Source organism: Streptosporangium sp. NPDC049248 (assembly GCF_040678965.1).
Taxonomy (GTDB): domain Bacteria; phylum Actinomycetota; class Actinomycetes; order Streptosporangiales; family Streptosporangiaceae; genus Streptosporangium; species Streptosporangium fukuiense.
This window is the reverse complement of record NZ_JBFAQY010000018.1, coordinates 54,660-107,692: the sequence shown is the minus strand read 5'-3', so window position 1 is coordinate 107,692 and position 53,033 is coordinate 54,660. Positions and strand designations below refer to the sequence as shown.

Here is a 53,033-nt window from a genome sequence, read left to right as displayed (position 1 = left end):
CGTGCTGGCCTGGCGGGCCCGCCACGACCTCATGCTGCGCCGGCGGGTGCTCGGGACCTACCGTCGCGAGCTGGCCGGGGTGGATCTCGATGAGCTCGCGGCGGCGGGCCTGGCGGTGATGGCCGACGGTGAGCCCCGCTCGATGGCAGAGCTCGTACGGGCGCTGGCCGACCGCTGGTCAGAGCCGGGGCCGCGGGCGCTGGGAGAGATGCTGATCGCGGCCCTCGTCCCGGTGGCGCAGCTTCCGCCGCGTGGGCTGTGGCGGGCGAAGGGGGGAGTGCGCAACATGCTGCTCTCCGCCTGGCTGGGGCGCGACATCGACCCGTTGGCGCAGGACGGCTCCGACCCGGTGGGGCAGGAGCTGGTACGGCGCTACCTGGCGGCGTTCGGCCCCGCCGCCGTGGCCGACCTGCGCGCCTGGTCCGGCCTGGCCGGGCTGCCCGCCGCGGTGGCCGCGATCCGGGACGAGCTGGTCGCCTTCCGCGACGAGCGGGGCCGGGAACTGCTCGACCTGCCTGACGGACCGCGGCCCGACCCGGACACGCCCGCGCCGGTACGGTTCCTGCCGGCGTTCGACAACACGATCCTCGGCTACCACGACCGCAGCCGGATCATCGACGACGCCCACCGCGGCCTGTCGGTCGCCGGCGCTCGCGTCGTCCTGGTCGACGGCCGGGTGGCCGGCACCTGGACCGTCGAGGCCGGCACCGTGGTCGTCGCCCCGCTGAGCGGCTTCTCCCGTGCCGGCCGCACGGCGGTGGCCGAGGAGGGACGCGCGCTGGCCTCGTTCCTCTCCGACGGCGACAGCGATCGCGTGCGGATCGTCCCTCAGTGAGCGGGCCAGGTTAATGTGTGCCGCGACAGGGGCACACGGCGGCTCACATCCACGGCCGTCCAGCACTGGTCAGGAGGGCGGCGCGATCCCATGATCATGTCGTGGACAGTCCTGACAAGGAAGAGATCCCAGGTGGGCGGCAGTTCCCCGGTTTCGGGGCCAAGGCGGCGGCGCGACCCGTCGGCCATCCGGGCATGCGGCCTGGGGCCGGTCCCGGACGGCGGCGGGGCTCAGGGCCGCGCGCCGCACCCGGCGCCCGCCGTATCCGGCCATTGCGCGGGATCCGCACCACCGCCCGAGAAAGGATCGGCGGGTCAGTCGGCGGTTCTCTTCTCAGCGGCTGTCAGGACGGGCTCGTCGATGGTCGGTGCTACTGCGGGGTCTTGGCGCGGCGGCGCAGCGGTTTGGGAAGGCCGGCCAGCAGGTTGCCATCCAGGCGGAGATGTTTGAGGGCGGTGAGGTCGCCCAGCGAGCCGGGAAGGCCGGTCAGCTCAACATCCAGGCGGAGATGGGTGAGGGCGGTGAGGTCGCTCAGCCCCTCATGACCTGATGAGCCCTGCCCGCGGGATGTCACACCGTCCAACGGATCGTCGAGAGGTTCGGCGTCGGCCGCCCCCGATCTCCCACCGTGGGTGCTTATCCCGGTAGCCGCCCTGGTGTGAAACGGGCATGATCAGGGCTTTGTCGACGACGCCTGGGTTCTAGTGCTTGTCGCAACACACCTGATCATGAGGGGCGTGTTGATGGTGAGGCGAGGACCCAAGCGCAGGTTGGATGTCGAGTCGGAGTACTGGCGGCTGGTGCTGTCAGGCGTGGGAACGGTCGAAGCGCCGCGCGGTGGGCAATGGACAGAGGCAGCAAATAGCTACAAAGCTCTCTATCAAGGGTGGGAATCACGCCGCAGGAACGAGTGGTTCAGTCGGCCGAGAGGGTCAGCGAGATCTCCGAGGCGGCGGCGCGGACGAGCTCGATCATGCGGTCGCGACGCGCCCGGTCCGTTCGGAATATCGGGGCCGCGGTGCCGATCGAGGCGACCACGGCTCCATGGGAGGTGATCGCGGCCGCGGTGCCCCAGATGCCCTCGTCCACCTCCTCGAAGCTCTCGGTCCAGCCGCGCAGACGAGTCCGGTCCAGTTCCTCGTCCGACAGGAGAGCGGCTCGGGCCGGTGGCAGGCCGGGCAGTACTCCGGCGAGGATGGAGGCGCGTTCGGCGCGGCTCATCGAGGCGAGCAGGATCCGTGACATCGAGCCGGCGTGCAGCGGCATCGGCTGTCCCTTGTCGAACTGCAGCCGCACCGGGCGACGCGACTCCGCGCGCTCGACACAGTAGGCCGCCTCGCCGCCGGAACGGGCGATCAGGACCGTCTCGTCGATCTCATCGCGTACCCGGGTGATGACGGGCAGGGCGGCCTCGGTGAGCGGCGCCCGTGCGGCCTCGCAGGCCCGTCCCAGGTTCAGCGCCAGGTCCGTGACCCGGTACGACTTCCCGGAGGCGCGGTCGAGCAGCCCGACCTCCCTCAGCAGGGCGACGTACCGATAGGTGGAGGTCGTGGCGAGGTCGAGTTCCGCCGCCAAATCCGCCACCGTCCAGGTCGGGTGCGCCTCGGTGAAGCAGAGCAACGTCTGCAGCAGTTTCCGCCCGCTGCCCGCGCCCGAGACCCGGTGCGCCGACTGCTCCGTCATGCACTCTCCTCGGGGCCGAACCGACCTGTTCGCACAATGCGAGATTGACGTACCTTCAGGATCTTTATTAGATTTCATCCCACAATATGGTGAGGACATTACCACATTATGGAAATGAATGACTCCTCTGCTGCCGACGAGCAGGTCGCCCAGGGCACGGACGACATGAACACCGTCGTCGTCGCCGGTATGGGGCCGGTCGGCATGGTCGCCGCGTTGAAACTGGCCCAGCTCGGCCATCAGGTGCTCGTGCTGGAGGCCGGGCCCGACCTCGCCGAGGAGTCCCGGGCCTCGACCTTCCACCCGTCGTCCCTGGAACTGCTCGAACAGCTCGGTGTGGTGGAGGAGTTGCACGAGGTCGGCCTCAAGGCGCCCGTCTTCCAGTACCGGGAGCGGACCGGCGCCGTCCTCTCCGAGATGGACATGTCCCTGCTGGCCGATGAGACGAGGTACCCGTACCGCCTGCAGAGCGAGCAGAACAACCTCACCCGGATCATCCGCGACAGGCTCCTGCCGATGCCGAACGTGACCCTGCGGTTCTCCAGTCCGGTCCAGCGGGTCGAGCAGGGCGACCGGCACGCCCGGATCTTCCTGCCGGACACCGACCGCGACCGCCCGATCCTCGCCCGCTGGCTGGTCGCGGCGGACGGCGCACAGTCCAACATTCGCAGGTCGCTGGGCATCTCCTTCGAGGGACGCACCTACGACGAGCGCTTTCTGGTCCTGTCGACCACCCATGACTTCCGGGCGGACTTCCCGGACCTGGCGTACGTGTCGTACATCTCGGATCCACAAGAGTGGGGCGTGCTGCTGCGCACCCCCAACCACTGGCGCGCGCTGTTCCCGGTGCGGGACTCCGAGAGCGACGAGCACGCTCTGTCCGCGGCGGCGATGCAGGACCGGTTGCAGCGGATCGCGGCCGGCCCGGATCCGTACGACATCCCGCATGCCTCGATCTACAAGGTCAACATGCGGGCCGCCGCGACGTTCGCGGTCGGGCGGATCCTGCTGGCCGGCGACGCGGCCCATGTGAACAACCCGCTCGGCGGCATGGGCATGAACAGCGGCATCCACGACGCGTGGGCCGCGGCGCTCTGTATCGACGCCGCGCTCGGCGGAACCGACGCCGACCATGTCGCCCGGCTCTACGGCGAGCTGCGCCGGGACGCCGCGCTCAACCACGTCCAGGCCACCGCGCAGCGGAACTACGACTCGATGCGCGAGGACGACGACGCCGAGCGGGAGGCGCGCGCCGAGTCGCTGTCCGCCATGGACCGGGAACTGCTCGACAAGCGGGAGCATCTTCGCCGGGCGGCGATGTTCACCTCGCTGCGCATCACCCTCGGCCGCCTCGCGCGCGAACTGCACGCGGTACGCGAGGGGGACCGTCCCGCGGGCCGCCGGCTCTCCGAGATGCTGTGCCACGGGCCGGTTCTCGCGCCCGGCGCCCACGACGGTGTGACGGTCAGGGCGGTGGAGCAGGCCGGCTTCGCGGCCGCGTACGTCTCCGGTTCCGCGGTGTCGGCCGTCGCCCTCGGCCGGCCCGATCTCGGCTACCTCGGCCTGGCCGAGATGGCGGAGCAGGTACGCCGGATGGCCTCGACCAGCGACCTTCCGCTGATCGTGGACGGCGACACCGGCTACGGCGGCGTACTCCAGGTCGGCGAGGCCGTCACCAGGCTCGAACAGGCGGGTGCCGCGGCGGTCCAGTTCGAGGACCAGGTCGCGCCGAAACGCTGCGGGCACATGAGCGGCCGCCAGGTCGTCCCGATCGAGGAGATGGTCGCCAAAGTCGAGATGGCCGTCGCCCGCCGGCGCTCCATCCTGGTCATCGCCCGGACGGACGCGCTGGCCGTGGAGGGCCTCGAATCCGCGCTCGCGCGGGTGCGCGCCTACGCCGCAGCCGGTGCCGATCTCGTCTTCGTCGAGGGTGCCTACACCGAGGAGTCGCTACGCGCCATCCGCGCCGCCGTTCCCGGCACCCCACTGATGGTCAATCTCAGTGAGGCGGGCGATCATTCCGCGCTGCCGCCGACCCGGATCCTCCAGGAGTGCGGGGTGGCTCTGCTGATCTATCCCGTCGCGCCGATCCTCGCCGCCGCGCAGGCCGCGGCCCAGACCTACCAGGCCATCCGGAGCACCGGCAGGTCCGACCGGACCGGTACGGAGTGGTCGCGTTTCACCGACCTGCTCGGCCTGTCCGGGCAACTCGCGGAGGCCGAACTCCTCGCCGCGTCCGCCGCGCTCGCCACATCCACGCGGACCGGTGCTCCGGAAGGGAGCATCGAGGGCTGTGAATCCCCGACCGAGCACCTCTGATCCTAAGGAAGCCGTCATGTTCTTTCACGTTGGGATGCTGACCCTCACCGACGAGGCCACCGCCGCGCACCGGGCCGCCATCGTCGAGGCGCTGAGCGCGCTGCCCGGCCAGATCCCCGGGCTGCTGGGCGCGAAGGTCTCCACCGACGCCGGTCTGACCCCCGGCAACGCGCACCTGATGTTCACGATGACCTTCGACTCCCAGGACTCCTGGAGGGCGTACGGTTCCCATCCCGCGCACGTCGCGGTGGCCACCGAGCACATCAAGCCGTTCCTGGCCTCGAAGACGTTCGTGCAGATCGACGAGACCTCCGCGTCATGACCGGACGCCGGCCCGCGCCACGTGCGGCGCGGGTCGAACGAGCCTTCGGAGAAGGCGGGCGGCGGCCCGTGTGGGGGCCGCGGTGGCGGGCAGATTCTGCTCGTGGAGGGCCGGAACCGACGGGGCTGAGCTGTCATGATGCTGGTGGGGACGTCTGGCTGGCAGTATGCCGACTGGCGCGGGGGGCTCTACCCGCCCGGCCTGCCCCAGCGGCTGTGGCTGGAGCGGTATGCCGAGTGCTTCGAGACGACCGAGAACAACAACACCTTCTACCGGTTGCCGACGCGCGAGACGTTCGAGAAGTGGCGGGATCGCACCCCGGACGCGTTCGTCATGGCGATCAAGGCAAGCCGCTTCCTCACCCACGTCAAACGGCTGAAGGATCCCGAGGAGCCCGTCGAGCGCCTGCTGGCGGCGGCCGAGGGCCTGGGAGCCAAGCTCGGGCCGATCCTCCTGCAGCTTCCACCGACGTTGCCGGCCGACCTCGGCAGGCTCGCCGGATGCCTTCGCTGCTTTCCCGCCCATCTGCGGGTCGCCGTCGAGTTCCGGCACGTGTCGTGGTGGAGCGATCCCGTCCGCGAGGTGCTGTCGGCCCACGGTGCGGCCCTGTGCTGGGCCGACCGGCTCGGCCGCCCGCAGACCCCCCTGTGGCGGACCGCCGACTGGGCCTATCTGCGCTTTCACGAGGGCCGAGCGCACCCCTGGCCCTCCTACGGCGACGGCTCACTCCGTTCCTGGCTGCGCCGCCTGCGCCGGGAATGGGATGAGCGCCGCGACGTCCATGTGTACTTCAACAATGATCCGGGCGGCGCCGCGGTGCGCGACGCCGCCCGATACGCGGAACTCGCGCGCGCCGAGGGGTGGCCGGTGAGTCGCACGCCGGCCCGGATCCCGGCATGCGGGGAGACCACGCTCGCCCGGTGACGATCCGGCCGCGGCACACGGAGAATCAGCCGGGCCCGCCACCGCCCGGCAGGGTGACCGTCACCACCAGGCCGCCGCCGGTTCGCGGGCGGGCGGCGACCTCACCCCCGTGCGCGCGGGCCACCGAGCGCACGATGGACAGGCCCAGCCCCGCCCCCTTGGCGGTGACCATGCGCTCGGCGCCCAGCCGCCGGAACGGCTCGAACAGCGCGGGAAGTTCGTACGGCGGCACCGTCGGCCCGCTGTTGCTCACCTCGACCTCGGCCCTGCCGTCGGCCCTGACACGGCTGGTCGCCCGTACCCAACCGCTCTCCTTGGCGTTGTGCCGTACTCCGTTCTCCACCAGGTTGTGCACCATCCGCTCAAGCAGCAGGGCATCGCCCAGTGTGAGCGCCTCCCCCGCGTGCTCGGTGATCTCGATCCCGGCCTGCCCCGCCTCGGGCGCGCACTGCGCCACGACATGGCTGAGCACGTCGGCCAGATCGACGGGAAGCCGCTCGGTGATCTCGTTCTCCGACCCGGCCAGCAGCAGCAGCCCGACGATGAGCCGCTCGTGCCTGGTGTTGATCTCCAGTAGGTTCTCGCCGAGCTGCTTGACGTCCTCGGAGGCCGATTTGCGGTGCATGGCCAGCTCGACCAGTGCCCGGCCCAGGGTGAGTGGGGTGCGCAGCTCGTGGGAGGCGTTGGCGACGAAGCGCCGTTGCCCGTCGAAGGAGCGGTCCAGCCGCTCGATCATGATGTCGAAGGTGTCGGCCAGATCCTTGACCTCGTTGTCGGGCCCGCGCAGCGCGATCCGCTCGTGCAGTCCCCGGTCGGCGGCGGGGGCCGCGGCGATCCGCCTGGCGGTCTCGGTCACCTGGTGCAGGGGGGCCAGGACCCGGCCGGTGACCAGCCAGCCGAAACCCGCCGCGGCGCCGCCGACGACCACCAGCACGATGCCGCCCAGGAGGAGCATCGAGGTGGTGGCGGCCTCGTGCAGGGTGCTCTGTTGCTGCTTCATCCACTGCTCCGCCTGCTCCGCGTCGAGCAGGGCGGCCGACGACGGGCCGTACATGACGTCGGTGGCGGACGTCGGGCGTCCGATGGTGATGACCTTCGTCTTGGAGGTGAGCTGTTGGTTGAAGAGCATGTAGACGGTGCCGAGCAGTACGATCCCGGCCACCAGGAACAGCCCGCCGTAGATCAGGGTCAGCCGGGCCCGCAGTGTGACGCGGCGCGGCAGCGGTGTCCGGGACCTCACGGGATGCGATACCCCACTCCGGTGACGGTCTCGATGACCGGGGGGTCGGCGAGCTTGCGGCGCAGCTTGAGGATGGTGAGCCTGACGGCGCCGGTGAACGGGTCGGCGTACTCGTCCCACGCCTTCTCCAGCAGGTACTCGGCGGGAACCACCGCGCCGTCGGCACGCAGCAGCTCGGCCAGCACGGCGAACTCCTTCCTGGCCAGCGGCACGTAGCGGCTGTCGCGGAACACCTCGTGACGTGCGGGGTCCAGGGTGATGCCCGCGCGGCGCAGCACCGGCGGCGTGGCGGGGCGGCACCGGCGCCCGAGCGCCAGCACGCGGGCGGCCAGTTCGGGGAAGGCGAACGGCTTGCTGAGGTAGTCGTCGGCGCCCAGTGACAGGCCCTCGACCCGGTCGGTGACCTCGGCGGCCGCGGTCAGCATCAGCACCCGTGCGCCGGCTCCCACCTCGACCAGCTCCCGGCAGACCTCGTCGCCGTGTACGGCCGGCAGATCCCTGTCCAGCACGACCACGTCGTAGTCGTTGACGCCCGCCCGCTCCAGCGCCGCCGCTCCGTCGAGGGCGACGTCGACCGCGTGGGTCTCCTCACGCAGCCACTCCGCGATCGCCTCGGCGAGCAACGGCTCGTCCTCCACCACCAGAACTCGCATGCCCCCATGGTGGCCGCCCCGGTGTTTCCTCCACGTTAGTGAGCGTTCCTGGAAACGCCGGGGAAACACCGCACCCGCTTGCATCACCTCCCGAAGGGCCGGAAACGCTCCGGCCGCGCTCTTGAGGAGACGACACCATGCGACTGCGGACGCACCATGCGCCGGTGGCACTGCTGATGGCCCTGATCCTGACCGGATGCGGCGCCGCTCCCGAAACCGGCACGGTGGCCTCGGCCGGCGGCGGGGCCAAACAGGCGGGTAGCAGTGCCGCCCCGACCCTGAGCCGGGAGGAGAAGGGCGTGAGGTTCGCCCAGTGCATGCGGGAGAACGGCGTGCCCATGGAGGATCCGGAGGGTGGCCGCATCCAGCTCAAGTTCGACAAGGACGGCGGCGTCGACAGGTCCACGGTGGACAAGGCCATGCGGGCATGTCAGGAGTTCAGCCCACAGGGCGACAGGTCCGGGGCCGCCGACCCCGAGGCGGAGGAGCGAGGCCGCGCCTACGCGGCCTGCATGCGCGAGAACGGCCTGGAGGGCTTCCCCGATCCCAAGCCGGGCCAGCGCGGCATCATGATCACCCCCGAGATCGGTGAGGACCCTGACTTCCCCGCCGCCCAGCAGAAGTGCCAGGACATCATGGCGGCCGGTGGCCCGCGGTGACCGCTGAGGAGAGCCGCCCACGGCGCCGTGCGCGCCGCGGCGGAAAGATCGCCGTGGCGATCCTCGCCCTGGCCGTGGGCGGCGCGGTCGCCGCCGGCGTGCTCGGCATGGGCGACGGCACCGCGGCGGACTCCCCCGCCACCCGGCTGCCGCCCAAGACCGTCCCGGTGACCAGGCAGACGCTCACCGACACGCACACCGCCGACGGCGCGCTCGGCTACGGCACCACCGGTACCGCCGTCAACCGGCTGCCCGGTACCCTCACCCGCCTGCCGGGCACCGGCGACCGCGTCACCCGCGGCAGAGCCCTGTATCGGGTGGACGACAAACCGGTCGTGCTGATGTACGGCACGCTGCCCGCCTACCGGACGATGCGGATCGGCGACGAGGGTCCCGACGTCAAGCAGCTGGAGAGGAACCTGAAGGCACTGGGCTACACCGGCTTCACGGTGGACGGCGAGTACACCTACTCCACCGCCGAGGCCGTCAGGCGGTGGCAGGAGGACCGGGGCCTGCAGGAGAGCGGCGAGGTCGAACTCGGCCGGGTGATGTTCGCTCCCGGCGCGGTTCGCGTCGACAGCCTCCAGGCGGGAGAGGGCGACCCGACGGGCCCGGGACGCAAGGTGCTGACCTACTCCGGCACGGCCAAGGCCGTCACCGTCGAGCTCGGCGCCTCCGAGCGGCGACTGGCCAGAAAGGGCGGCAAGGTGACCGTCACGCTCCCCGACGGCACCACCATCGGCGGTCGCGTCGAGGAGGTGTCCACCGTGATCAAGCCGGGCGGTCAGGGCCAGAGCCCCACGACCGGCGTGGAGGTGGTCGTCGAGCTGCGCGGCGGGAAGGCGCAGAAGGCGGCCGCCGCCTACGTCATGGCCTCGGTCGACGTCACCTTCACCGCGGGCAGGCGAGAGGACGTGCTGACCGTCCCGGTCGCCGCGCTGCTGGCGCTGCGGGAGGGTGGCTTCGGCGTCGAGGTCGTCAACGGCTCGACGTCCTCCTACGTCCCGGTCACGACGGGCCTGTTCGCGGCCGGCCGGGTGGAGATCTCCGGTGACGGGATCACCGAGGGAACCGCGGTGGGGGTGCCGAAGTGATCTCGCTGAGCGACGTGACGAAGATCTATCCCGGCGGTGTCACCGCACTGGCCGGCGTCTCACTGGACATCGGCGCCGGCGAACTCGTCGCCATCGTGGGCCCCTCGGGCTCGGGCAAGTCCACCATGCTCAACGTGCTCGGCACCCTGGACCGGCCCACCGCCGGCAGCGTGCGCATCGACGGCTACGAGGTGGGCGGGCTCGGTGACGCCAGGTTGTCGGCGCTGCGGGCCACCCGGATCGGCTTCGTCTTCCAGCAGTTCCACCTCGCCGCGCGCGTCACGGCGCTGGACAACGTGGCCGACGGACTGCTCTACTCCGGCCTGCGGCCGGGCGAGCGGCGGCGCAGGGCGGCGGCGGCGCTGGAGCGGGTCGGGCTGGGCCATCGGATGGACCATGAGCCGCATGAGCTGTCCGGTGGTGAGCGCCAGCGTGTCGCGGTGGCGCGGGCGGTGGCGGGCGATCCCCCGCTTCTGCTGGCCGACGAGCCGACCGGCAACCTCGACTCCGCCTCGGGGGCCGGGGTGATGGAGCTGATGCGCGGCCTGCACGCGGGAGGCACCACCGTAGTGATCATCACGCACGACCGGGAGATCGCCGAGTCACTGCCACGCCGGGTACGGATGCGCGACGGTCGCGTGACCTTCGACAACGCGCGGCCCGAGGCCACGGTCCCGGAGGTGGGGCGATGACCGCCGAGGTGCCGCGACCGGCGCTGCGACCGGCGCTGCGACCGGCCAGGATGTGGCCGCGCGATGTGCTCAAGGTGGGCGTGGTGGGCCTGCGCACCCGGCCGATGCGGGCGTTCCTGTCCGCGCTGGGGATCGCCATCGGCATCTCCGCGATGGTCGCCGTGGTGGGCATCTCCTCCTCCTCGCGTGCCGATCTGGACCGCACCCTGTCCGAGCTGGGCACCAACCTGCTGACCGTCTCGCCCGGCACGACGATGACCGGTGAGCAGGCCAGGCTGCCGGTCGAAGCCGAGGCGATGGTGGGCAGGATCGCCCCGGTGGAGTCGGTCTCGGCCATCGGACGGGTGGCCGACGCCGACGTCTACCGCACCGGAAAGATCCCCAAGGCGGAGACGAACGGGATCGCGACCTACGCCGTGCGGACCGGGCTGCCCGCCACCGTCGGGGTCGAGGTCCGTAGCGGTACCTGGCTCAACGCCGCCACCGCCTCCTATCCGGCGACGGTGCTGGGCGCGATCACCGCGCAACGCCTCGGGATCGGCCACGCGGGGCCGGACACCCAGGTAATGGTCGGCGGGGTGTGGTTCACCGTTGTCGGCATCCTGGCCCCGACGCCGCTGGCGCCCGAACTGGACACCGCGGCGCTGGTCGGCTGGCCGGTGGCCGAGTCCAGGCTGGGCTTCGACGGCCGCCCGACCGTCGTCTACACCCGCTCGCGGGACGCGCAGGTGGAGGCGGTGGCTCAGGTGCTCGGCGCCACCGCCAACCCGGAGGCCCCCAACGAGGTCGACGTGTCGCGTCCCTCCGACGCGCTGGCCGCCAAGCAGGCCGCCGACGCGGCCTTCACCGGGCTGCTGCTCGGCGTGGGCGGGGTGGCACTGCTGGTCGGCGGGGTCGGGGTGGCCAACACCATGGTCATCTCGGTGCTGGAACGGCGCGGTGAGATCGGCCTGCGCCGCTCCCTGGGGGCGACCAGGGGGCAGATCCGCACCCAGTTCCTCGCCGAGTCGCTGCTGCTGTCGGCGCTGGGCGGGATCGCGGGCGCGCTGCTGGGCGTGGCGGTCACGGCGGGGTATGTCACCTCGGTGTCGTGGTCCGTGGTGATACCGGTGTGGGCGGTGCTCGGCGGGGTGGGCGCCACGCTGGTCATCGGCGTGCTGGCCGGCCTGTACCCGGCGATCCGCGCCTCCCGCCTGTCGCCCACCGAGGCGCTGACGCAGCCGTAGCCGGTTAGCGGTGCGGCAGGAGCCTCCTGGAGATCGTCCAGGCTCCGGAGGTGAACAGCCGTCATCCCCGGCTTCCGAGGGACCCTCCAGCGATGGGCCGGAGGCACCGGTATCGAACCATCGCGGGGAGGGATACGTCATGAGGGCATGAGACATCGGCTGTCAGTCGTTCTGCTGCTTCTGGCCGGGGCCCTCGTGATCGCTCCCGGTACGGCATGTGCCTGCTCCTGCGCTCCCCTCGAACCGGCCGAGCAGGTGAAGGGGGCGGCGGCCGTCTTCACCGGGACGGTGGTGGCCGCCCGCCGGGTCGGCGGAGACCCGCTCGGTACTCCACCGCCGGTCGTCTACACCTTCCGGGCCGACCAGATCTACAAGGGGAAGGCGAGCGCCGAGTTCGAGGTGGCCACCAACGCCGACAGCGCCGCGTGCGGATACAACTTCGTCACCGGGTCGCGGTACCTGGTGTTCGCCGCCACCGGCCAGTCAGGTCTGCTCACGGCCGATCCGGGGGTGGCCCTGAACACCTCGCTCTGCGCCGGTAACCTGCTGGTCAGCCCGGGTGATGCCGCGTTGCGTGCCGGGGACGGCCTGCCGAGCGGGGAGTCGCTCGCAGCGGAACTCGTCACCGCCCTGGGTACCGCGACCCCACCCCCGGCGCTCCCGTCCCCGACGGCCGTCGCCACTCCCGCACCGGACGCCTCCGGCGGCGGGTCGATCCCGATCTGGATCTACGCGGGGGTGGCCGTGACGGGCGCCGGCCTCACCTTCACCGGGTGGCGATTCTCCCGGCGGCGCGGACGGAGCAGGCGCCTGCCGGACTAGGCGTGTCGACCGGACGGGCCGGTGACCGCGACGGATCAGGCACCGTGCGGTTGTCGTGGAGCCGGTTCGGGCCGCCTCCCTGGGATACGGGCTCGCCCAGGGAGGCGGCATCGGGCTCAGAGGCCGTAGGTGGAGAACAGGTTGGTGGTCGGCCAGGTGGTGACCGCGTTCGCGGCCTTGTGCATCAGGGAGTCGATGTCGCCGTAGCCGAGGCCCGAGGGGTCGTCACGCTGGTCGAACAGCACCACCCAGCTCAGCCCGTCGTACCTGCGGACCATCAGGGTCGAGGTGCCGGGTAGCGACCCGGTGTGCCAGGTGTTCATGCCACCGGTGACCGGGCGCACGTTCCACCCCAGACCGTAGTACCAGCCGTCCGCGTTGATGCCGATGGACGGCTTGGCGAACGTCCTGGTGATGGACGCCGCGGTGAGCGGTCCCGTGCCGTCGAAGATCGTGCTGAACTTCGCCAGGTCGACGGCGGAGGAGAGCCAGCCGCCGTGCGCGGCCATGTTCTCGATGTTGAAGCTCCCGTAAGGGGCGGGCAGCACGGCGCCGGAGGTGTCGAGCACCGTCGTTCCGGTCTTCCCGGAGAAGTACGGAGCCTCCGTCGACCGCCGCTGGCTCTTCGCGGATCTGCCGAGCGCCATCCGCTTGATCTTGACGGCGCCGAGGACCTTCTGCTGTACGTAGTCGGCGTACGACAGGCCGCTGATCTTCTCGATGATCTTCTCAAGCAGCAGGTAGCCGTAGTTCGAGTAGGCGTACTTCGTTCCGGGGGCGTGGTCGAGCGGGCGCCTGCCGGTCCACTCGATGACGTTGGCCTGGCTCACGGGCAGGGACACCCCGAGCAGCTTCGCGACGGCGCGGTCCTGGAACATCGGGTCCGAGGAGATCGCGCTGTTCCAGCCGCCCAGGTGCTGCAGCAGGTGGAGCACGGTGACGTCGCCGAGCCGGGTGTCGGCGGCGGTGCTCAGGCCGAGCAGCGGCGCCACCCGGGCGGACAGGCTCAGCTTTCCGTCCTGGACGAGCTTCGTCACCGCGGTCGCGGTGACCGGCTTGCTGAGGCTGGCGACGCGGAACAGCGAGGTGGGGCCCGCCTGGAACGTGGTGTCCGCGGTCCAGTTGTAGCCACGGGCCAGCATCAGCTTGCCCTTGCGCACCACGGCCAGGGACGCGTGTGGGATGGCACGTGCCTGCATGAAACTTTTCAGGGTGCTGTCGAAGGATGCCAGCCCCGAGGCGCTCTTCCCGGTGACCGTCCAGACGGGGGCGGTCACCCGGCCTGACGTGGCGGCGGCGAATCCCGGACGTGCCTGTGCGGTGGCGGCCCCGGCCGCCGCGGCGCCCGCGAGCAGCCTGAACGTGTCCCTGCGGGTCAACATCCCAGATCCCCCGATCTTTGAGGTCATCACGAAAACGGGATCTTACGGGAAATCAACCCATATCCGGTGGAGACAGGGCGGAGCGCAGAGTGCAGATGGCGCCGAACTCCCATCATTGACACATTTGTCAAGTCTCTCTAACTTGCAGATGGTCTTGTATGTGGAAGCTGTTCACGTGTGTGACCACGGGAGTGTGACCATGTCGCCCCAGAGTCCGTCGTTCGGCCGACGTCAGATGCTGGCCGGGGCCGCGGCCCTCGGCCTCGCGCTCGTCCCGGCCACCCGGGCCGCGGCCGGGACCAACCCCGCGCGCCCGTTCGGGCCGTACGGCTCACCGCTCCGCAGGCTGAACGAGCGCACGCTGTACGTCGACTCCCAGGGCCGGGGTGACCACACCGCGGTCCAGGCGGCGGTCGACGCGACGCCGGACGCTCCCGGGCAGGGCTGGACCCTGGTGATCGCGGCCGGCACCTACCGCGAGACGGTCCTGGTGGCCCAGGCCAAGACCGGCCTGACCCTCGTCGGCGCCACCCGCCGGGCCCGCGACGTCGTCATCGTCTTCGACAATGCCGCGGGAACGGCCAGGCCCTCCGGCGGCACGTACGGCACGAGCGGCAGCGCCACCACCACGATCCAGGCCGACGGCTTCACCGCGGCCTATCTGACCTTCGCCAATGACTGGCTGCGCGCCGACCACCCGGAGATCACCGCGACGCAGGCCGTCGCGGTGAAGGTGATGGGCGACCGTTCGTTCTTTGAGGCGTGCCGTTTCCTCGGTCATCAGGACACGCTTTACGCCGACACCCTCAGCCTGGCCGCCTTCGCCAGGCAGTACTACCTGCGCTGCCAGGTCGAAGGCGACGTCGACTTCGTCTTCGGCCGGGCCACCGCGGTCTTCGACCGGTGTGAACTGCGCACCCTGGTCCGCGACGTGCCGTTTCGGCCCTACGGTTTCGTGTTCGCCCCGAGCACCGCCGCCGCGAACCCGCACGGTTACCTGGCGACCGGTTGCCGCATCACCGGCGAGTCCCCCGACGGCGCCTACGGCCTCGCACGCCCCTGGCGCCCGAGCAGCGACCCGACCGCCGTCCCGATGCTGACCGTGCGCGAGACCTGGATCGGCCCCGGGATCGACGTCACCGCTCCGTACGTGAACATGAGCGCCGGTTATCCCTGGCAGGACGCCAGATTCGGCGAGTACCGCAATGTCGGTCCGGGGGCCGCGAGGCCCGTTCCCGAGAACAGGCCCCAGCTGACCCCCGAACAGGCGGCTGGGCGGACCGTCCGCGCCTGTCTCGGCGACTGGCGGCCGTCAACGATCGATGATCATCTCTGGTCAGCCCTGGGCCGGTGACAGTTCCGCCATCCGCGACCAGCCCTCGCCGGGCACCTCGACGTTGATGATCTCCGGCGTCTTCGTGATCAGCTCGGGCATCCAGGCCATGGCGGTCCTGAAGTGCTCCGAGTTCACGTGCGCCTCGCCCGCCGCGGGCGAGGCGAACGCCTCCAGCAGGACGAACTGGCCGGGCACCTCGACGCTCCTGGACCATTCGAAGAAGACGTTCCCCGGCTCGCTGCGGGTGGCCTGGGTGAAGTCGTCGACGAGCGAGAGCCACTCCTCGGCCCGCTCGGGACGGATCGTGAACTTGACGGCGATGAAGATCATGAACTGTTCCCTGTCGAGAGTCGAGACGAGTGTTACCCGCCTGCGGGTATGGCGTGGGGCAGGTGTGCGGCGCCATGGCCAAGATAAGCGAGCGGATGCCGGGGAGCGGGAACCCACCCGCCGTGAGCCGGCCTCGGTCGGCGGCGCATGGGCGGGTCTCAACCGGGAAGGTCGGCACATGATGGGCGACGAGACCTGGCTCAGGAACCTCACCGTCCCGGCCGCCATCACGTGACGTCCTCACCCGACAGGGAGCAGACCATGCAGGCTCCACCGTCCCCGCGCGTGGCCCGGCCGGTCATGTACCACCGCTGGTCCGAGATGACCTTCATGCACTGGCGGTACCCGCCGGCCGAGATCCAGCGGCTGCTGCCGGCCGGGCTCACGGTGCACACCTTCGACGGCGCCGCCTGGGTCGGCCTCACCACCTTCCTGATGGAGGACGTACGGATACCGCACTCGCCGGCCCTGCCGTGGCTGTCGCGATTCCCCGAGACCAACGTGCGCACGTACGTACGAGATGACCAGGGGCGCGACGGCGTCTGGTTCCTGTCGCTGGACGCCGGGCGCCTGCTCGCCGTGCTCGGCGCGCGGGTCGCCTATCGGCTGCCCTACTTCTGGTCCGGCATGTCCGTCCGCGCGGACGGTGAGCGTCAGGGTTACCGCTGCCGCCGCCGGTGCCCCGGGCCGGTGGGCGCACGATGCGACGCGGACGTGGAGATCGGTCCGCCGCTCGCGGAGTCGGAGCGCGACGAGTTGGCGCACTTCCTGACCGCCCGCTACCGGCTGTTCACCACGGTCGCGGGCCGGACTGTCCACGCCGAGATCGAGCACCCCGACTGGCCGCTGCGCCACGCCCGGCTGATCCGCCTGGAGGAGGACCTCCTCCAGGCGGGCGGGCTCGCAGCTCCGGACGGCGCCCCCCTACTGCACGCCTCATCCGGGGTGCCGGTGAGGGTCGGGATGTGGAGCCGGTGACCACGTGTCATCCCTGCCTGACCAGCAGGTGGCGCGGGCCGCGCAGGACCGCGCTCTGCCGGTACGGGGGCGGGTCGGCGACGAGCCGGGGATTCTCCAGGTGGCGTACCAGCCCGTTCAGCGCGATCTGCGTCTCCAGCCGGGCCAGGGGGGCGCCGAAGCACAGATGGATGCCACTGCCGAAACCGAGATGCCGGTTGTCCCGCCGGTCGGGATCGAACCGGTCGGGGTCGCGGAAGTACGCGGGGTCGCGGTTGCCGGAGGCGAGCATGAGCGTGATCCGCGAGCCCTTCGGGATGGTGACGCCCGCGACGGTGAGGTCGCTGTAGGCGGCCCGCCAGGGGATGATGTGCACCGGAGGTTCGTAGCGCAGCAGTTCCTCGACCGTCCGGATGATCATCTCGGGCTCGCGGCGCAGGCGCTCCAGCACTTCTGGGTGGCGTAGCAGGGTCAGCACGCCGTTGGTGATCAGGTTGACCGTCGTCTCGTGACCCGCGATGAGCAGCAGGTTGGCGGTGCTGACGATCTCCTCGTCCGTCATGCGCCCGTCGGGGCCTTCGTCGCTCGCCAGCCGGGACAGCAGGTCGTCGCCCGGCGGCCGGCCGCGGCGGCTCCGCAGGAGTTCGGCGAGATAGTGCCTGAGGTCCTTGCGGGCCTGCGTGCCCTCCCGCAGGCGTTCCTGAGGGTCCGTCGCGGGGTCGAAGTCGAGCAGCGCGACGATCGCCTCGACCCACCGGTGGAATCGCGGCTCGTCCTCGCGCGGCACGCCGAGCAGGTGGCAGATCACGGTGACCGGGAAGGGGTAGGCGAAGTCGTCCACGATGTCGATCTGGTCCCTGCCCACCAGGTTCTCGATCAGGTCGGTGACGACGGCGGTCAGGTCGGACCGCATGTCGTTCACCAGCGTGGGCGAGTGCGGGGGGCCGAAGTGCCGCATCGCCATGCGGCGCAGCCGGTCGTGCCGCGGCGGGTCGAGGCCGATGAACGCCGGTGGGTCCCCGCGCTCGGCGAGGGCCGGCCCCGGGTTTTCGAGGCTGTGCGCGTCGGAGCTGAGGTGCGGGTCGTGCAGCAGCGCGCTGATCTCCCGGTAGGTGCTGACGACGTAGTCGCCGTCCTCCTGCCGGGCCACCGGCCTCCTGCGCAGCTCCGCGTAGAGCGGGTACGGGTCGGCCCGGCTGGAGTAGTCGAGGATCCGCTGGAGAGTGCTGGGCGCCTGAGCGACTGTCATGACCGCTTCTCCTAGGGTTTGCCCGGGTTCAACAGCCCGGCCGGGCGAACGCCACGCGCCGCTCGCTCGGCTCGTGGCCGGTGACCATGACGGTGGCTCCGTGGGTGATGACGACGGGATCCGGGAAGCGGGCGGGGACCGGCTTCATGTCCGCGGGCTGGTCGGGGGTGGGGCAGGAGGGCGGGAAGGGGGCCGCCGCCTCGATCAGTCGCCGGTAGTGGTCGAGCCATTTGGCGTTGTCGAAGCTGACGGCCGCGGTGACTCTGCCGCGGTACCCGTAGGCCGCGACGAACCGGTGCTCCTCCACCGACCCCTGGGTGACGACGACCTCGTCCGCCATGACCGGAACGCCGACGGACTTGATGTTGACGCCGAACTGCATGGACCAGAACGTCGGCATGGACAGGTGCGGCCAGCGGTCTGTCGGAGGGCTGACCATGTTGTGCGCCGCGACCTGGGCCTGCTCCACCGCGTTGGCCCAGTGCTCCAGCGACAGGAACCGGTACTCGTAGACCGGGTGCGGGCAGCGTGCCACGTCCCCGGCGACGAAGACGTCATCGGTGACCAGGCCGTTGATGTCGAACGCCCGGCACCCCGAGTCGCAGGCCACCCCCCAGCGACCGGCGGCCAGCCCCGAGTCCCGCAGCCACTCGGTGTTGCGCACACCGCCGAGCGCGACCACCACCACGTCGGCGTCGATCGTCTCTCCATCGGAGAAGTGAGCGCGGCGCACCCGCCCGTCGCCCTCCAGCCGGGTGACCCTGACACCGCAGCGCAGGTCGACGCCGTGAGCACGCTGGAGGCCCGCGGCGATCGAGCCGATCATGCTGCCGAGCGCTCCCACCAGCGGGGCCTCGGCGACCTCGGCGACGGTCACCGGTATGCCGCGCTCGCGGCAGATGGAGGCGATCTCGGAACCGGCGAACCCGGCCCCGATGACGAGTACCCGGCCGGGCCCGGCGTCCAGCCGCTCCCGCAGGCGGCCGGAGTCGTCGCGGGTGCGGACCACGAACACGCCGTCCAGTGCGGCTTCGGCCTCGTCGGGCCAGGACCTGGCACGTACACCGGTGGTGATCAGCAGCCTGTCGTAGGGAATCTCCCGCCCGTCCGCGAGCCGCACCCGCTTGCCGGCGAGATCCAGTCCCGAGGCGGCCACACCGAGCAACCACTCCGCGCCGATCTCGCGGCGCCGGGGTAGTGCGGTGCCGTCCGCGGGTACCCAGCCGGTCAGGACCTGCTTGGAGAGCGGAGGCCGGTCGTAGGGCTCGCATGCCTCGTCCCCGATGAGGGTCAGTGATCCGGTGAAGCCCTCGTCGCGCAGCGCCTCCGCGGCTCTCAGCCCCGCGAGGGAGGCGCCGACGATCACGATGCGGCCGTCACGCCTGAACGCCTTCAGGCTTCTCTCGCTGCTCATGACGGCCCAGATGTCTCGACCAGGATCGCCTGGACCGGACAGGCCGCGGCCGCACGCAGGACCTGGTCCCGCTGCGCGTCGTCGGGGCTGGAGTGGAACGCGAGGGCCTCCTCACCCTGCATCCGGAACGTGTCCGGGGCCAGGAAGGCGCACTGCGCATACCCCTGGCAGCGCGCCAGGTCGACGACAACCCTCATCAGGACCATCCCTTCCGAGCCCGAACACGGTTGAACAAGGCGCGAGGGGAGTCCGCGGGCCGGGTCTACCGTGAACCCGGCCTCGGAGCGATGCCGTGGCACGTCCTCACGTGTCGCCGGCGGCCGCCACGGTTTCGGGGAGAACGGTCAGGGAAAACCGCGAGGTAATGCGCTGACCTGGCTAAACGAGCGTATCGCGGACATCGGGGCGGAGCATCGCCCTTCTGCCAGCGGGTGGTCAAGGATTGCGTACGAGCGATCCCCTCCGGTTCGGCCGTGGCGAGGTCCGGACGGCTCGCTCAAGCCGGTCGACGGTCGTGGGGGCGGCCCCGGTGCGTCCCCTTCGCGAGCGGTGATGCCCGATCGGTCGGCTGACGATCGAGGCTCAGAACGCGGCCCGGACCTCCTCCTGGCCGGGATCCTCCTGGCTGAGCGTCCTGCTCCGTGCCGCCGGTGAACGCAGGTTCATCCGCAGGCGGACCCGGGAGCCTACGGCGATCCGCTCGATGGTGAACTCGTCGCACAGCTGGGTCATCAGCCACAGGCCGAAACCTCGAACGGTGCCCGTGGGGCGTTTCGCCGGGATGTGCTCGGTGGCCAGAATCCCCACGGTGTCGGTGACGTCGATGGTCAGGTGGGTCTCGTCCTGCCAGACGTCCACCGTGCCCTTGCCGCCGCCGTGCTCCAGAACGTTGATGACCGCCTCGTTGGTGGCGAGGAGGAGGTCGTTCAGACGTTCGCCCCGCATGCCGGCCTGGGTGGCGTAATGGTGGAGACGTTCCCGCAACGCGCTGAGATCCTCGTCGATCGACCAGTGCTGGCCGTGGTCGCCGATCACGACACCCCCTTGACGTCGCCTTGTCTGGCAGTCACCGGGGGACGAGCCGACTTGCTCCAGAATCAGGGCGTTGCAGATGAGTTACACGATGCTAGACACCTGCCCGATCGTTGCCAACTTACGACGGTCATCCGCCGTGAATATCCGGGGCTCGCAGTGCCCTGACAGCGTCGGCGACGGTGGGCTGGATGCCGAAGGCCTGGGCGAGTCCGGTCAGGTGGAGGATTCGTTGCAGGCGGGGGTGCGGGCCGGCCAGGACGATGTTGCCTCCGCGATCCTGGACGATCTTGCGGGCGTTCAGGAATTCCTGGATTCCTGTGGAGTCGCAGAAGGTCAGATCGGCCAGGTCCATGACGAGGTCACCCCGGTCCTGGCCGATGGCCTGGCGAAGGTCGTGACGGAACCGCTCGGCATTGGTGTAGTCGAGCTCGCCGGCCAGGCTCAGCAGGACCATCTCCTTTACCGAGGGGTCGGACACATCGGTCACGCGGACGGCAGCGCTCACGGGTTACACCTCTGTGGACGGTCGGGGGAGGGAAGGCGGCCGGTGCCTCAAGCCTGGAGCCGACCGGGCCGATCCGGAGGTGCTCGGCTTGAGATCCTCCGAATTTCTCTAGAGCACTTTTACGCTACAGCCGAGGGGTGATCAGTTGTTATCCCACTGACGGATACCTTCTCTGGACCTGTCGTCGAGCACCTCCGACCAGCCGCAGATCTCGGCGATCCGCCACGCGTGCGGCCGGAGACCTCTGACGATCAGTCTGCGGTCGCCCACCATCCCGGATGCGATCTCCGCCAGCACCCGCAGGCCGCCCACGTCGACGAAGTCGACACCCTGGAGATCGGCATGCAGATCGCCGCAGGTGCGCTCCGCCGCCACGGCGAGGGCCCGCACCAGGATGTGCCGCGTACAGAGGTCGATCTCTCCCTCGCAGCGCAGGCCGACCGGCAGATCGGTGAAGAGAACGCGCAGTGAGCCGTGGCTGACCTCACCTACCATTGTGATCACCTTCTGGACGGGACATGAGGGTCGGTCGACATCTGCCGCGACGGCAGGCATGTCGACTGATCGTCATGAGGAACCGGCGGTGCCGGTGCCTGCTCTCATCATCCTTCAGCTGGGCGCATTTTGGTATGGTTTGCCGGTTTCGTGTTTCAATGCACGGAAACCGATCGGCCATCGCGTCCGCCGGAGATCCGCACGCACGGGAATGAACGTCTCGCGGAATCGGCTGACCAAGAGACCGCCGTACGGCGGTCCGGCAAAGGAGAACCCCCATGCAGGTGGACGTCAAGCTCTCCCCCGGTGGCGATTCCTTCGTGGCGACGGTGGACGGCAGGCGCGCGGGGCGGTTGGAACTCGTCCGGCGTGACGGGGTTATCGTCTATCCCCACACCAAGGTCGAGCCGGCGTACGAGGGCAACGGGGTGGGGGCCGCACTCGTCCGCACCGCGCTGGACGCGGCCCGCGCCGAAGAGGCCAAGGTCGTGCCTCTCTGCTGGTTCGTCAGGGAGTGGATAGACCGCCACCCCGACTACGCCGATCTTGTTCAGGGCGGCTGACCGATTCATAGCCAGAGGGTTTGGGACGTTCACGCCCCCGATAATCGCGCCGGAGCGAGCGGACACGCTGGTCACCGCGATGTCCGGGCAGAAAGCTTCTTGGCGGCCGGTGACCGGAACCTTCGGGCGGATGGAGCGGCCCACTCCGGGGGTTATCGTAAGAACGCAGGCGGTTTTGCAACAGGATTCATGGCAGATTGTGATCATCAGGTCGCGAGTCGTGCGGGATGATAGTGGCAATTACCCGGTTAGCGTAGATCGGCTGTGACGCTTGTCATGCGGGCCGGGTCATGGCCCGATCCCTTGCTAGGCTGCAGGGAACCGTTCGAACCGGGCGTTGTCTCACCCCGGCAGGTGAGACTTCTCAAGAAGTGGGGTCACACCGTGAAGAAGTTGCTCGTTCTGGCGCTCGTCGCCCTCGGGGGGCTGCTGGTCTGGCGCAAGGTGCAGGCCGACCGCGCCGAGCTCGACCTGTGGACCGAAGCCACCGGCAGCGAGAACTGACAGACGCGGCTACCGATTCGGGTGCTTTCATGGTCCTTGCCCAAGATGGCGTAAAACCCATCAGGCTTGTCTGCCTGGATCTGGCAGGCACCACGATCGGTGACGTCGCCATGGTCGAGCGGGCGTTCGCCGAGGCGATCGCCACGCAGGGCATCGTGCCCGGGACCGGTGCGTACGCTCGTGCCATGGTGCACGTGCACCGGTCCCGGGGATGCTCCAAGATCGATGTCTTTCGGGGGATCTTCCCGGACAACGAGGCCCAGGCCCAGGCGGCCAACCTGACCTTCGAGCGTTCCTACGAGGGCGCCATCGGACGCGCGGGCCTGGTTCCACTGCCCGGAATCGTCGAGGCACTCGACAAGCTCCGCGGTGCCGGCGTCAAGATCTGTCTCACCACCGGCTTCAGCCGTGTCACGCTCGGCCGCGTGCTGGCCGCCCTGAGCTGGTCCGACAGGATCGATCTGGCCCTGTGCCCCGAGGACACCGGCCGTGGCCGTCCGATGCCCGACCTGGTGCTCGCCGCGGTCATGCGACTCGGCATCGAGGACGTACGCCAGGTCGCCGTAGTCGGGGACTCCGAGAGCGAAATGCTCTGCGGCCGCCGTGCCGGCGCGGCGGTGGTCGCCGGCGTCCTGACCGGCGTCCACAGCAGGGAACGCCTCCTCAACGGGGGAGCCACCCACATTCTCGACTCCATCGTGGATCTCCCCAAACTCCTTCTCGGCACCACCTCCACCGAAACCCCTCTGGCTGCCGCAGCCCACTGACCGGCCGTAGATCCGATACGAGTTCAATCCGGTTGAGTGTGAGCTGACTCCCGCCCTCCGGGAGATCGCGCGAACGTTCCCCTTGCCGCACGACTGGGCAGCCCCCAGGCGACCTCGGCTGTGCGGCCTTTGTGTTCGGTTAGATCTCTCCGGTGCGGATGCCCAGCAGGAAGTCGTTCCAGCGAATCTCCCCTGCGATCACCGCTGTGCTGATCGGCCGGCGGGTGGAACGTCGTCCGGACGCGAGGGTTCTGCCTGCGGATCGATGTACGTCCCTCTTCCGACCACGGTTCTGATCAAGCCACGCCCGCGCAGTTCCCGCATCGCGCGCCGCACCGTCAGGTACGCCACTCCATATTCGGAGGCAAGATCACGCTCTGCCGGGAGCCGCTGACCCGGCCGTAGGTCACCGGCATCGATCAACGCCTGGATGTGATTGGCCAGCCGGACATACACATATTCCGGGCTGTCCTCTTCTGGATCGAACGGCGAGACGCTGCTCATGACTTCACCGTATGGCTATGGTGACCTGCTGAAATCTATGGGAAGCCATGCATTGCTATACATGGCTATGCTCTACCGCGTAGCCTCTGACCAAGTACAAAAACGGGACCCGCAGGCGCTCGCAACGCCGTACGGGTCCCTTGATCAGGAAGGTAGTCCTGACCCGTGAGCAACCTTAGTGCTCTCGTTCACAGACAGACGGTCGGTGGTTGCGGCTGTTTCGCCGAGGTGCCGCCGATGCCGATGGGCTGTGCCGTCTGCGGGCACGCCCCCTACGCGCACGGTTGCCCCGACCGGCCCGCCGACCATGAGTACGTCCAGCCCTCCGGCGACCTGCTGGACATTCGCCTGCGGGCCCGCCGGACCGGAGACCGCTCGCTGCCCTGCTTCGAGCCCTCCGCCCCCGTGGCCCCGGCCGAGGGGATCCCGCCGATACCCGTCCAGCGCTGTCCCGGGCAGGCCGCGCCCGTCGTGCCTGCCGTACCGGCGTCGTCGTCCAGGCGGTCGCGCTGTCGTCTGCGATCGACACGTCCGTCCAGCCTCGCCCGCACTGAGGTGTCCCGATTCGGCTACCGGCGCCACCTCGGGTCCCGCCCGAGGCGAACAACCACCTGCGCACTGCTCGCCCTGTCTTCGTACCGGCCCCCTGGCCGGTACGGCGTACCCCTCCAGATCCTTCCCTGCTCCACAGAGCGGGCCCGCCCACTGTTGACAGCGACCGGACGGGCCCTTGATCGGATCGAGGTCCAACCAGTGCGAGATGGTAGTTCCACCACCCCAGAGCCCACCGGCCCCCAGACCACGATCCCCGGCTGGCGGCTGATCCTCAGCGATGCCGGACGGCTGTGGGCCAGCCGGGAGCAGCCCTTCTCCCCGGTCGCCACCCATGCCGGAGCCGAACGGACCGTCGACGGCGACACCCTGGAGGCGTTGCGCGCCGAGACCGACCGGCAGGAGACCTTCGCCCGCGAGGCCGAGGAACAGGTCGCGAAGGAGCAGGCGGCACAAGAACAGGAGGCCCCTGCTTCAGCGGCTCTTGCCCTGGAGATGCGGGAGCGGGAGCAGGCCGGGCGGGTGATCTCATGATCCGTCGCTGTCTGGCCCGTGCCCGGGGCCGTCACCGCGACGGTCAAGCCGCCACCGCTTCGGTCCCGCACTACACCTGGGACCACGAGGCTCGCGCCGAGGCCGCCATGCTGGAGATCACCCGGCCTGGCTGGTCCGTGCTGTACGGCACCGGAAGCCGCCTCTTCCACGCCATCGCCACCTGGTCCACCCCCGAACCCCTGATCATCTGCGACCGGACCATCGAGGGCCTGAAGACCCAGATGCGCGAGGCCGAGACGACCTCGCTCGTCCGGCGCTGGGAACTCACCTCCCCCTCGGCCATCGCCGGCCGCCGCTGAGCAGGCACGGCGGCCCCATCCTTTCCCCGCTCCGGGGCCGCCGTGCCGTCGAACACGTGCCGCGTGAGTACGAAACGCGGTGCGTGACGCGGGCGGGCCCGCCCACCCGGCCCGCCCGCGCCCTCCAGACAGAAGCCCCCACCGTGACCAACCCCGAAACCGACCCCCAGCCCTCGCTCGTCGTGCTGCGGCGGACCTTCCCCGGCTGGTACATCGACCACGACCCTGTCCTCGGCCGCTGGATCGCCATGCGCCACCGGCCCCTCACCACCCAGGAGTCCAAGGCCGGCGCCAAGTGCTTTCTCCAGCGCGGCTGCCCCGACCGGCTCAGCACTGCCCTGACCGATCAGACGGAACTCACCCGCCGTACCCGTACCGCCCCCTGAACCGGCACGGCGAGTACGGCCCGCCCCCGTGACATACCGCCCGCCATCCCACTCCACGATCCAGCCCCGCTCGCTCAGCCCAAGCCCATGCGCCACCGGCCCGATCCGCTCAATGAGGTCCATCACCAGGGCCGATCTCGTGCTCCGGGACCGTTCGCGACCTCCGCCCCTCCTACTCGACGCGACATGCCGAGCCCTACCCGGTCCAAGTGGCGTAGGAGCCGGTCCTGTTGCTACGGTGTACGACTGAAGCAGGCCGTCTCCCATGCAGCGGCTTGAATCTCGGGGCCTTAGCTCAGTTGGCAGAGCGCCTGCTTTGCAAGCAGGATGTCAGGAGTTCGAATCTCCTAGGCTCCACTTCCTCTCGGACACGAAAAAGCCCAGGTCGGGCATGGTTGCCGTAACCTGGGCTTTGATCTTCATTCGGCCTTCTTTCGCTCCCGTGCCCGTTGCGTGCCCGATCCCTTCCCAAGTGCCCCACGGGCGATCCGTGCCACCTCCCGCTGCCGCTCGTACGTCGAGTGCTGATAGAGCATCGCGGCCCGCGTGCTTGGAGTGACCCATGCGCTCCATCAGCTCCCGGATCGACGCCCCGGCGTTCGGGGCGAGGGTGTTCCCGGTGTGCCGAAGGTCGTGAAAGTGGATTTTCGGAAGATCCGCGTCTTTGAGTGCCTGAGCCCAGACCCGGCGGTTGAAGTTGGTGTTCCGTAGCGGACCGTCATCCGGTCCCGCGAAGATCAGTCCCTTGTCGCCGTCCTGGGTGAAGTTCTTCACGTGCGCCCGCAGGTCCTCGATGATCAACTCGGGGATCACCACCGTCCGCTTGCCCGCCGCCGTACCTGGCCCTCTGCCGCTCGCCGACCGGGCGTGCGGCCTGGAGGCCGGTCCCGACCGGCGCCCCGGGCCGTAGCCGCCCGCGCACCCGCCACAGCCGATGCACTCGCCGACCCCAGCGACGCGCCGCCGCCCAGATGCAGCTCTCACGATCGTCTCATCGTGGTCGGCCGCCATACGTGGCGAGGGGCGATCGACGATCCGGGACCTCGTTCCTCGGCCCCGGCTCACCGAAAGCCTGCCCTGGCCTTCGCGCCAGGTTCAGCGGAGTTCGTCTTCCAGCAGACCCATGATGACCTTGTCGTGCCACTTTCCGTCGCGCCGGAACGCCTCACGCATGCGCCCCTCCTCAACGAAGCCCACCTTCTCGTAGACCCGGCGGGCCGCCTCGTTCTCGGCGACTGCGGTCAGCGAGATCCGGTGTAGCCGCATCTTGCCGAAGCCATAGCGGCAGATCGTCCGCATCGCGTCGGTGGCGTACCCCTGGCCCCAGGTGTCCTTCTCACCGAGATAGATATCGAGCTTGGCATCGCCGATCTCGGGTTCAGCCTCCCGTAGCGCGACGATACCGATCGTCCGGCCGTCGAGTGTCTCGATCATCAGGTTCAGGTTGCCGTAGGAGTCGGGGCCGCGCTCCTCAAGCCGCTTCCTGGTGAGAGCCAGCGACGGCGGATAAGGAGCATCCATCCACCGCATGACCTCAGGGTCGCTATGCCAGCGCCACAGAGTCTCGGCGTCCGACGGCTCGATGGCGCGCAGCTGTACGCGATCTCCAGTAACCATGCCGGTTTCCTACCAGAAAGCGGAATAAGCGTGCGAGTTAATTGACAAGCAGCGGCTCGGAAGCCTTGGCCGTACAGCCAAGAGCGTGAACGACGTCGGAACTCAGCGAACATCCACGGATACCGCGACCGCAGGTTAGAGCCTCTGACCTTGATCGAATTGACTTCTTTTAATCCGCAGGTTTCTGGGTCGCCCTATGTCCCTGGGACACAGGGCGGTGACGGTCTCCGGTGCTATCCAGCATCCCCGGCGTCGTTCCCGATCGCCTATGGCAAGCCGTACCCATGCGGGGAGGCGCGGCGCAATGCCGGAGACCGTCTCGAAGGGGGTACCGCCGTGCCCGTCGCGTGCCCGATGGGACGGAGAACAAGGGGGAACAGCGGGGAGTCACGGGGAACGCGATCAGGGCACGGAGCTGCGTCTTCGCAGGTCGAACAAGATCGGTATGCGTCTTTGCAAGCAGGATGCCAGGAATACGACGACGACGTCGTTGACGAGAGTTGCCCTGTTGTGTGTGCCGGACCAGGATCACTCGCATGGGCTTCTGTGAGTACTACCGGGCTGCGGATCGTGAGACGGCGATCATCCAGCCGGAGCATGGCCGTGTGGTCGCCGACCCTGCTAAGTACGGCGTCCCCGAGTTCGACGCCATGGAGACCAAATGGCTCGACCCGTCGATAACCCTGAACGAGCTGGCGGCGCTCATCGCCAATGTCGACCTGTCCACGGAGTTGGTTGCCACGGTGCGCCTGTACCCCTCCTCGTATCCCGACCCGTTCCCGCAGACCGACGAGGAATGGGACGCCCTGCCCGAGGACTCGCCCTACCTCAGCAGCGTGAGTATCGAGGAGCTGTCGGTGAACGTGCGTGACCTGCTCGCCGGCGCCGACGACGCGCACCTGCCGAGGGTGGTGGAGCGCTGGGCGAAGAGCGAGCAGTTCTCACACTTCAGCTCGGCCGACCTGGAGTATCTGATGCCCGTGGCCAAGGATCTCATCGGGTTGTCCCGCCGCGCGAAGGAACATGGCCAGCAGCTCTACTGCTGGTCGTGCGCCTGACCGGGACGGTCGCCGAGCAGATCGGCCCGGCTGCCTGCCGGGCCATTGGCGGGCCATTAAGGGCGGTCAACGGCGGTCAGTCACGGTCGCTCGCGGGGAGCCCTCCGCCCAGCTCATGGCCTGCACAGCCCGAGATCGGACCGATTTGCAAGCAGGATGTCAGGAGTTCGAATCTCCTAGGCTCCAGTCCACGTCAAAGACCACCTCTCGTGATCAGGAAATGGCCTGTGCGATCTCGTGCAGCAGCGAAATACGCTGACGGCGACGAATCCAGTTGCTCACCGAGCCGTTTGAGAGATCGGGAGCCTGTGGAATTTCAACCCGGGATAAAGCAGGCTTCTGGGCCGCTTGAGAGCGGTAGAGCCGGCCACCTCGCTGAGTGAGGTGGCCGGCCCGTTCCGCGTCAGGCCGGGATCTGCTTCTCGTGCCAGGTGTAGTAGAGGTAGGTGCTGCCGGGCCCGGTCAACGTGCCGTAGACCTGCCAGAAGCTGTTGGCGCCGAGCGAGTAGCGGAAGACCTTGTCCCCGGGCCGGTCGTCCACGAACACACTCTGTGACCCGTTGGACCAGATCCGTACCTCGATCGTGAATGTCGAGGTGTCCGGGATGTCGAGGCAGACCTCGTACGTGTACGCCGACGGGCCGCCGATGTTGTAGCTGCGACCGTCCACCGCGGGCCTCTCGACGTTGGTGGGGACGTAGCTGTTCAGGACCCGGGTGTACCCGCCCGTGGCGCAGTCGATTGCGGAGGTGGCTGCGGACGCGGGACTGATGCCGGTGAGCATGGCACCGAGGACGCCGGTGGCGACGAGAATGGAGGTGGTGCGCTTCATGCCTCTCCTCATCCGTGCAGTGACTCTCCAACCAAGTAGTTGAAGGCTGAACTGATTCTGGCTCGGTTGCCGTATCTGGACAAGTCCGGGCAAGAATCCGTGCATTTTCGAGTCAAGCGGGTCACGTTCAGTCCTTCATCGATGAACTTGGCCTACGTGTTCTCGGTGAAAGCGCGGTTCGCGAGGGCGCGACATCACCTCGCGCAGGCACACGCAGCCGAGCCGCAACCGCCTATGGAGCAGGGCAAAGAGCCCTCAATGCCGCGACTGGCTCCCGTTTGCAAGCAGGATGTCAGCCTAGGCTCCACCAATTCAAACGCACTCTCGCCGAAGGTCGTTGGCGAGAGTGCGTGACTGTCCGAGTGACTACGATCTCTCTTCCACTGGAATTCGTGTATCGGTATTTCGGCGTCGGCAAGCTGTCTGCACACGCTGTCTCGGCGAGGTCGCACGGTGCCTTTCCAGAAGTGGTCCAGCGCGAGAGCGCACGCTGTGCGGACGGGGTTGTGTCCCGGTTGCGTACGCCGGGTGGCGGTGTGCTCGCGGCTTTTCCGACGGCTCAGTTGTAGGGGTTGTCGTAGGTCACGGATTTGGTGCGGCTGTTGTAAGTGTTGCCGGGATAGAACCAGCCGCCCGTCACGTACAAGGTGACGTTCGTCAGGGTAGTGGAGTGGGTGTATTCACCGTCGTAGAGGAATAGGGACAACTGGCACCCGGGGGGAGCGGCTGCCGTGCCCGTCTGGGTGGGATAGAGGACGGTGCTGCCGTTGACGGAGACGTAGAAGTTCGGCATGGGGTAGGAGCCGCTCCCCCAGCACAGCCGGAGCGCGTACCTGAACTTCGTGTTCCCGTCGTCGAACGCCAGCGTGCCGGTCAGCTGGGCGAGCATGATCGACGGGCCGGCGTTCGAGGTCACCGTGATGGACACGGTCTGGTCTGGGCCGTAGGCGGCGTGCGCGGGAGTGACGGGCACCAGGATTGCCGCGAGTGTCGCGATGACGATGGCGACAGAGCCGGCCGCACGACGTGCTGTGGAATGTGCCAATTCCAACCTCATCTCTTCGTGATGTCGGCGGAGCACACAGGAGATTATTGTCGGGGCCTCCAGGCGTCCAGAGAGGCGATTGAGAGCCACTGATTCGGCCCGGCGTTAACTTATTGTCATGGCAGCTCTCGCGAGGGTGGGCCAGGCGTGCCACCAGGTCGGGGATTAGTCCTGCAGAGCCGTAATACCGGCGTGACGGGTGAAATTTTCATTCCACCGGGACGCGGTCGACTCCGGAACCGGAGACGGCCAGACCGGTGTGATTGTTTTCCGGGTTCTTCCTGCAGCGCTCATATGAATCAAGGACGGCATGCGCCGCCGTACGACCGGCCCTCGCACCGAGCCCAGCGCTCGGCTTACCTGACCACCGCACACGTCGGTCTCATTGGATCTGTAGGCCGAAACGAGAGCCGAATGTCGGTCACTGGCTCTTGTGGCCACGTCGGCCGCAGGGCCGTGTTGGTGAGTTTGAGAGTCACCCCGGCGGACAGGCCGGCGCGATGACGGTCCCTGGTCTTCCTCGATAGTCGCCGTCGGCGATGTCCCAGGTCCAGGTGGAGCGAGGGACGACTACCTGGAGGTGGCCCTCCGCTCCCGAGTGTGTCCCCAGCCCCCGGGATGAGGTTCTGATTACGCTGAGGAGCCCTCGCTAGGGTGTCGGGATTAGCGCTAATCCCGACACTGAGCACGTGAGGGCCCCAGTCCCCAGCACGGGGCCTGGGACGCTTGTCTTGTCGCCGCCTGGCCAGTCTGATGTGGGTAGCGTCAGCGTGGCGGGGCTGATCTGCCGGAGGAACTTGCGAGACCGCGGGGCCTCAGTGACGTGGGTCCGGGCCCTCGGTGACGCCCCAGGTCTCCGCGAGTCGGCCGTTGTCAATACGGAAGATCTCGATGAGCACGGGCCGGACGTCGCTACCCGGGGCCGCCATCCCCTCAACCGATGAGCGGACGGCAACCTTGTCGCCGTCGATCAGGATGTCGTCGGCGACAACGCGCATGGCCGGGAACCGGGCAACGACCTGGACCCAGGCCTCCTTGCCCGCTTCGAACCCGGTGGCGCCAAGCGGGTGGTTAAGGAAGTCGGGGGTGAACAGATCGGCGGCCTGGTCGAACTGCCGGGTGTTAAAGCATTCCTGCATCCGCAGCACCAGGGCGCTGGCTTCCTCGCGTGTGGTCATCGAAGGGACCTCCTCGTGTTCGGTGGGGCCTGCCTCATGGCGAAACGACGCAACCGCATAAGCGGGGCTTCGCCCCGTTTATATACGGGCAGCATACGGGGCGACGCCCCGGTTAAGCTAGGCGTGAGATGTCCAGTCGAACGCCTAAGCACACTCCAGCCGAGCCACCGACGGCTCCCGTGAACGACCGGGAGCTACGGGCCGACGCGCGCCGCAATCGTGAGCAGGTATTGCGGACCGCGCAGCAGTTGTTCGCCTCACAAGGCCTCGGCATCTCGCTCGACGAGATCGCCCGCCGCGCGGGTGTCGGTCCCGGCACCGTCCACCGGCACTTCCCCGCCAAGGAAGCGCTGTACCTCGCCGTCGCGATCGACCAGATCAGGCAGTTGGTCGCTGAGGGAGAAGCGCTCGCCGGTACCGACGATCCGGCCGCCCTGTTCACGCTGCTGTCCCGGATGATGGCCTCAGGCGCGGAGAACGCGGCGGTGAAGAGCGCGCTCACGGCCGCCGAGTTCGACCTGCGCAACGCCGCTCCGGACGCCGCTGCCGACCTCACGCACCAGGTCGCACACCTGCTCGATCGCGCCCATCGCGCCGGCGTCGTACGCCACGACGTGACAGTCGACGAGGTGATGGCAATCGTCGCCGGCGCCTTCGCCGCGATCCGACACGCCGACGCGGACACCAGCCACGAACGCTCCGCACACATCGCCCAGATCATCCTCGACGGACTACGGCCCCAATCCCGATAACAAGGGCCCAGGCAACTCCACCCCTAACCAAGCCAAGGACCTCCACTCCCACGACGTCTCCGGAATCAGAGTGACTGGCAACGACCGAGGACCTGCGATCAGCTACCTGGCGGCTGGGGACACATTCGGGAGCGAGGGGCCGAGGTGGGGCGAGCGACGGCCATACTCGGTGACGAGGTAGGCCGGAGTGGCTCCCGAACTGGCCGATATGAGTGCGATCCCGGCTCTCACACAGACAAACATCTGGCTCTCGTTTTCACCAAAGCAGGATGTCAGGAGTTCGAATCTCCTTGGCTCCGCTCCAGGGCAAAGGCCACTACCCGTGATCGGAAAGTGGCCTTTTCGATCCATGGGACGCCAGATTGGCCAGGGTGCTCGAGTCCGCGACGTTTCCGCCGTCAGCAACTCCCGACAGGCTCTCCTACGTCCCCGACAAGTCCATCGAATGATCCTCAGATCCAGCCTTCTTCCCAGGCGCGGTGAGCGGCGGCGTGGCGGGAACTGACGCCGAGTTTGGCCATGGCCGCCGACAGGTAGTTGCGTACCGTGCCCGGCGCCAGGTGGACCTGGGCGGCTATCTCCCTGATCGAGGCCCCGGTCCGGGACGCCCGCAGCACCTCCAGTTCCCGGTCGCTGAGCGGGCAGTCGTCCTCGGTCAGGGCCGAGGCGGCGATGTCGGGATCGACGTAGCGCCGTCCGGCGGCAACGTCGCGGATAATCTCCGCCAGCCTCGTCGCGGGGGTGGTCTTGGGCACGAACCCACTCACACCCACCGACAACGCGCGGCGCAGCGCCCCCGGGCGGGCGTGCCGTGTCACCAGGATGATCTTGATGGAGGACTCCGCCCTGATCTCCTGAGCGGCACGCAGGCCGTCGGTCGGCGGCATCTCCAGGTCCAGTACGGCGATGTCGGGCTTGTGCTCGCGGGCCAAGCGCACGGCGTCGGTGGAGGTGGCCGCCTCGGCGGCGACGGTCAGGTCCTCCTCCAGCTCCAGCAGCGCCGTCAGGGCACCCCTGATCAGGTCCTCATCGTCGGCGATCAACAGCCGGATCATCGCGCCTCCGGTTCAGTGGCCGCCGCGGCATTTCGAGCGTTCGCGGATTCCTGGCCGGTTGTCTCCGCCGGCAGGGAGGCCGTCACGATGAAACGGTCGTCGTCGCGCCGCCAGGTCAGCTCGCCCCCGACGGCCTGCAGCCGCTCAGCGAGTGTCTGCAGGCCGGTACCCGGACCGGACTCCCGCCCCGTGCCGGGATGATCGGGCGCGCCGTCGTTGGCGACTGTGAGGCGGGCCAGGCCGCCGATGATCCGGTAGCCGACCTCGGCGTGCCGGGCGCGGCTGTGGCGTAGCACGTTGGTGGTCGCCTCCCGCATCACGAGCCCCAGCAGGCGCGGGCCCGGATCGGGAAGAAGGCCGGGAACGGCGGCGCGGTCGAGCTCCATCCGGGCGTCGATTCCGGCCGCGGCAAGCACTCTGGTCGCGTTCCCGATCTCCTCCTCCAGCGTGACGCGGCGATACCCCTGGACGACGGCACGAGTGTCCCGCAACGCGTCTGCGGCCAGCCGCCGCACCTCCTTCATCTCCGCGGCCGCCCGCGCGGGGTCGGCCTCCGCCAGCCGCGCCGCCAACTCGCTCTTGAGCGCGATCACCTGCAGGTGGTGGCCCTGGATGTCGTGCAGATCGGCGGCGAAACGCAGCCGCTCGTCCTTTACCGCCAGCTCCGCTGAAAACCGGCGGGCCGCGTTCAACTGCTCGGCGACGTCCCATGCCCACAACATCCCGAGCGTGACCCAGCCGGTGAAGAGCACCAGTCCGGCAGGGAACGCCGTCGCGAACACCGATCCCTGCCCCGACAGCGCGGCTGTGACCCCGCCCAGAACGGCCGCGCCTGCCGCCGTGACAGTGATCAGCAGCCACGGGCGCCGACCGGGTAAGAACGTCGCGATGATCGAGACCATCATGGCCGGGCCGAACGACCAGAGCCCGTAGTCCCGCAGGGCGAGCAGGATCACGCCCAGTACCGTCCCGCCCGCACCTCCGGCCACCAGCCATCTCACCGGCGGTGGTCTGCCCGGGGACTCAAGGGGAATGCGCGGGAGCCGACGGCTGGTGGACACCGCGATGGCCGCCACCGTCAGCGCCAAGGTGGCCACGGCGGCGAGTCGGACCATGACCGGCACCGCTGTGTCCATGATCTGGTTCTTGACGCTGAAGGCCAGGAAGAACGCGGTGACGCCGATGAGACTCCACCAGGTGTAGCGGCGGAAGTTCGTCAGCCTCGTTCCAGGATCGACCGGCACGTCACGCACGCGGCCATTGTCGCAGCAATCCACCGCGTCAGCCCTTTATGTCTCGCCGCCACCTCATGATGACAAATGTCATGCGATCACATGACATGTCCATCCTCTGACATGCGGTTTCGGCGCTACCGAGAAGATGCCCGTGTCGGCGAGCCTGGAGGTCATCTATACCTGACCCCCGTATCAAGGAGGCCTCTGATGCAAGCCGCGAATACCGCACCCGCCCCTAAGCGCTGGATCCACGTGCTCAAGGATCGTTGGCCGATCGCCGTCGCCATCGGACTGATGTTCCTCACGCTGAGCAGCGGCAGCGACCTGAGCAGCGAGGTGAGGAGCTTCGCGCAGATCCTGCCTGCCCTGCCGCTGCTGTATCTCGTCGTCGCCAAGCTGGGCCGACCCGCGCTGTCGTGGCCGCTGCTGGGCGTCGGAACGGTGATCATCTTTGGGGCGCGGCTGCTGGATCTGGTCGCGCCGTCCACCGTCCTGCTCGCTCTGGCACTGGTCGTGCTGGTCTGGGGCATGATCGATGGACACTCGCGCCGGTCCGGCGAATTCAGGATCCAGGCGATCGGCGTAATCGGGTTCGGCGCGCTAGCGCTGGCCGGGCTGGCCCTCGATCCTGAGATCGGCCGATACGTGGTGGCGGCCGGATGGTTGGTGCACGGCGTCTGGGACTTCGTGCACCTGTGGCGCGGCAAGGTCGTCACCCGCTCCTACGCCGAGTGGTGCGGCGTGTTCGACGTGCTGGTCGGAATCGAGCTGATCTTCCTGGTGTGACGCGCCAGGAAACCGTCGGATACGGCGGCCAACCTCCAGCGCTGGCAGCAACATCGCCACACGCCGACACATCCCGGCCACCGCGCAGACGCGCCTGACCACGCTCTCGATCGGCCGAGCAGGTGATCGCTCCGCCTGAGAGCGGAAAATCAGGCCGGCGCGCCGCCTCCGGCGCTCGGGCTTGGCGGCCTGCAATCTGGGCCGGCTTGCCATCGGATGACAGAGCGGGCCGCCGGCCGGGATGCCGTGTACAGCAGCAGGTACAGCAACGCTGCCTTACATGATCACACTTCACCGGTCGCTATCTGCCGTCTGAGCAGGGTGCGGAGCTCTCTACGTCGTGACCGGCGCTCGTTTGCAAGCAGGATGTCAGGAGTTCGAATCTCCTAGGTTCCACCCATGTCAAAGGCTACCTTCCGTGATCGGGAAGTGGCCTTTTCCGTGCCGTACAGCGGCGAAATACAGCAACGCCGCCGGCCGAGGCTGCCGTCGGGCGTCCTGCTGCGCTGAATGAGTCGAGGGCGCGTCGCCCGTAGCGGGATGTCGATCGGGAGGGCCGCGGTGTCGGGTATGCGCCGGCGGAGGCGATGAGCACGTGGGAACGGCGCTCAGGCGCGGACCCACCGGCCCCCGCTGCTCCGCGGCCGCCGCGGGCCAGTCCGGCTGTGACGTGTCGTCAGGTCAGCCGGATTCGCACAGCCTCTTGAGCTCGGCGAGGTCCGTGTTGATATCCGCGATCACCTGATTGGGATCGCCGCCGGTCATGCCGGTCAGCCGGAAGTTCAGCTCCTGGAATTCGGCGGCCAGTCGACTGATCGTCGCCCCCACCGCTCCTTGAGCGTCGAGGACCGCGCCCATCAGGTCGAGGTAGGTCTGGCGAGCCGCGGCCGCCTGGCTGCTGCTGGTGGTCCCGGCGTTCCGGCGGTATGCGGTCAGCGCCGTCGTCGTCTCGTCGCAGCCCCCGGGCCGGACCGCTGACACCGGCGGGGAGGCGACCGGCACCGCTCGCGTGGTGCTTGGCGCCGGCGGCTGGGGCGCGCTGGACTCGGGCGGGGGGCTCGGGGTCGGCGGTGCGTGCCCGGTGGTGACCGGATCCGGCGACGACGGCTGCGGAGCCGAGGTGGTGACTACCACGTCGGACGGGGGCTGCGGAGGCGAGGTGGTGACTACCGCGTCGGACGGGGGCTGCGGAGGCGGGGTCGGCGGCATCAGGTAGGCGACCAGCGTGACCACGGCGGCCACCGCACCCGCCAGAGCGCCCACTGCCGCCCAGTTCAGGCGCAAACCTGCTCCTCCACTCGCCGTCGGCGGCCGCGCCGGTCCGTTCTTCGTCATGCCCCTCATCGTGGCCGAGCCGCCGAAGTCGGTCCAGGAAGTCTTCCGCTGGCCTTCTGAATGGAATTCGCCTATATGAGGCGGGCCGGCGGCAGGCGCCGGTGAACGCGACCTCGACCGAACGCCATCCCCGGCGTCATCCACCTGCTTTGAGGAACGTGGCACTCATCGAGCCGTCTCCGGGGAACCGGAGCGCGGAGACAGCCGGATCATCAGTCGGCGTTTCCGATGCCGAGGCCGTCGAGGAGCGCCTGGAGCCCGAACTCGAAGAGCCTGTCGAGGTCGAAGTCGTAGCCGTCCGCGCCGAGTTCACCGATCAGCTTGGCGAGCAACGGCGCCCGTCCGGCGGCGACGACGGCGTTCACCGTGCCGCCCTGGGTGTCGAGCCACTGCTCGCTGGACAGGCCCGTGGCCGACATCGCCTGTGCCTCCCGCTCGACATGCACGGCGAGCCCCTGCGCGTATGCGTAGAGCAGAACATCGATGGTCATCGCGGTCGCCGGATCGAGATCGAGCCCGTCGAGCGCGAGCAGCAGTTGCTCGCCGTGCCTGAGTACGCCGGGCAGTGGCAGCGGACGCCCCAGCGGGGCGAGGTGGGGCAGCCAGGGATGTCGCCGGTAGATCCGCCACAACGTGCGGGCGACCATCTCCAGCCGGTCCCGCCGGCCGAGCGTCACGTCCGGGTAGCGTTCCGCGCCGTAGGCGAGGTCCGCCATGGTCCGTACCAGGTCGTCGCGGCCGCGCACATGCCGGTAGATCGCCGCGGCCGAGACGCCGAGACGCGCGGCCACGGCGCGAACGGTCACGGTGCCGAGCCCTTCCGCGTCGGCGATCGCGATCCCCTCGCGCACGATCCGCTCCCGGGTCAGCTCCACCGCACCGGGATGTCGCCGCGGCCTGCTCAGAGTGGCCGCCACCACCGTCCCCGACCGGGGCCTGCCCTCCACCAGTCCTTCCTCCTTGAGGACGGCGAGCGCCCGCACCGCCGTGGCCAGGGCGACCCCGAAGTCGCGCGCGATCGCGCGGGTGGACGGAGTCTTGTCGCCGGGGGCGAGCTCGCCCGCCTGGATGCGACGCCGGAGGTCGGCGGCGATGCGCTGGTAGGGAGCTTCCACGATAATTTGTCCTAGAACAGATATGACGGTTGAAGCTGCATCTGTTCTAGCACAGTTGGGCGTTCGGGTACCGCCGGGGATACCAAGGAGCCATGACTTCTGTGCTGATCTCCGGCGCGAGCGTCGCCGGTCCCGCCCTGGCCTACTTCCTGAGCCGGCACGGCTTCACCGTCACCGTGGTCGAGCGCGCTCCCGCACTCCGCCCCGGCGGTCAGGCGATCGACGTGCGCGGCACCGCGCTCACCGTCGTCGAGCGCATGGGGATCCTCTCCGACGTGCGGCGCTGCCGTACCCGCATGAACGGCATGTCCATGCTCGACGGCGACGGCAACGAGCTGTGGCGCTCCACGGAGATGGCGATGTCCAGCGGCCGCCTCGACAGCGACGACGTCGAGTTGCTCCGCGAGGACCTGAGCCTCTTGATCCACGACAGCACGAAGGACGACGTCGAGTACCTGTTCGGCGACTCGATCACCTCGCTCGCCCAGGACGAGCGTGGCGTGCGGGCCGTCTTCGAGCGGGCGGGCGCACGCCCCTTCGACCTCGTGGTCGGCGCGGACGGCTTGCACTCCAATGTCCGCCGTCTGGTGTTCGGTCCCGAGCAGGAGTTCGTGCACCACCTCGGGACGTACCTGTCGATCTTCTCCATGGACAACTGTCTTGGCCTGGAGAACTGGCAGACCTGGTTCAACGACGGGAACACGGGCGGCGCGATCTACCCGGTGCGCGACAACACCGAACTCCGCGTCAACCTCGGCTTCCACGCCGAGGAGCCCGTCACGTACGACCACCGTGACGTCGAGGCGCAGAAGCGACTGGTCGCCGAGCGTTACCCGGACGCGCGCTGGGAGGTGCCTCGGCTGCTCAGGGCGATGTGGGACGCGCCCGACTTCTATTTCGACTCCATGGCCCAGGTCCGGATGGAGCGCTGGTCGGCCGGCCGGGTGACGCTGCTCGGCGACGCCGGCTACTGCGCCTCACCCCTGTCCGGCCAGGGTACGAGCCTGGCACTGGTCGGCGCGTACGTCCTGGCCGCCGAACTGGCCCGGTCGGGTCACGAGGCCGCGTTCGCCGCCTATGAGGAGCGCATGCGACCGTGGGTGGAACTCAACCAGGCGCTCGTGGAGAACAACCGCGACCAGTCGGAGGAGATCTCCTCCGGGGAGAGTCCGCTGGACCACGTGAAGAACGCGATCCAGCTTCCCCGATGAACCGGTATCGAGCTGAAACGCCCTGTCTCCGATCTCCCGGTGCTCCAGTGACACCTTGGATCATGGTCGGCCGACACGCGTTTCGGTGATGTTCCGCAGGTGCCTCTCCTGAGCGTCGAGAAGTTTGTCATCGTGCTCGGTCGCCCAACGTCCGAGAGCCTTCATCGGACCGTCGACCAGGCTCTGCCCCAGGCATGTCAGGGCGTACTCGACACGCGGCGGGGCTTCGGCGTGTGCACGGCGGTCGATCAGCCCGTTCGCGATCAGGCGACGCAACGCATCCGTCAACACCTTGTCACTGATGCCGCCGACGCGGAGTCCCGGCCGTGCTGGGGTCGCTGGATCGCGCACGCCGGCTTGAGGAGGTCGCGGGTTTCGTCATCGGGCTGGTCTTCGCCGGCACCGACCCCGACTCCGCCATCCCACGCGTCCCGTCGGCGGCCGCGTGATACCCGTGCCGACACTTCACAATCCTGGCGTGGTGGCCGCGTGTCCGGCCGATGCCCTCAGCCGGAGCGCCCCGCGTAGTAGCGCCGCGACTTGTCGCGGCTGCCGCAGGTGGTCATGCTGCACCACCGGCGGCGACGATTCTTGCTGACGTCCAGGAACAGCCAGCAGCACGACGGACACTCACCGAGCCGATCCAGTGGCCCGTGTGTGAGCAGTTCGACCGCCGAGGCCGCGACCTCCCAGAGCAGGATTCGCAGCGTACGTGGTGCCCCCCAGGAGAACCGGAAGTTCCCGCCGGCCTCCTCCAGGCGGCCATGGGCGATGCCGTCACCGTGCAGCGCGACGACGACATCAAGATCCGGCCGCGGCGCCCGCCCTCCCTGCGCAAGCGGCTGAAACACCCGGAACACCGCCTCGCGCAGCTCGCGGGCATCCGGCAGGGCCGCCGCGAGCCCGTCCGGTTCCCCGATCGGACGCCCCGCCGCCGCGGCCCAGGTCACAGCCTCCTCCGGGGTGCCCAGCCAGTCTCGCCGAGCCACCGGACGAGCGTTGACCGTGTTGGCGAAGTCCAGGCACAGCGCGTTCCCAACCAGCTCGATGGCAGTCACGGCACGAGTATCTCACCGATCAAATCCCGTTGACAGGTCAGGTGACATAGGCCACGCTATGACCGATCAAAGGTATTTGAAAGGTAAGAAACAGATGCGCCTCCTCCCGCTGCCGCTGGGTCGGTCGTTCAACGCGCTGTGGTTCGGCACCGGCGCCGCGAACCTCGGCGACGGCATGGCGCTGTTCGTCCTGCCACTGCTCGCCATCGCCGTCGACGCCTCGCCCGGCGGGGTGGCGGCCGTGACGGTGGCGCTCACCCTGGCATGGCCGGTCTTCGGCCTGCACGCCGGCTGGATCGTCGACCGGGTCGACCGTAGGACACTGCTGAGCGGCGTCAACCTGGTCCGCGCGCTGGTGCTGTCCGGACTCACCGTCGGTCACCTCACCGGTACCCTGTCGCTGCCGCTGCTCCTCGCCGTGGCGGTGCTGCTCGGCGTGGCCGAGACGCTGGTCGACACCGCGCTGACCTCGACCATCCCCATGGTCGTCGAGCCCGCCGGCCGCAACAGAGCCAACGCACGCATCGAGGCGACCATCAACGTCACCAACCAGCTCGCCGGCCCACCGCTCGCGGGCCTGCTGGCGAGCCTCACCCTCGTTCTGGCCACCGGTGCGAGCGCGGCCCTCTACGCCCTGGCCGTCGCGGGCATCGCCGTGATGGCCCTGCGCCGGGCGCCCGCCGGGACCCGAATCTCAGGGGGCGGCGGCGTGGTCGCCGGCTTCCGGTACCTGTGGCGGCAGCCGGTGGTGCGAACGCTGACCCTTTTCACCGCCGTGATGAACATCCCCTGGGCGGTCGCGACGGCCCTGCTCGTCGTGTACGCGGTCAGCCCCGGCCCGCTCGGCCTCACCGCGGCCCAGTACGGCCTGGTGCTGACGGCGATGGCCGTGGGCGGACTGCTCGCGGCGGCGGTGGTGGAGCCGTTGCGGCGCCGGTTCGGGGTGACCAGGCTGCTGATCGTCGACGCCGCCGGAACCGTTCTGCTGGTGGCGCCTGTGGCGCTGGGCGGGCCGGTGTGGACCGTGGCCGCCGGGGCGGTGATCGCTGGGGCCGGGTCGAGCATCTGGCGCATCCTGGTGGCCACGATCCGACAGAACCTGTCGCCGCCGGAGTTGCTGGGGCGTATCTACGCCGCGTCTCGGGTGCTCAGCTGGGGGGTGATTCCGGCCGGCGCGGCGCTGGCCGGAGTCGCGGCGGAGCTGTGGGGCGTGCGGACGGTGTTCGTCCTGGCCACGGGGCTCGCCGTCGTCGTGCTGGGCCTCTTCGTGCCGTACGCGCTCCGTACGGATCTGTCCGCGACCATCGAGCCGAGGGCGGACCATCAGCCCGTCGCGTGAGCGCAGCCGACGGCACCTGGTGCAGGCTCTCCCCTCCAGCCGGATTCTGTACCGCCGCGGGTCAGCGGTTCTCCTGGGAGAAGACCCGGCTCAGCCGGTACGGCGAGACCTTCAAGAGCCCGGCCGGCGAGCACAGCGCCACCGCCTGACCGGGCATCCACCGGGAACTCGTCGCCGAGGCCACGCCGGACGAGGTGTTCGGTGGCGTCGATGGTGGGCGATGCGGGGGCCGGCTCAGGTCCGCTGTCGCGTACTCGGACGACGCTGGTGGTCCGGCGGGATGCGGTAGACGGACACGTGGGAACGCGATTCGGCGGTGAAGTCGGCCCCGGCCCAGTCCGCGTGCCTGCTCTCCAGCTCGAATCCGGCCAACTGAGCCATGAGGTCGAGTTCGGCCGGCCAGATGTAGCGGTGCGGGCTGCGGAACAGCTGGGCCTGCCTGCTCTCGTCGAATGTGAAGTGGTGCGACACGACGTGTTGACGCAGAACGTCGTAGGTGTCCAGACCGATGTAGCCGGGCCCGGAATGCCACACCGTGGCCTGCTGACCCGGTGGGAGCTTGCGCAGTTCAGGCACCCAGAGCTCGATCACGAACCGGCCGCCGGGTATGAGGTGACGGGCGGCGTTGCGGAAGCACGCGACCTGCTCGGCCTGGGTGAGCAGGTTCGAAATCGTGTTGTAGACGAGGTAGACGAGCGTGTACTTCCCCGGGGCGACGGCGGTCGCCATGTCGCCGACGACTACCGGGATCGTCGCTTCGTCCACTTTCGTTCGCAGTTGGTCGATCATCGGAGGTGACAGCTCGATGCCGGTGACCGGCACCCCCCGCTCGGTGAGCGGGACGGCCACACGGCCGGTTCCGATGGCGAACTCGAGCGCCTGCCCGTCGCCCGCGAGTTCGGAGAGGCGGTCCAGGGCCGGCCCCAGCACCTCGGGCGCGAACATGCCGATGCCCGGCGTGTCATAGCGCCGGGCGGTGTCGACGTCCCAGATCTCCTCCTGTCGCATGCCTCCAACGATCGCCACGGGGGGTACGCGCTGTCCAATGATTTTGTGACCCCGCGGGTCGCGAACGTACGCGCGAGCCGCTGCGCCTCGGATCCTGTCAAGCATCGGCCGGGACACGACGCCGGCCTCTGTTGGATCGCGGCGGGTTCACGCGGCCTTGCGAAGGCCGGCGAACTGCAGGCCGGTGAAGCCGGCGACCACTACCGCCTGTGCGATCACCAGCGCGGTGCCCAGACCGGTCAGCGGGAACCAGCCGGCGATGAGCAGTTCCGCGCTCGCGGCCACCCAGGCGATGTTGACGGCCATCACGACGCCCACGGCGGCCCTGCTCACCGTCGGCCGCGAGGCGAGGAAGAACACGGCGGCCGCGAAAGCGACCAGGAACGCGCCGATCGGGTAGAGGAAGACGGCGGGGAGGCCGAACATCTCGCCGAAGATCGCCGCGACGACGACGTAGACGGCTCCGTTGGCGCCCGTGCCCATCGCGTCCAGCCTGAGAGCGAAGCGGAGCAGCTTGGCGTCGGTGGTCCTGACGGTGCCGGCGATGGTGGCCATTTCGAAGATCCCCTCGTGGTGCTGACGTGCATGTGATCACGAAGTTACGCAGGTCCGCGCCACCCCGAATCAGTCATCGTGACGGTAGGTTCCTGACCGTGTTGTACGGGCGATCCAGCGAACAAACGGACATCGAACGGCTCCTGGCGGAGGCCAGGGCCGGCCAGAGCGGGGCCCTTGTCATTCGGGGTCAGGCGGGGATCGGTAAGTCGGCGCTGCTGCGCTATGCCGCCACGCGAGCGGAAGACATGAGAGTGCTGCGCGGTGTCGGCATCGAATCCGAGGCCGAGTTGCCCTTCGCCGCGCTTCATCTGCTTCTTCGCACCGGGCTCGACCGGATCCGCGCACTGCCCGATGCGCAGGCCGCCGCGCTCAGCGGAGCCCTGGGCCTGGGCGACATCGCGCCGGAAAACCGGTTCCTGGTCGGGCTGGCCACGCTGAGTCTTCTCTCCGAACTCGCAGAGGATGGCGCGCTGCTCTGCCTCATCGACGACGCGCAGTGGTTCGACCGGGCGTCCATCGACGCGCTGGTGTTCGCCGCCCGCCGCCTTGAGGCCGAAGGTGTCGTTATGATCTTCGCCGCCCGCGCGGGTTTCCACGCCGCGGGGCTGCCCGAGCTCCGGCTGGGTGGGTTGGACAGTGCGGCCGCCGCCGCCCTGCTCCCCGCCGACCTGCCACCGCAGGTGCGAGAACGTCTCATCGAGGAATCGGACGGCAACCCCCTGGCGCTTGTCGAGCTGCCTGCCGCGCTCACCGCGGAACAGCGGGCGGGACGATTGTCGCCGGTGGGTGCGATGCCCGTCGCCGATCGAGTTCGGGAGGCGTTCCAAAGACAGATAGCCGCGCTTTCCGAGCCGGCGCGGACCGCGTTGCTGATCGCGGCGGCGGACGGTTCCGGCGAGCTTGAGACGGTGGCGGCCGCGGGCGCCTCCCTGCAGGGCCTTGAGTCAGCCGAGCGGAGCCGCCTGATCGAGATAAGGGGGACGACCATCGGCTTCCGTCATCCCCTGATCAGGTCGGCCGCCTACCAGAGCGCGCCGGTCACTCGGCGCCTTGCCGTACATCGGGCCCTCGCCGACGCCCTCACCGGCTCGGCCGCTGTGGATGCGGCCGACCGGCGGGCGTGGCACCTGGCCGCCGCCGTGCTCGGATCTGACGAGGGAGTCGCACGGGAGCTGGGGGAAGCGGCGGAACGGGCACGTACCCGCAGCGGCTACGCCGCGAGCGCGGCCGCCTACGAGCGAGCCGCCGAGCTCACCGCCGATCCGGTACGACGATCCGGACGGCTGGCCGCCGCCTCGTTGGCGGCGAGTGACGCCGGACTGATGGGCCGCGCCGCCGCGCTCGCCGACAGGGTCACGTCCGATGTGGACGACCCCGATGTGATCACCGCGCTGATCCAGGTGCGCGCCCATCGCGAATTCGAGCTGGGCACACCGCTCGCAGCAGGCCGGATCATCCTGGACGGCGTTCCCCGGGTGGCGGCTCGCTCCTCGGAGTGGGCCACCTGGCTACTGGTGGAGACCGTCCGCTGCGCCTGGTTCGCCGGTGACGCACGGCTGGCCGAGGAGGCGGCCGCGAGCCTCCGCGCGCTTCCCGAGACCGGCTCGCCACTGGTCAGCGGGGCACTCGGGCTGACCCGCCTGCTGAGCGGTGACATCGAAGAGGGGGCCAGGTTCATGGGCGAGGCGGTCGACGGACACGCGCTCGCCGGACTGGGGGTGCCCGGGCTGACCTTCACAGCCTCTCTGTGCCTTCCGCTGGGCCGTGCCGTCCACTACGAGGAGATCACCGGTCAGATCGTGGCGGAGTGCCAGAAGAGCGGAATGATCGGCTGGCTCGCCTTCGCGTTCCAGGATCATGGCCTCGCGCAGGGGTGGCTCTGCCGGTACGGCGAGGCCAGGGCGGCTCTGGACGCAGGGCTGCGACTGGCGGTGGACCTGGGCCATGAGCACCGGGTCAGTCACCTCATGTGCTCTCTCGGATGGGTGCTCGCCCACCAAGGGGACGTGGAGAGGTGCCGAGCGACCGCCGAGGAGGGCATCGCGAGGGCCGACGGCCAAGGACAGGCCCTTGCCGCGGCCATCGGACGCTGGGCACTCGGCCTGCTCGAACTCGGCCTGGGCCGCCCGGACGCCGCTCTCCGGCAGTTGGAGGCCATCTCACTGACGGGCATCGCCGTCCTCTCCGCCGCCGACCAGGTCGAGGCGGCCGTTCGCGCCGGTCGGCCGGAGCGGGCGAAGGAGCCGCTCGCCCGATACCTGGCCTGGGCGCGGCACGTCCGTCAGCCGTCACCCAACGCGATCGCGCTGCGCTGCCGTGCCCTCGTCGAGGGGGACGAGGCGCACTTCGCGCATGCCGTGCGCTGCCATGAGGCAGCCGGTCAGCCGTACGAGCAGGCGAGGACGCGACTCGCCTACGGCGAGTGGCTACGACGGGCACGGCGGCGAGCGGATGCCCGGTCGCAACTGCGCGGCGCACTGGAGATCTTCGACCGGCTCGGCGCGGAGCCGTGGGCCGAGCGCGCCCGGGTGGAGCTGCGCGCGACCGGAGACGTTCCGGCAGCGCCGCGCAAGGCCGACGACCCGCTCAGCGTGCTCACCCCCAGGGAGCGCCAGGTCGTACGGCTGGCGGCCAACGGCGCCTCCAACCGCGACATCGCCGCCCAGCTTTTCCTCAGCCCGCGGACCGTCGGCTATCACCTCTACAAGGCGTTCCCCAAGCTGGGGATCACCTCCCGATCCCAGTTGGCAACCGTCGCCCGGTCCTCACGGGTGCCCGACTGATCGTCCACCCGGATGGGGAGTCCTCCCAGCCCTGCTGCCGGTTCTTTCTCCTACCGGCCTTGGATAACGTCGAGGTCATGCGGCTTCATGTGGGATGCGCGATGTGGACTCTCAAGTCATGGCAGGGGCGTTTTCTGCCTCATCCGCTCCCGGTCGGAGAACGCCTGCGGGCCTACGCGACCTGGTGCAACGCGGTGGAGGGCAACACGACGTTCTACGCGACACCGGCGAGAAGCACGGTGGAGTCGTGGGCGCGGCAGACCGGCCCGGACTTCCGCCTGGTGGTCAAGCTGCCCAGGACGATCACGCACGAGGGCCGCCTCACCGGAGTCGAGGAGGAACTTCGGTCGTTCCTGGAGGCGATCGAGCCACTCGGGCCTCGCGCTCACGCCCTCTGGGTCCAGTTGCCGGGATCATTCGCTCCGACCGACCTCGGCACCCTGGCGGGCTTTCTTCGCGGACTTCCCCGCTCGTACAGATACGCCGTCGAGGTCCGCCACCGCGCGTTCTTCGACGACGAGCGATCTGGGCGGCTTCTCGAAAGGGTTCTCGCCGGCGTCGGTGCCGAATGGGTTCCCTTCGACACCGTCACCCTCTTCCAGAGCCCTCCGACCAGTGACGCCGAACGAGACGCGTGGACGAAGAAACCGCGTGTGCCGCGCCGGTCTGTCGCGCTCACCGACCGTCCGATCGTGCGCTACCTCGGCCGGGACGCCACGGAGCGCACGATCGAGGGCTGGCGGCAGTGGATCGACACGGTCACCGAATGGCTACGCGAAGGCCGCTCGCCGACCGTGTTCATCCATACTCCCGACAACGCCGACGCGCCGATGCTCGCCCGTCGTTTTCACGACGACGTACGGGCCCGGCTGCCCGAGGTCGAGCCGCTGCCCGAGCCCATGCCGGCCGAGCCGCTGACCCTCTTCTGACCGCACAGGTTCACCGTGGTCAGAAGCCGCCCACGACTCCGAGCGCATTGCGCATCTGGCAGCTGTTCCCGAAGGTCTGAGAGGACATGGTGAACCGGCTCTTCCACACACCGACCGCCGACACCGTCACCGGCTCATAGATCAGCGGGCAGATCAACCCCGTCGCGGGCTTGAACTTACGCACGTCGCCACTCGCGGGTTCCAGAGCCGCGCACGCCTCCCGCGCCCTCGGGTGCGTCCCTCCGCCGACCGGTGAACACTGCAACACCACCGTCCGAGTCGACGGCAGGGTGGTCGACCCCTGGGTGAGCGTCAGCACCAGCGCCCGGGCTGAGAACTCATCTCCCGATATCTCAGATATGCCTGGCCTGGGGTCACCGAGTGAATCAGCGCCGGCAGGTGACGCGCTGAGCGCGGCCATCGCACCGAGGACCGCCGAACCGAGAACCATCCATTCTGTAAGCCGCCTCATTACAGCCCAACTCTCTCAGCTCACGCGGTGTTCGACGCTCCCAGCGTGACCAGCGGTGACATGGAAGCCGAGTACCGACCCTCCAGGTGCTGGTCAAGATTCCGCGAGTGGGGTAAAGCCGGGGCTGAACAGGTCGCGGTGGTGATCAGGCGATTCCGGACCGGACCGCCGGTGCGTCGGAGGACTCGTGCCGGGGGGCGGTGTCCGGCCTGGGTTGCCGCAGCACGATGAGCGCGACGATGAAGGCGGCCGCGAGCAGAGCGGCGGCGGTGCCGAAGGCCAGTTGGTAGCCGCCGGTCAGCGCGGCAGCCCGGCTCTCGCCGGCGGACAGCAGCCCCTCGGTACGCGAGGCGGCCAGCGTGGACAGTACCGCGACGCCGGTGGCCATGCCGACCTGCTGGGTGGTGTTGAACAGCCCGGACGCCACGCCCGCGTCATCGGCCTTGGCGCCGGACATGCCGAGTGCGGCCAGCGCGGGGAGCATCAACCCGCCACCCGCGATGAGCAGCATCACCGGGAGCAGGTCGGTGACGTAGTCCGCGTCGACCGGGACACGGGTGAGCCAGACCATCGCGCCGAACAGCAGCGCCAGGCCCGCCAGCAGGACGGCGCGCTCACCGAAGCGGGTGTTGAGCCGGGCGGAGACGAACAGGGACACGCCGCCGATGGCCACCGCCGCGGGGAGCATCGCCAGGCCGGTGTCGAGCGCGCCGTAGCCGAGGACCTTCTGCAGGTAGAGCGCGACGAGGATCTGGAAGGCGAACATGGCGGACACCGCCAGCATCTGGGCCAGGTTGGCGCCGGAGACGTTGCGCGAACGGAAGATCCGCAAAGGCATCAGCGGGGTCCTCGCGGTCGCCTGACGGATGAAGAACGCGGCCAGCAGGGCGAGCGACACCGCGCCGAAGCCGATGGTGTGCGTCGCGAGCCAGCCATACTGCTCGATCTTGACCACGGTGTAGACGCCCAGCATCAGTCCGCCGGTGACCAGTACGGCGCCGAGGACGTCGGCCCCGGCGGCGAGTCCTGCCCCCCGCTCGCCTGGCAGCGCCCTGATCGCCAGCGCGATCGTGGCCAGTCCGATGGGCAGGTTGATGAAGAAGATCCAGTGCCAGCTGAGCGCGTCGGTGAGAACCCCGCCCAGAACCTGGCCGATCGAGGCTCCGGCGGCACCGGTGAAGCTGAAGACGCCGATCGCCTTCGCGCGCTCTTTGGCCTCGGTGAACAGCGTCACCAGGATGCCCAGCACGACCGCGGAGGCCATGGCGCTGCCGATGCCCTGCAGGAAGCGGGCGGCGATCAGCATGCCGGGCCCGGCGGCCGCTCCGGCCAGCAGCGACGCGACGGTGAAGACCGCGTTGCCCGCCAGGAACATGGTCTTGCGGCCGATGAGGTCGCCCAGCCGACCGGCCAGCAGGAGGAGGCCGCCGAAGGGGATGAGGTACGCGTTGACGGTCCAGCTGAGCTCGGCGGGCGAGAAGCCCAGATCCCGCTGGATGGCCGGCATCGCCACGGTCACGATGCTGCCGTCCAGGATCGTCATCAGTGCTGAGGCGGACAGTACGGCGAGTGCCGACCAGCGTGATCGGGATGATTGGGGCGAGGGTGAGGTGTACGACATGACCGTCTCCTGTTCGAAGGGGAACAGGAGAGACCGTAACAGATAGTTTTGTTGTAGACGATCCCTTTCGGGTCTATCTTGTGCGCTGCCGTGCCCGCCGGGCCGCCTGTGGTGCCTCGACGGGGGCGGCCAGATGGCCCTGCACCAGGCGATTCATGGCACGTACCAGCACCTCGGCCTCATCCGCGTCCAGTGCGTCCAGTGCGGCCCTGTGTACGCCGTCGACGATCTGCTGGCTCCGCCGGGCGGCCTCGGCGCCCTTCTCGGTGACCGAGATGATGCGGGCCCGCCGGTCCGTGCTGGACGGGCGGCGCTCGGCGAGCCCGGCCTCCTCCAGGGCGTCGACCGTGACCACCATCGTGGTCTTGTCCATGTCGCCGATCTCGGCGAGCTGGATCTGGGTGCGCTCCTCTTCCAGGGCGTGAACCAGCACGCAGTGCATCCGTGGCGTCAGGCCGATCTCGGCGAGCGCCGCCGCCATCCGGGTTCTCAACGCGTGACCGGCATGGTCCAGCAGGAACGACAGATCGGGCTCGGTGCGGGCGGGTGCCATGGCGGTCATATCTCCAGCATAGCAATTAGTCCCGTTCTGGATTATCTGTGAATGGGCGCTTTTGTTCCCGGTTCGTCGACGGCCACCAAGTGATCGCTGTGCCTGACGGAAAAGTTCGTTCTCGATGGTCAGCGAGAGAGCGTCCGTACGGTGATCAATGCATTTCCCGCGACCCGGGCCGGCGGTCTAGTGCGCCTCGTGAGCTGCCGATGATCGTTCGGCCATTCCGCGAGGCATCAGCAGGAACACCTTCGGAGACAGGCGGTCCATATTCCCGCCCCTGCCGAACACCAGGCCGGCGGCGAAATCCACGAACTGCTTGGCCTCGCTGTCCGGCAGCTTGGTGAGGTCCATCACCACGGGGGTGCCGGTACGAAAGAAATGCCCCACGTAGATGGCCTCGCTGTAGCCGCGGGGACACAGTGTTTTAATCACCGCATCAGTCTCCACCGCCCACGGTGACCGTCAAGTCGTCTACTGAATCGGTGGCCGCGCGTCGCGGTGGAGATTCCGGTCACCCCCGCGGGGCGTACATGATGACCAGCACGCCGAGCAGGCAGACGGCGGCCCCGATGATGTCCCAGCGGTCGGGCTGGAACCTGTCCACCACCATGCCCCAGATCAGCGAGCCCGCGACGAACACGCCTCCGTAGGCGGCGAGGATGCGGCCGAAGTTGGCGTCGGGCTGGAAGGTGGCCACCAGCCCGTACAGGCCCAGGGCGACGAATCCGGCCCCGATCCAGAGCAGCCCGCGCTGTTCTCTGACCCCCTGCCAGACCAGCCAGGCCCCGCCGATCTCGGCGAGTGCGGCGATCGCGAACAGCAGGAGGGATCGGGCGACGGTCACGACCGTGACTGTACGCGGTGGTCCTGGCAGCCACAGCCGGTGTCGGCGGATTCTGCGATTCGCCTCCGGCGGCGGAGCGACCACGCCGGTACGCAGCCACTCCCCGCTCATGAGCCGCACCGGGGAGCCGCCTCGATCGCCCGGACCGCCAGGCCGTCGAGCACTCTCGAACGAACCGGGGGCACCTCGATGTCCAGGGTCAGCTCCTCGCCGTCGGCGGTGAGGGTGAAGGTGAAGAACGCGCAGCACTCCGTCTCCCTGGCCGTCAGGTCGAGTACGGTCCGCTCTCCGCCCTCCAGTCTGAGCCGCAGGTGAGCGGGTCCCACCCGCTCCAGCCCGCGCAGCGCGGTGGCGAAGAGTTCGTCGAACTCCGCCACCCGCAACGGCCGCTCCTCGGTCGGAAGCGCGCATTCGGCCGGTGCCCACTCCATGGGTTCCTCCCTGGCGCCAAGGCCGCCCGTCTCCGCCGCGAGCCGCCCGCACCCCGAAGGTAAGCCTGTACCGGGGTACAGGATGCAACTCCTGCCGCTACCCGAGGTCGGTGCTGGACGCCGCGTCCTGCGCGGGGTGGCGGGCGGCGTGCCGTCTGGCGCGGTAGGCGCTGGCCTTGGCCCGGTTCTGGCAGGACAGGTCGCAGAATCTGCGCGAGCCGTTGCGGGTGGTGTCGAAGAAGACCAGGTCGCACCCGTCGGCCTGGCAGGCGCCGAGCCGGGTGGCCTGGCCGACGCCGATGACCATGGCCAGTGCCGTGCCCATGTCTGCCGCCCACGCGTCCACGAGGGGCGCGTCGGGCCGGTGGAAGGCCAGCCGGTGTGGCCGACCCGGATCGACGTGCAGGCTGGGGACGGCGGCGTGCCGTACCAGCAGGTCGTTGAGTGCGGTCGCGACCTCGGTGATGGACTCGCCCGCGCCGAACGCCGGCCGTAGCCGGGCGGCGATCCCGGCCAGCCGATCCGCCTCGGCGACGGTGAGGGCACGGGGAGCCCGGTCGGTCACGACGCTCTCCTCGCCGATCGCGGCCAGTCGCTCGGCGCCTGAGGCCGGTGGCGTGACCTCGCGGCCGTGCGCCGAGGTGACGGTGAGGCGGTTGACCAGAAGAGCGGCCAACTCGATCCTGCTACCGACGTAACTGTCTATTTGGGGTTGACGAGTGATGCGCCAGGGATCTACTGTCACTGTCATATTCTACATAGATAGTGATGAACGGGGCTTGTGATGTCGGAGTTCTCCAAGCTGGCACGGCAGATGTGGCACCAGATCGAGCCGGTGCACGCGTCGCTCTATTTCTCCCCCGAGGCTTTCGACGAGGCGGCACGGCTCGGCTACGACGTCGAGTCACGCTGGCCGAGCTACTTCGCCTGGCGCACCGCGCCGCTCGGCGCCGCCGGGCCGAAGCTGGTCACCGGCACCTACTACAGCTTCAGCCCGGCGGCCGTCGCCGAGCACGTGCCGGGCATCTGGGCCACGGCGCGGCCCGAGGCGGTGCTCCAGGCCCGGTCGCGGGCGGTGGACCGCACCTTGCGCACCCTCCTCGGTGACAAGGTCGCCACGCCCGAACTGGCCGAGGCGGCCGAGTTGGCCGTCAGGGCCGCCGAGAGCGTCGAGGTCGTCCACCGCCCCCTGGCCGCCGCCAACCTTGATCTGCCCTGGTCCGAGGAGCCGCACCTGGCGCTCTGGCAGGCCTGCACCGTGCTGCGCGAACACAGGGGCGACGGGCACCTGGCAGCCCTGGCGACCGCGGGACTGGACGGGTGCGAGGCGCTGGTCTCGTTCGCCGCCATCGGGGCCGCACCGGTGAGCAACTTCGCAGGCCGCGGCTGGAGCGACGAGGAGTGGGCGGCGGCCCGTGACCGGCTGGCCGTCCGTGGCCTGGTCGACGCGGAGGGGAGCGCCACCCCGGCGGGCCGGGCGCTCCGTGACCAGGTCGAGCGGATCACCGACGAGCTGGCCGCCGGACCGTGGCGCGCGCTCGGGGCCGAGTCGGCCCAACGGCTGGCCCTGCTCAACCGGCCTTTGCTGGGCGCGGTGTTCGAGTCGGGGATGCTGCCTATGGTCAGCACCCTGGGCATCGGCAGCGTGCGGGCGCCGGAATAGGGGACGGCCCGGTCTGCAGGTCGACCGCCCCGGCGATCCTGTCCCGCATCGGTCGCCTGCTCAGCGGGTAGGGCGGTTCCACCTCCAGCTCGGCCGCCGCCGCAATGTACCAGTGCCGTCATATCTCCGGAGAGGAACTCGCCTTGTACCCCCCTATCGAGCCCCACGAGCACGGCCTGCTCGACACCGGTGACGGCAACCTCGTCTACTGGGAGGTCTGCGGCAACCCCGCGGGCAAGCCCGCGGTCGTCGTACACGGCGGTCCCGGGTCGGGGTGCAGGCCCGGCCACCGTCGCCTCTTCGATCCCTCGCGGTACCGGGTCGTCCTGTTCGACCAGCGCAACTGTGGCCGCAGCCTGCCGCACGCCGGCGACCCCGCGACCGATCTGAGCACCAACACCACCCATCATCTGGTCGCCGACATGGAGCGCCTGCGCGAGCACCTCGGCATCGACCGGTGGTTGCTGTACGGCGGATCGTGGGGCTCCACGCTGATGCTCGCCTACGCCGAGACCCACCCCGAGCGGGTGTCGGAGATGGTCGTCGCCGGCGTCACGATGACGCGCCGCTCCGAGATCGACTGGCTCTACCGGGGGGTCGGGCGGTTCTTTCCCGAGGAGTGGGAGCGGTTCAGGCGGGGAGTCCCCGAGGCCGACCGCGACGGTGATCTGCTCGCGGCCTACGCACGGCTCATGGCCGACCCCGACCCCGAGGTGCGGGCCAGGGCGGCGCACGACTGGACCGCGTGGGAGGACGCGGTGGTCTCCCTGGAGCCCAACGGCACACCGAACGCCTACAGCGGCCGGCCCCCCGCCGCCCTGCTGGCCTTCGTGCGGATCTGCGCGCACTACTTCTCCAACGCCGCCTGGCTGGAGGAGGGGATCCTGCTGCGCGAGGCCGGACGGCTGGCCGGGATCCCCGGCGTACTCGTCCACGGTCGCCTGGACCTGGGCGGACCGCTCGACACGCCATGGCAACTCGCTCAGGCCTGGCCCGATGCCCGGCTGGTCGTGGTCGAGGACTCCGGGCACACCGGCAGCGACACGTTCAGGACGGAGATCCTCTCAGCCCTCGACGCCTTCGCCGGCTGAGCACGCGGAAGGCCGGCACCACCGGTACGGGACGGTGGGCGGGCTGAGGTCTCACCTTCCCCGCGGGCCGTGCGCGGGACGTGCGGACGTGGCGCGTCCGCGCGGGTCACGGGGGACCTCGGGGTGCCGAGCCCTGGGGATTCGCCGAGATCGTTCCGG

The 53,033-nt window shown here is 69.3% G+C and carries 62 protein-coding genes and 1 tRNA gene (2 of these 63 cut by a window edge); 29 read left to right on the top strand and 34 right to left on the bottom strand.

Annotated features, from left to right (window positions below; translation table 11 throughout):
- On the top strand, nucleotides 1-835 hold the 3' portion of the coding sequence (locus AB0K21_RS28640) for a winged helix DNA-binding domain-containing protein (RefSeq protein WP_364154793.1). The gene continues 260 nt to the left of window position 1, outside the view; the window shows 835 of its 1,095 coding nt (coding positions 261-1,095); the start codon falls outside the window, past its left edge; it ends in the stop codon at nucleotides 833-835.
- Nucleotides 836-1,205: 370 nt separating this feature from the next.
- On the opposite strand, the gene AB0K21_RS28635 is transcribed toward AB0K21_RS28640, so the two are convergent.
- Both AB0K21_RS28635 and AB0K21_RS28630 read right to left on the bottom strand, forming a co-directional pair.
- Nucleotides 1,206-1,409, bottom strand: coding sequence for a hypothetical protein (locus tag AB0K21_RS28635; RefSeq protein ID WP_343970453.1), 204 nt, complete (start codon nucleotides 1,407-1,409; stop codon nucleotides 1,206-1,208).
- Nucleotides 1,410-1,750: 341 nt separating this feature from the next.
- A complete protein-coding gene (locus tag AB0K21_RS28630; RefSeq protein ID WP_343970456.1) occupies nucleotides 1,751-2,518 on the bottom strand; it encodes an IclR family transcriptional regulator in 768 nt (255 codons plus the stop codon).
- A gap of 114 nt (nucleotides 2,519-2,632) precedes the next feature.
- On the opposite strand from AB0K21_RS28630, the gene AB0K21_RS28625 reads away from it, so the two are divergent.
- From AB0K21_RS28625 to AB0K21_RS28615, 3 genes are all read left to right on the top strand, one after another.
- Nucleotides 2,633-4,837 carry an FAD-dependent monooxygenase gene (locus tag AB0K21_RS28625; RefSeq protein WP_364154790.1) on the top strand — a complete coding sequence of 735 codons (2,205 nt, stop codon included), beginning with the start codon at nucleotides 2,633-2,635 and terminating at the stop codon, nucleotides 4,835-4,837.
- 16 nt (nucleotides 4,838-4,853) lie between these two features.
- Nucleotides 4,854-5,159, top strand: coding sequence for a Dabb family protein (locus AB0K21_RS28620; protein WP_364154787.1), 306 nt, complete (start codon nucleotides 4,854-4,856; stop codon nucleotides 5,157-5,159).
- A gap of 138 nt (nucleotides 5,160-5,297) precedes the next feature.
- Nucleotides 5,298-6,083, top strand: coding sequence for a DUF72 domain-containing protein (locus AB0K21_RS28615; RefSeq protein ID WP_364154875.1), 786 nt, complete (start codon nucleotides 5,298-5,300; stop codon nucleotides 6,081-6,083).
- Nucleotides 6,084-6,108: 25 nt separating this feature from the next.
- Here the strand turns inward: AB0K21_RS28615 and AB0K21_RS28610 are convergent, their stop codons facing one another.
- Together AB0K21_RS28610 and AB0K21_RS28605 are read right to left on the bottom strand one after the other, a co-directional pair.
- Complete coding sequence (locus AB0K21_RS28610) at nucleotides 6,109-7,323, bottom strand: HAMP domain-containing sensor histidine kinase (protein WP_343970465.1); 1,215 nt, start codon at nucleotides 7,321-7,323, stop codon at nucleotides 6,109-6,111.
- Nucleotides 7,320-7,976 (bottom strand): response regulator transcription factor, encoded by a 657-nt coding sequence (locus AB0K21_RS28605; RefSeq protein ID WP_364154784.1) that lies wholly within the window; start codon nucleotides 7,974-7,976, stop codon nucleotides 7,320-7,322. The genes AB0K21_RS28610 and AB0K21_RS28605 overlap by 4 nt, the downstream gene beginning before the upstream one ends.
- Nucleotides 7,977-8,113: 137 nt before the next feature.
- Between AB0K21_RS28605 and AB0K21_RS28600 the strand changes: the two genes are divergently transcribed.
- The 5 genes from AB0K21_RS28600 to AB0K21_RS28580 all read left to right on the top strand — a co-directional run bounded on the left by AB0K21_RS28600 (nucleotide 8,114) and on the right by AB0K21_RS28580 (nucleotide 12,469).
- Nucleotides 8,114-8,635: a hypothetical protein gene (locus AB0K21_RS28600; RefSeq protein WP_364154781.1), complete on the top strand. Its 522-nt coding sequence runs from the start codon at nucleotides 8,114-8,116 to the stop codon at nucleotides 8,633-8,635.
- The gene (locus AB0K21_RS28595) at nucleotides 8,632-9,729 is read left to right on the top strand and encodes a peptidoglycan-binding protein (RefSeq protein WP_364154778.1); all 1,098 of its coding nucleotides are present in this window, start codon (nucleotides 8,632-8,634) and stop codon (nucleotides 9,727-9,729) included. The genes AB0K21_RS28600 and AB0K21_RS28595 overlap by 4 nt, the downstream gene beginning before the upstream one ends.
- Complete coding sequence (locus AB0K21_RS28590; RefSeq protein ID WP_343970476.1) at nucleotides 9,726-10,421, top strand: ABC transporter ATP-binding protein; 696 nt, start codon at nucleotides 9,726-9,728, stop codon at nucleotides 10,419-10,421. Before AB0K21_RS28595 ends, AB0K21_RS28590 begins: the two co-directional genes overlap by 4 nt.
- Nucleotides 10,418-11,647: an ABC transporter permease gene (locus tag AB0K21_RS28585; RefSeq protein WP_364154775.1), complete on the top strand. Its 1,230-nt coding sequence runs from the start codon at nucleotides 10,418-10,420 to the stop codon at nucleotides 11,645-11,647. Before AB0K21_RS28590 ends, AB0K21_RS28585 begins: the two co-directional genes overlap by 4 nt.
- A gap of 147 nt (nucleotides 11,648-11,794) precedes the next feature.
- Nucleotides 11,795-12,469 (top strand): hypothetical protein, encoded by a 675-nt coding sequence (locus AB0K21_RS28580; RefSeq protein WP_364154772.1) that lies wholly within the window; start codon nucleotides 11,795-11,797, stop codon nucleotides 12,467-12,469.
- A 116-nt stretch (nucleotides 12,470-12,585) separates the two neighbouring features.
- On the opposite strand, the gene AB0K21_RS28575 is transcribed toward AB0K21_RS28580, so the two are convergent.
- Nucleotides 12,586-13,851 carry a serine hydrolase domain-containing protein gene (locus AB0K21_RS28575; RefSeq protein ID WP_343970486.1) on the bottom strand — a complete coding sequence of 422 codons (1,266 nt, stop codon included), beginning with the start codon at nucleotides 13,849-13,851 and terminating at the stop codon, nucleotides 12,586-12,588.
- Between the two features lie 199 nt (nucleotides 13,852-14,050).
- Here AB0K21_RS28575 and AB0K21_RS28570 point away from each other — a divergent pair, with 199 nt between their 5' ends.
- Nucleotides 14,051-15,205 carry a pectinesterase family protein gene (locus AB0K21_RS28570; RefSeq protein WP_364154769.1) on the top strand — a complete coding sequence of 385 codons (1,155 nt, stop codon included), beginning with the start codon at nucleotides 14,051-14,053 and terminating at the stop codon, nucleotides 15,203-15,205.
- Here AB0K21_RS28570 and AB0K21_RS28565 read toward each other — a convergent pair.
- A complete protein-coding gene (locus AB0K21_RS28565; RefSeq protein ID WP_343970492.1) occupies nucleotides 15,188-15,517 on the bottom strand; it encodes a putative quinol monooxygenase in 330 nt (109 codons plus the stop codon). The two genes, AB0K21_RS28570 and AB0K21_RS28565, sit on opposite strands and share 18 nt — an antisense overlap.
- 261 nt (nucleotides 15,518-15,778) lie before the next feature.
- Here AB0K21_RS28565 and AB0K21_RS28560 point away from each other — a divergent pair, with 261 nt between their 5' ends.
- Complete coding sequence (locus AB0K21_RS28560; RefSeq protein ID WP_343970495.1) at nucleotides 15,779-16,495, top strand: DUF2071 domain-containing protein; 717 nt, start codon at nucleotides 15,779-15,781, stop codon at nucleotides 16,493-16,495.
- A 7-nt stretch (nucleotides 16,496-16,502) separates the two neighbouring features.
- On the opposite strand, the gene AB0K21_RS28555 is transcribed toward AB0K21_RS28560, so the two are convergent.
- The 6 genes from AB0K21_RS28555 to AB0K21_RS28530 form a co-directional block, all read right to left on the bottom strand.
- Nucleotides 16,503-17,723: a cytochrome P450 gene (locus AB0K21_RS28555; protein ID WP_364154764.1), complete on the bottom strand. Its 1,221-nt coding sequence runs from the start codon at nucleotides 17,721-17,723 to the stop codon at nucleotides 16,503-16,505.
- A gap of 28 nt (nucleotides 17,724-17,751) precedes the next feature.
- Nucleotides 17,752-19,137, bottom strand: coding sequence for an FAD/NAD(P)-binding oxidoreductase (locus AB0K21_RS28550; RefSeq protein ID WP_364154761.1), 1,386 nt, complete (start codon nucleotides 19,135-19,137; stop codon nucleotides 17,752-17,754).
- The gene (locus tag AB0K21_RS28545) at nucleotides 19,134-19,334 is read right to left on the bottom strand and encodes a ferredoxin (RefSeq protein WP_343970504.1); all 201 of its coding nucleotides are present in this window, start codon (nucleotides 19,332-19,334) and stop codon (nucleotides 19,134-19,136) included. The genes AB0K21_RS28550 and AB0K21_RS28545 overlap by 4 nt, the downstream gene beginning before the upstream one ends.
- Before the next feature lie 385 nt (nucleotides 19,335-19,719).
- A complete protein-coding gene (locus AB0K21_RS28540) occupies nucleotides 19,720-20,172 on the bottom strand; it encodes an ATP-binding protein (RefSeq protein ID WP_364154758.1) in 453 nt (150 codons plus the stop codon).
- Between the two features lie 127 nt (nucleotides 20,173-20,299).
- Nucleotides 20,300-20,677 carry an STAS domain-containing protein gene (locus tag AB0K21_RS28535; RefSeq protein ID WP_364154755.1) on the bottom strand — a complete coding sequence of 126 codons (378 nt, stop codon included), beginning with the start codon at nucleotides 20,675-20,677 and terminating at the stop codon, nucleotides 20,300-20,302.
- Nucleotides 20,678-20,818: 141 nt separating this feature from the next.
- Nucleotides 20,819-21,172 carry an STAS domain-containing protein gene (locus AB0K21_RS28530; protein ID WP_343970948.1) on the bottom strand — a complete coding sequence of 118 codons (354 nt, stop codon included), beginning with the start codon at nucleotides 21,170-21,172 and terminating at the stop codon, nucleotides 20,819-20,821.
- Between the two features lie 278 nt (nucleotides 21,173-21,450).
- Here AB0K21_RS28530 and AB0K21_RS28525 point away from each other — a divergent pair, with 278 nt between their 5' ends.
- The 3 genes from AB0K21_RS28525 (at nucleotide 21,451) to AB0K21_RS28515 (ending at nucleotide 23,006) form a co-directional block, all read left to right on the top strand.
- Entirely contained in the window at nucleotides 21,451-21,735 is a 285-nt protein-coding gene (locus AB0K21_RS28525) for a GNAT family N-acetyltransferase (protein WP_343970514.1), read from the top strand.
- Nucleotides 21,736-22,119: 384 nt separating this feature from the next.
- Complete coding sequence (locus AB0K21_RS28520) at nucleotides 22,120-22,239, top strand: DLW-39 family protein (protein WP_211264163.1); 120 nt, start codon at nucleotides 22,120-22,122, stop codon at nucleotides 22,237-22,239.
- Between the two features lie 29 nt (nucleotides 22,240-22,268).
- Nucleotides 22,269-23,006: an HAD family hydrolase gene (locus AB0K21_RS28515; protein ID WP_364154751.1), complete on the top strand. Its 738-nt coding sequence runs from the start codon at nucleotides 22,269-22,271 to the stop codon at nucleotides 23,004-23,006.
- Nucleotides 23,007-23,204: 198 nt separating this feature from the next.
- Here AB0K21_RS28515 and AB0K21_RS28510 read toward each other — a convergent pair whose 3' ends face one another.
- On the bottom strand, nucleotides 23,205-23,510 hold the full coding sequence (locus tag AB0K21_RS28510; RefSeq protein WP_364154748.1) for a winged helix-turn-helix domain-containing protein: 306 nt from the start codon (nucleotides 23,508-23,510) through the stop codon (nucleotides 23,205-23,207).
- 753 nt (nucleotides 23,511-24,263) lie between these two features.
- Here AB0K21_RS28510 and AB0K21_RS28505 point away from each other — a divergent pair.
- The 4 genes from AB0K21_RS28505 (at nucleotide 24,264) to AB0K21_RS28490 (ending at nucleotide 25,659) form a co-directional block, all read left to right on the top strand.
- Nucleotides 24,264-24,596 carry a hypothetical protein gene (locus AB0K21_RS28505; RefSeq protein WP_364154745.1) on the top strand — a complete coding sequence of 111 codons (333 nt, stop codon included), beginning with the start codon at nucleotides 24,264-24,266 and terminating at the stop codon, nucleotides 24,594-24,596.
- Nucleotides 24,593-24,916 (top strand): hypothetical protein, encoded by a 324-nt coding sequence (locus AB0K21_RS28500; RefSeq protein ID WP_364154742.1) that lies wholly within the window; start codon nucleotides 24,593-24,595, stop codon nucleotides 24,914-24,916. The genes AB0K21_RS28505 and AB0K21_RS28500 overlap by 4 nt, the downstream gene beginning before the upstream one ends.
- A 143-nt stretch (nucleotides 24,917-25,059) precedes the next feature.
- Nucleotides 25,060-25,302 (top strand): hypothetical protein, encoded by a 243-nt coding sequence (locus tag AB0K21_RS28495; RefSeq protein ID WP_364154740.1) that lies wholly within the window; start codon nucleotides 25,060-25,062, stop codon nucleotides 25,300-25,302.
- Between the two features lie 284 nt (nucleotides 25,303-25,586).
- Nucleotides 25,587-25,659: transfer RNA gene (locus tag AB0K21_RS28490), tRNA-Ala, on the top strand.
- On the opposite strand, the gene AB0K21_RS28485 is transcribed toward AB0K21_RS28490, so the two are convergent.
- On the bottom strand, nucleotides 25,633-26,115 hold the full coding sequence (locus tag AB0K21_RS28485; RefSeq protein ID WP_364154738.1) for a tyrosine-type recombinase/integrase: 483 nt from the start codon (nucleotides 26,113-26,115) through the stop codon (nucleotides 25,633-25,635). The genes AB0K21_RS28490 and AB0K21_RS28485 overlap by 27 nt on opposite strands.
- 282 nt (nucleotides 26,116-26,397) lie before the next feature.
- The gene (locus tag AB0K21_RS28480) at nucleotides 26,398-26,919 is read right to left on the bottom strand and encodes a GNAT family N-acetyltransferase (protein WP_343970546.1); all 522 of its coding nucleotides are present in this window, start codon (nucleotides 26,917-26,919) and stop codon (nucleotides 26,398-26,400) included.
- A 536-nt stretch (nucleotides 26,920-27,455) separates the two neighbouring features.
- Between AB0K21_RS28480 and AB0K21_RS28475 the strand changes: the two genes are divergently transcribed.
- Nucleotides 27,456-27,977: a hypothetical protein gene (locus AB0K21_RS28475; RefSeq protein ID WP_364154735.1), complete on the top strand. Its 522-nt coding sequence runs from the start codon at nucleotides 27,456-27,458 to the stop codon at nucleotides 27,975-27,977.
- Between the two features lie 403 nt (nucleotides 27,978-28,380).
- Here AB0K21_RS28475 and AB0K21_RS28470 read toward each other — a convergent pair whose 3' ends face one another.
- From AB0K21_RS28470 to AB0K21_RS28460, 3 genes are all read right to left on the bottom strand, one after another.
- On the bottom strand, nucleotides 28,381-28,809 hold the full coding sequence (locus AB0K21_RS28470) for a hypothetical protein (protein WP_343970552.1): 429 nt from the start codon (nucleotides 28,807-28,809) through the stop codon (nucleotides 28,381-28,383).
- A 559-nt stretch (nucleotides 28,810-29,368) separates the two neighbouring features.
- Complete coding sequence (locus AB0K21_RS28465) at nucleotides 29,369-29,854, bottom strand: hypothetical protein (RefSeq protein WP_364154732.1); 486 nt, start codon at nucleotides 29,852-29,854, stop codon at nucleotides 29,369-29,371.
- A gap of 815 nt (nucleotides 29,855-30,669) precedes the next feature.
- Entirely contained in the window at nucleotides 30,670-31,032 is a 363-nt protein-coding gene (locus tag AB0K21_RS28460; RefSeq protein ID WP_343970558.1) for an ester cyclase, read from the bottom strand.
- A gap of 179 nt (nucleotides 31,033-31,211) precedes the next feature.
- Between AB0K21_RS28460 and AB0K21_RS28455 the strand changes: the two genes are divergently transcribed.
- Nucleotides 31,212-31,784: a TetR family transcriptional regulator gene (locus AB0K21_RS28455; RefSeq protein WP_364154728.1), complete on the top strand. Its 573-nt coding sequence runs from the start codon at nucleotides 31,212-31,214 to the stop codon at nucleotides 31,782-31,784.
- Between the two features lie 452 nt (nucleotides 31,785-32,236).
- Here the strand turns inward: AB0K21_RS28455 and AB0K21_RS28450 are convergent, their stop codons facing one another.
- Entirely contained in the window at nucleotides 32,237-32,839 is a 603-nt protein-coding gene (locus tag AB0K21_RS28450; RefSeq protein WP_364154725.1) for a response regulator transcription factor, read from the bottom strand.
- A complete protein-coding gene (locus AB0K21_RS28445; protein WP_364154722.1) occupies nucleotides 32,836-34,092 on the bottom strand; it encodes a histidine kinase in 1,257 nt (418 codons plus the stop codon). The genes AB0K21_RS28450 and AB0K21_RS28445 overlap by 4 nt, the downstream gene beginning before the upstream one ends.
- Before the next feature lie 189 nt (nucleotides 34,093-34,281).
- Here AB0K21_RS28445 and AB0K21_RS28440 point away from each other — a divergent pair, with 189 nt between their 5' ends.
- Complete coding sequence (locus AB0K21_RS28440; RefSeq protein WP_364154719.1) at nucleotides 34,282-34,860, top strand: hypothetical protein; 579 nt, start codon at nucleotides 34,282-34,284, stop codon at nucleotides 34,858-34,860.
- A 681-nt stretch (nucleotides 34,861-35,541) separates the two neighbouring features.
- On the opposite strand, the gene AB0K21_RS28435 is transcribed toward AB0K21_RS28440, so the two are convergent.
- Together AB0K21_RS28435 and AB0K21_RS28430 are read right to left on the bottom strand one after the other, a co-directional pair.
- Complete coding sequence (locus tag AB0K21_RS28435) at nucleotides 35,542-36,144, bottom strand: hypothetical protein (RefSeq protein WP_364154716.1); 603 nt, start codon at nucleotides 36,142-36,144, stop codon at nucleotides 35,542-35,544.
- Between the two features lie 263 nt (nucleotides 36,145-36,407).
- A complete protein-coding gene (locus tag AB0K21_RS28430; protein ID WP_364154713.1) occupies nucleotides 36,408-37,310 on the bottom strand; it encodes a GntR family transcriptional regulator in 903 nt (300 codons plus the stop codon).
- A gap of 92 nt (nucleotides 37,311-37,402) precedes the next feature.
- Here AB0K21_RS28430 and AB0K21_RS28425 point away from each other — a divergent pair, with 92 nt between their 5' ends.
- Nucleotides 37,403-38,521 (top strand): FAD-dependent monooxygenase, encoded by a 1,119-nt coding sequence (locus tag AB0K21_RS28425; protein WP_364154710.1) that lies wholly within the window; start codon nucleotides 37,403-37,405, stop codon nucleotides 38,519-38,521.
- Between the two features lie 60 nt (nucleotides 38,522-38,581).
- On the opposite strand, the gene AB0K21_RS28420 is transcribed toward AB0K21_RS28425, so the two are convergent.
- Complete coding sequence (locus tag AB0K21_RS28420; protein WP_364154707.1) at nucleotides 38,582-38,872, bottom strand: helix-turn-helix domain-containing protein; 291 nt, start codon at nucleotides 38,870-38,872, stop codon at nucleotides 38,582-38,584.
- Here AB0K21_RS28420 and AB0K21_RS28415 point away from each other — a divergent pair.
- Nucleotides 38,848-38,970, top strand: a complete 123-nt coding sequence (locus tag AB0K21_RS28415; RefSeq protein ID WP_343970969.1) for a hypothetical protein — start codon at nucleotides 38,848-38,850, stop codon at nucleotides 38,968-38,970. The genes AB0K21_RS28420 and AB0K21_RS28415 overlap by 25 nt on opposite strands.
- 57 nt (nucleotides 38,971-39,027) lie before the next feature.
- Here the strand turns inward: AB0K21_RS28415 and AB0K21_RS28410 are convergent, their stop codons facing one another.
- Nucleotides 39,028-39,579: an ABATE domain-containing protein gene (locus tag AB0K21_RS28410; protein WP_343970585.1), complete on the bottom strand. Its 552-nt coding sequence runs from the start codon at nucleotides 39,577-39,579 to the stop codon at nucleotides 39,028-39,030.
- 94 nt (nucleotides 39,580-39,673) lie between these two features.
- On the opposite strand from AB0K21_RS28410, the gene AB0K21_RS28405 reads away from it, so the two are divergent.
- Nucleotides 39,674-40,918 carry an MFS transporter gene (locus AB0K21_RS28405; RefSeq protein ID WP_343970588.1) on the top strand — a complete coding sequence of 415 codons (1,245 nt, stop codon included), beginning with the start codon at nucleotides 39,674-39,676 and terminating at the stop codon, nucleotides 40,916-40,918.
- Nucleotides 40,915-41,067 (top strand): hypothetical protein, encoded by a 153-nt coding sequence (locus AB0K21_RS28400; RefSeq protein ID WP_364154702.1) that lies wholly within the window; start codon nucleotides 40,915-40,917, stop codon nucleotides 41,065-41,067. The genes AB0K21_RS28405 and AB0K21_RS28400 overlap by 4 nt, the downstream gene beginning before the upstream one ends.
- Before the next feature lie 85 nt (nucleotides 41,068-41,152).
- Here AB0K21_RS28400 and AB0K21_RS28395 read toward each other — a convergent pair whose 3' ends face one another.
- Both AB0K21_RS28395 and AB0K21_RS28390 read right to left on the bottom strand, forming a co-directional pair.
- A complete protein-coding gene (locus AB0K21_RS28395) occupies nucleotides 41,153-41,926 on the bottom strand; it encodes a class I SAM-dependent methyltransferase (protein WP_364154699.1) in 774 nt (257 codons plus the stop codon).
- Between the two features lie 147 nt (nucleotides 41,927-42,073).
- Nucleotides 42,074-42,481, bottom strand: a complete 408-nt coding sequence (locus tag AB0K21_RS28390) for a hypothetical protein (protein WP_364154696.1) — start codon at nucleotides 42,479-42,481, stop codon at nucleotides 42,074-42,076.
- A gap of 98 nt (nucleotides 42,482-42,579) precedes the next feature.
- Here AB0K21_RS28390 and AB0K21_RS28385 point away from each other — a divergent pair, with 98 nt between their 5' ends.
- Together AB0K21_RS28385 and AB0K21_RS28380 are read left to right on the top strand one after the other, a co-directional pair.
- Complete coding sequence (locus AB0K21_RS28385) at nucleotides 42,580-45,267, top strand: AAA family ATPase (protein WP_343970599.1); 2,688 nt, start codon at nucleotides 42,580-42,582, stop codon at nucleotides 45,265-45,267.
- Between the two features lie 77 nt (nucleotides 45,268-45,344).
- Complete coding sequence (locus tag AB0K21_RS28380; RefSeq protein ID WP_364154692.1) at nucleotides 45,345-46,196, top strand: DUF72 domain-containing protein; 852 nt, start codon at nucleotides 45,345-45,347, stop codon at nucleotides 46,194-46,196.
- A 19-nt stretch (nucleotides 46,197-46,215) separates the two neighbouring features.
- On the opposite strand, the gene AB0K21_RS28375 is transcribed toward AB0K21_RS28380, so the two are convergent.
- The 7 genes from AB0K21_RS28375 to AB0K21_RS28345 all read right to left on the bottom strand — a co-directional run bounded on the left by AB0K21_RS28375 (nucleotide 46,216) and on the right by AB0K21_RS28345 (nucleotide 50,865).
- Nucleotides 46,216-46,617 carry an SSI family serine proteinase inhibitor gene (locus AB0K21_RS28375; protein WP_364154872.1) on the bottom strand — a complete coding sequence of 134 codons (402 nt, stop codon included), beginning with the start codon at nucleotides 46,615-46,617 and terminating at the stop codon, nucleotides 46,216-46,218.
- A 196-nt stretch (nucleotides 46,618-46,813) separates the two neighbouring features.
- On the bottom strand, nucleotides 46,814-48,289 hold the full coding sequence (locus tag AB0K21_RS28370; protein WP_364154689.1) for an MFS transporter: 1,476 nt from the start codon (nucleotides 48,287-48,289) through the stop codon (nucleotides 46,814-46,816).
- Nucleotides 48,290-48,362: 73 nt separating this feature from the next.
- Nucleotides 48,363-48,851, bottom strand: a complete 489-nt coding sequence (locus AB0K21_RS28365) for a MarR family transcriptional regulator (protein ID WP_343970611.1) — start codon at nucleotides 48,849-48,851, stop codon at nucleotides 48,363-48,365.
- 177 nt (nucleotides 48,852-49,028) lie between these two features.
- Entirely contained in the window at nucleotides 49,029-49,277 is a 249-nt protein-coding gene (locus AB0K21_RS28360; protein ID WP_364154684.1) for a cell division protein SepF, read from the bottom strand.
- 79 nt (nucleotides 49,278-49,356) lie between these two features.
- On the bottom strand, nucleotides 49,357-49,689 hold the full coding sequence (locus AB0K21_RS28355) for a YnfA family protein (protein WP_364154681.1): 333 nt from the start codon (nucleotides 49,687-49,689) through the stop codon (nucleotides 49,357-49,359).
- 107 nt (nucleotides 49,690-49,796) lie between these two features.
- Nucleotides 49,797-50,120: a hypothetical protein gene (locus AB0K21_RS28350; RefSeq protein ID WP_343970620.1), complete on the bottom strand. Its 324-nt coding sequence runs from the start codon at nucleotides 50,118-50,120 to the stop codon at nucleotides 49,797-49,799.
- Between the two features lie 97 nt (nucleotides 50,121-50,217).
- Nucleotides 50,218-50,865, bottom strand: coding sequence for a CGNR zinc finger domain-containing protein (locus AB0K21_RS28345; protein WP_343970623.1), 648 nt, complete (start codon nucleotides 50,863-50,865; stop codon nucleotides 50,218-50,220).
- A 39-nt stretch (nucleotides 50,866-50,904) separates the two neighbouring features.
- On the opposite strand from AB0K21_RS28345, the gene AB0K21_RS28340 reads away from it, so the two are divergent.
- Nucleotides 50,905-51,783 (top strand): hypothetical protein, encoded by an 879-nt coding sequence (locus tag AB0K21_RS28340; protein ID WP_343970626.1) that lies wholly within the window; start codon nucleotides 50,905-50,907, stop codon nucleotides 51,781-51,783.
- Nucleotides 51,784-51,926: 143 nt separating this feature from the next.
- Nucleotides 51,927-52,874, top strand: a complete 948-nt coding sequence (gene pip / locus AB0K21_RS28335) for a prolyl aminopeptidase (protein WP_364154676.1) — start codon at nucleotides 51,927-51,929, stop codon at nucleotides 52,872-52,874.
- Between the two features lie 51 nt (nucleotides 52,875-52,925).
- Here pip and AB0K21_RS28330 read toward each other — a convergent pair whose 3' ends face one another.
- On the bottom strand, nucleotides 52,926-53,033 hold the 3' portion of the coding sequence (locus AB0K21_RS28330; RefSeq protein ID WP_364154673.1) for a L,D-transpeptidase family protein. It continues 765 nt past the right edge of the window; only the last 108 of its 873 coding nucleotides appear in the window; its start codon lies off the right edge, out of view — the gene reads right to left on this strand; the stop codon is at nucleotides 52,926-52,928.

What these genes read in the sequence shown, in the direction of transcription:
- AB0K21_RS28440 (WP_364154719.1), top strand. Translation starts at nt 34,282, where the DNA reads ATGCAAGCCGCGAATACCGCACCCGCCCCTAAGCGCTGGATCCACGTG.
- AB0K21_RS28625 (WP_364154790.1), top strand. Translation starts at nt 2,633, where the DNA reads ATGAATGACTCCTCTGCTGCCGACGAGCAGGTCGCCCAGGGCACGGAC.
- AB0K21_RS28510 (WP_364154748.1), bottom strand. Translation starts at nt 23,510, where the DNA reads ATGAGCAGCGTCTCGCCGTTCGATCCAGAAGAGGACAGCCCGGAATAT.
- AB0K21_RS28405 (WP_343970588.1), top strand. Translation starts at nt 39,674, where the DNA reads ATGCGCCTCCTCCCGCTGCCGCTGGGTCGGTCGTTCAACGCGCTGTGG.
- AB0K21_RS28450 (WP_364154725.1), bottom strand. Translation starts at nt 32,839, where the DNA reads ATGATCCGGCTGTTGATCGCCGACGATGAGGACCTGATCAGGGGTGCC.
- AB0K21_RS28560 (WP_343970495.1), top strand. Translation starts at nt 15,779, where the DNA reads ATGCAGGCTCCACCGTCCCCGCGCGTGGCCCGGCCGGTCATGTACCAC.
- AB0K21_RS28460 (WP_343970558.1), bottom strand. Translation starts at nt 31,032, where the DNA reads ATGACCACACGCGAGGAAGCCAGCGCCCTGGTGCTGCGGATGCAGGAA.
- AB0K21_RS28470 (WP_343970552.1), bottom strand. Translation starts at nt 28,809, where the DNA reads ATGAAGCGCACCACCTCCATTCTCGTCGCCACCGGCGTCCTCGGTGCC.
- AB0K21_RS28480 (WP_343970546.1), bottom strand. Translation starts at nt 26,919, where the DNA reads ATGGTTACTGGAGATCGCGTACAGCTGCGCGCCATCGAGCCGTCGGAC.
- AB0K21_RS28500 (WP_364154742.1), top strand. Translation starts at nt 24,593, where the DNA reads ATGATCCGTCGCTGTCTGGCCCGTGCCCGGGGCCGTCACCGCGACGGT.
- AB0K21_RS28375 (WP_364154872.1), bottom strand. Translation starts at nt 46,617, where the DNA reads ATGGCCGCGCTCAGCGCGTCACCTGCCGGCGCTGATTCACTCGGTGAC.
- AB0K21_RS28585 (WP_364154775.1), top strand. Translation starts at nt 10,418, where the DNA reads ATGACCGCCGAGGTGCCGCGACCGGCGCTGCGACCGGCGCTGCGACCG.
- AB0K21_RS28475 (WP_364154735.1), top strand. Translation starts at nt 27,456, where the DNA reads ATGGGCTTCTGTGAGTACTACCGGGCTGCGGATCGTGAGACGGCGATC.
- AB0K21_RS28350 (WP_343970620.1), bottom strand. Translation starts at nt 50,120, where the DNA reads ATGGAGTGGGCACCGGCCGAATGCGCGCTTCCGACCGAGGAGCGGCCG.
- AB0K21_RS28565 (WP_343970492.1), bottom strand. Translation starts at nt 15,517, where the DNA reads ATGATCTTCATCGCCGTCAAGTTCACGATCCGTCCCGAGCGGGCCGAG.
- AB0K21_RS28340 (WP_343970626.1), top strand. Translation starts at nt 50,905, where the DNA reads ATGTCGGAGTTCTCCAAGCTGGCACGGCAGATGTGGCACCAGATCGAG.
- AB0K21_RS28575 (WP_343970486.1), bottom strand. Translation starts at nt 13,851, where the DNA reads ATGTTGACCCGCAGGGACACGTTCAGGCTGCTCGCGGGCGCCGCGGCG.
- AB0K21_RS28605 (WP_364154784.1), bottom strand. Translation starts at nt 7,976, where the DNA reads ATGCGAGTTCTGGTGGTGGAGGACGAGCCGTTGCTCGCCGAGGCGATC.
- AB0K21_RS28515 (WP_364154751.1), top strand. Translation starts at nt 22,269, where the DNA reads ATGGTCCTTGCCCAAGATGGCGTAAAACCCATCAGGCTTGTCTGCCTG.
- AB0K21_RS28555 (WP_364154764.1), bottom strand. Translation starts at nt 17,723, where the DNA reads ATGACAGTCGCTCAGGCGCCCAGCACTCTCCAGCGGATCCTCGACTAC.
- AB0K21_RS28380 (WP_364154692.1), top strand. Translation starts at nt 45,345, where the DNA reads ATGCGGCTTCATGTGGGATGCGCGATGTGGACTCTCAAGTCATGGCAG.
- AB0K21_RS28365 (WP_343970611.1), bottom strand. Translation starts at nt 48,851, where the DNA reads ATGACCGCCATGGCACCCGCCCGCACCGAGCCCGATCTGTCGTTCCTG.
- AB0K21_RS28600 (WP_364154781.1), top strand. Translation starts at nt 8,114, where the DNA reads ATGCGACTGCGGACGCACCATGCGCCGGTGGCACTGCTGATGGCCCTG.
- AB0K21_RS28570 (WP_364154769.1), top strand. Translation starts at nt 14,051, where the DNA reads ATGTCGCCCCAGAGTCCGTCGTTCGGCCGACGTCAGATGCTGGCCGGG.
- AB0K21_RS28630 (WP_343970456.1), bottom strand. Translation starts at nt 2,518, where the DNA reads ATGACGGAGCAGTCGGCGCACCGGGTCTCGGGCGCGGGCAGCGGGCGG.
- AB0K21_RS28525 (WP_343970514.1), top strand. Translation starts at nt 21,451, where the DNA reads ATGCAGGTGGACGTCAAGCTCTCCCCCGGTGGCGATTCCTTCGTGGCG.
- AB0K21_RS28615 (WP_364154875.1), top strand. Translation starts at nt 5,298, where the DNA reads ATGCTGGTGGGGACGTCTGGCTGGCAGTATGCCGACTGGCGCGGGGGG.
- AB0K21_RS28425 (WP_364154710.1), top strand. Translation starts at nt 37,403, where the DNA reads ATGACTTCTGTGCTGATCTCCGGCGCGAGCGTCGCCGGTCCCGCCCTG.
- AB0K21_RS28550 (WP_364154761.1), bottom strand. Translation starts at nt 19,137, where the DNA reads ATGAGCAGCGAGAGAAGCCTGAAGGCGTTCAGGCGTGACGGCCGCATC.
- AB0K21_RS28390 (WP_364154696.1), bottom strand. Translation starts at nt 42,481, where the DNA reads ATGGCCACCATCGCCGGCACCGTCAGGACCACCGACGCCAAGCTGCTC.
- AB0K21_RS28580 (WP_364154772.1), top strand. Translation starts at nt 11,795, where the DNA reads ATGAGACATCGGCTGTCAGTCGTTCTGCTGCTTCTGGCCGGGGCCCTC.
- AB0K21_RS28545 (WP_343970504.1), bottom strand. Translation starts at nt 19,334, where the DNA reads ATGAGGGTTGTCGTCGACCTGGCGCGCTGCCAGGGGTATGCGCAGTGC.
- AB0K21_RS28530 (WP_343970948.1), bottom strand. Translation starts at nt 21,172, where the DNA reads ATGGTAGGTGAGGTCAGCCACGGCTCACTGCGCGTTCTCTTCACCGAT.
- AB0K21_RS28370 (WP_364154689.1), bottom strand. Translation starts at nt 48,289, where the DNA reads ATGTCGTACACCTCACCCTCGCCCCAATCATCCCGATCACGCTGGTCG.
- AB0K21_RS28620 (WP_364154787.1), top strand. Translation starts at nt 4,854, where the DNA reads ATGTTCTTTCACGTTGGGATGCTGACCCTCACCGACGAGGCCACCGCC.
- AB0K21_RS28395 (WP_364154699.1), bottom strand. Translation starts at nt 41,926, where the DNA reads ATGCGACAGGAGGAGATCTGGGACGTCGACACCGCCCGGCGCTATGAC.